Origin of the sequence: Vreelandella arctica, from assembly GCF_037070215.1 — a bacterium.
Classification (GTDB): Bacteria; Pseudomonadota; Gammaproteobacteria; order Pseudomonadales; family Halomonadaceae; genus Vreelandella; species Vreelandella arctica.
This window is the reverse complement of the sequence record NZ_JBANSN010000003.1, coordinates 57672-114461: the sequence shown is the minus strand read 5'-3', so window position 1 is coordinate 114461 and position 56790 is coordinate 57672. Positions and strand designations below refer to the sequence as shown.

58 protein-coding genes (2 of these 58 running past the window's edge) are annotated in these 56790 nt (G+C 56.4%); 21 read left to right on the top strand and 37 right to left on the bottom strand.

Annotated features, from left to right (window positions below; translation table 11 throughout):
* The 3 genes from pyrH to rpsB all read right to left on the bottom strand — a co-directional run.
* A protein-coding gene (gene pyrH / locus V8L70_RS03600; protein ID WP_088698827.1) for a UMP kinase crosses the window boundary here: on the bottom strand, positions 1–334 show its beginning. 440 nt of this gene lie to the left of the window's left edge; 334 of the gene's 774 nt are visible here — the first part of the coding sequence; it begins with the start codon at positions 332–334; its stop codon lies beyond the left edge, outside the window.
* 176 nt (positions 335–510) lie between these two features.
* The gene (gene tsf / locus V8L70_RS03595) at positions 511–1380 is read right to left on the bottom strand and encodes a translation elongation factor Ts (RefSeq protein ID WP_336268876.1); all 870 of its coding nucleotides are present in this window, start codon (positions 1378–1380) and stop codon (positions 511–513) included.
* A 230-nt stretch (positions 1381–1610) separates the two neighbouring features.
* The gene (rpsB, locus tag V8L70_RS03590) at positions 1611–2360 is read right to left on the bottom strand and encodes a 30S ribosomal protein S2 (protein ID WP_008959879.1); all 750 of its coding nucleotides are present in this window, start codon (positions 2358–2360) and stop codon (positions 1611–1613) included.
* 347 nt (positions 2361–2707) lie between these two features.
* Between rpsB and map the strand changes: the two genes are divergently transcribed.
* The 7 genes from map to V8L70_RS03555 all read left to right on the top strand — a co-directional run bounded on the left by map (position 2708) and on the right by V8L70_RS03555 (position 10666).
* Entirely contained in the window at positions 2708–3499 is a 792-nt protein-coding gene (gene map, locus V8L70_RS03585) for a type I methionyl aminopeptidase (protein ID WP_336268875.1), read from the top strand.
* Positions 3499–6174, top strand: a complete 2676-nt coding sequence (locus tag V8L70_RS03580) for a [protein-PII] uridylyltransferase (protein ID WP_336268874.1) — start codon at positions 3499–3501, stop codon at positions 6172–6174. The genes map and V8L70_RS03580 overlap by 1 nt, the downstream gene beginning before the upstream one ends.
* Positions 6175–6465: 291 nt before the next feature.
* The gene (gene dapC / locus V8L70_RS03575) at positions 6466–7662 is read left to right on the top strand and encodes a succinyldiaminopimelate transaminase (protein ID WP_336268873.1); all 1197 of its coding nucleotides are present in this window, start codon (positions 6466–6468) and stop codon (positions 7660–7662) included.
* A 31-nt stretch (positions 7663–7693) separates the two neighbouring features.
* On the top strand, positions 7694–8038 hold the full coding sequence (locus tag V8L70_RS03570) for a Spx/MgsR family RNA polymerase-binding regulatory protein (protein ID WP_336268872.1): 345 nt from the start codon (positions 7694–7696) through the stop codon (positions 8036–8038).
* A gap of 57 nt (positions 8039–8095) precedes the next feature.
* Positions 8096–9121: a 2,3,4,5-tetrahydropyridine-2,6-dicarboxylate N-succinyltransferase gene (gene dapD, locus V8L70_RS03565; protein ID WP_336268871.1), complete on the top strand. Its 1026-nt coding sequence runs from the start codon at positions 8096–8098 to the stop codon at positions 9119–9121.
* On the top strand, positions 9108–10280 hold the full coding sequence (gene dapE / locus V8L70_RS03560; protein ID WP_176302515.1) for a succinyl-diaminopimelate desuccinylase: 1173 nt from the start codon (positions 9108–9110) through the stop codon (positions 10278–10280). Before dapD ends, dapE begins: the two co-directional genes overlap by 14 nt.
* The gene (locus V8L70_RS03555; RefSeq protein ID WP_035564767.1) at positions 10277–10666 is read left to right on the top strand and encodes a hypothetical protein; all 390 of its coding nucleotides are present in this window, start codon (positions 10277–10279) and stop codon (positions 10664–10666) included. The genes dapE and V8L70_RS03555 overlap by 4 nt, the downstream gene beginning before the upstream one ends.
* 77 nt (positions 10667–10743) lie before the next feature.
* On the opposite strand, the gene V8L70_RS03550 is transcribed toward V8L70_RS03555, so the two are convergent.
* A complete protein-coding gene (locus V8L70_RS03550) occupies positions 10744–11283 on the bottom strand; it encodes a cold-shock protein (protein ID WP_281362637.1) in 540 nt (179 codons plus the stop codon).
* Positions 11284–11395: 112 nt separating this feature from the next.
* On the opposite strand from V8L70_RS03550, the gene V8L70_RS03545 reads away from it, so the two are divergent.
* Positions 11396–11644, top strand: a complete 249-nt coding sequence (locus V8L70_RS03545; RefSeq protein ID WP_101147424.1) for a SlyX family protein — start codon at positions 11396–11398, stop codon at positions 11642–11644.
* 31 nt (positions 11645–11675) lie between these two features.
* Here V8L70_RS03545 and ald read toward each other — a convergent pair whose 3' ends face one another.
* The 7 genes from ald to radC all read right to left on the bottom strand — a co-directional run bounded on the left by ald (position 11676) and on the right by radC (position 17076).
* A complete protein-coding gene (ald, locus tag V8L70_RS03540) occupies positions 11676–12794 on the bottom strand; it encodes an alanine dehydrogenase (RefSeq protein ID WP_336268870.1) in 1119 nt (372 codons plus the stop codon).
* 176 nt (positions 12795–12970) lie between these two features.
* Positions 12971–13405, bottom strand: coding sequence for an acyl-CoA thioesterase (locus tag V8L70_RS03535; protein WP_008959890.1), 435 nt, complete (start codon positions 13403–13405; stop codon positions 12971–12973).
* Between the two features lie 34 nt (positions 13406–13439).
* Positions 13440–14630, bottom strand: coding sequence for a class I SAM-dependent rRNA methyltransferase (locus V8L70_RS03530; protein WP_336268869.1), 1191 nt, complete (start codon positions 14628–14630; stop codon positions 13440–13442).
* Positions 14631–14725: 95 nt separating this feature from the next.
* Positions 14726–15568 carry a bifunctional DNA-formamidopyrimidine glycosylase/DNA-(apurinic or apyrimidinic site) lyase gene (gene mutM, locus V8L70_RS03525; protein ID WP_336268868.1) on the bottom strand — a complete coding sequence of 281 codons (843 nt, stop codon included), beginning with the start codon at positions 15566–15568 and terminating at the stop codon, positions 14726–14728.
* 157 nt (positions 15569–15725) lie between these two features.
* Positions 15726–15881 (bottom strand): 50S ribosomal protein L33, encoded by a 156-nt coding sequence (gene rpmG, locus V8L70_RS03520; RefSeq protein ID WP_007111734.1) that lies wholly within the window; start codon positions 15879–15881, stop codon positions 15726–15728.
* Positions 15882–15906: 25 nt separating this feature from the next.
* Positions 15907–16143, bottom strand: coding sequence for a 50S ribosomal protein L28 (gene rpmB, locus V8L70_RS03515; protein WP_022520205.1), 237 nt, complete (start codon positions 16141–16143; stop codon positions 15907–15909).
* Positions 16144–16401: 258 nt separating this feature from the next.
* Positions 16402–17076, bottom strand: a complete 675-nt coding sequence (radC, locus tag V8L70_RS03510; protein ID WP_101147429.1) for a RadC family protein — start codon at positions 17074–17076, stop codon at positions 16402–16404.
* A 172-nt stretch (positions 17077–17248) separates the two neighbouring features.
* Between radC and coaBC the strand changes: the two genes are divergently transcribed.
* From coaBC to slmA, 5 genes are all read left to right on the top strand, one after another.
* Entirely contained in the window at positions 17249–18586 is a 1338-nt protein-coding gene (gene coaBC, locus V8L70_RS03505) for a bifunctional phosphopantothenoylcysteine decarboxylase/phosphopantothenate--cysteine ligase CoaBC (protein WP_336268867.1), read from the top strand.
* Positions 18583–19041, top strand: a complete 459-nt coding sequence (gene dut, locus V8L70_RS03500) for a dUTP diphosphatase (RefSeq protein WP_336268866.1) — start codon at positions 18583–18585, stop codon at positions 19039–19041. Before coaBC ends, dut begins: the two co-directional genes overlap by 4 nt.
* 87 nt (positions 19042–19128) lie before the next feature.
* Entirely contained in the window at positions 19129–20514 is a 1386-nt protein-coding gene (locus V8L70_RS03495; protein ID WP_336268865.1) for a phosphomannomutase/phosphoglucomutase, read from the top strand.
* A 143-nt stretch (positions 20515–20657) separates the two neighbouring features.
* Complete coding sequence (gene argB, locus V8L70_RS03490; protein ID WP_101147433.1) at positions 20658–21557, top strand: acetylglutamate kinase; 900 nt, start codon at positions 20658–20660, stop codon at positions 21555–21557.
* Positions 21558–21576: 19 nt separating this feature from the next.
* A complete protein-coding gene (gene slmA / locus V8L70_RS03485) occupies positions 21577–22185 on the top strand; it encodes a nucleoid occlusion factor SlmA (protein WP_101147434.1) in 609 nt (202 codons plus the stop codon).
* Between the two features lie 86 nt (positions 22186–22271).
* On the opposite strand, the gene rpoH is transcribed toward slmA, so the two are convergent.
* From rpoH to ftsY, 4 genes are all read right to left on the bottom strand, one after another.
* A complete protein-coding gene (gene rpoH / locus V8L70_RS03480; RefSeq protein ID WP_008959900.1) occupies positions 22272–23138 on the bottom strand; it encodes an RNA polymerase sigma factor RpoH in 867 nt (288 codons plus the stop codon).
* Positions 23139–23271: 133 nt separating this feature from the next.
* Entirely contained in the window at positions 23272–24315 is a 1044-nt protein-coding gene (gene ftsX / locus V8L70_RS03475; RefSeq protein WP_336268864.1) for a permease-like cell division protein FtsX, read from the bottom strand.
* Positions 24312–24980 (bottom strand): cell division ATP-binding protein FtsE, encoded by a 669-nt coding sequence (gene ftsE, locus V8L70_RS03470; protein WP_008959902.1) that lies wholly within the window; start codon positions 24978–24980, stop codon positions 24312–24314. The genes ftsX and ftsE overlap by 4 nt, the downstream gene beginning before the upstream one ends.
* Positions 24977–26275, bottom strand: a complete 1299-nt coding sequence (ftsY, locus tag V8L70_RS03465; RefSeq protein ID WP_336268863.1) for a signal recognition particle-docking protein FtsY — start codon at positions 26273–26275, stop codon at positions 24977–24979. The genes ftsE and ftsY overlap by 4 nt, the downstream gene beginning before the upstream one ends.
* Positions 26276–26365: 90 nt before the next feature.
* Between ftsY and rsmD the strand changes: the two genes are divergently transcribed.
* Positions 26366–26998, top strand: a complete 633-nt coding sequence (gene rsmD, locus V8L70_RS03460) for a 16S rRNA (guanine(966)-N(2))-methyltransferase RsmD (protein ID WP_176302504.1) — start codon at positions 26366–26368, stop codon at positions 26996–26998.
* 134 nt (positions 26999–27132) lie between these two features.
* The gene (zapB, locus tag V8L70_RS03455) at positions 27133–27327 is read left to right on the top strand and encodes a cell division protein ZapB (protein ID WP_008959905.1); all 195 of its coding nucleotides are present in this window, start codon (positions 27133–27135) and stop codon (positions 27325–27327) included.
* 38 nt (positions 27328–27365) lie between these two features.
* Here zapB and V8L70_RS03450 read toward each other — a convergent pair whose 3' ends face one another.
* From V8L70_RS03450 to V8L70_RS03410, 9 genes are all read right to left on the bottom strand, one after another.
* A complete protein-coding gene (locus V8L70_RS03450; protein WP_336268968.1) occupies positions 27366–27773 on the bottom strand; it encodes a GNAT family N-acetyltransferase in 408 nt (135 codons plus the stop codon).
* Positions 27774–27838: 65 nt separating this feature from the next.
* A complete protein-coding gene (locus V8L70_RS03445; RefSeq protein WP_101147692.1) occupies positions 27839–28315 on the bottom strand; it encodes a GNAT family N-acetyltransferase in 477 nt (158 codons plus the stop codon).
* Complete coding sequence (locus tag V8L70_RS03440) at positions 28305–29183, bottom strand: hypothetical protein (protein WP_336268862.1); 879 nt, start codon at positions 29181–29183, stop codon at positions 28305–28307. The genes V8L70_RS03445 and V8L70_RS03440 overlap by 11 nt, the downstream gene beginning before the upstream one ends.
* Positions 29180–29488 (bottom strand): BolA family protein, encoded by a 309-nt coding sequence (locus tag V8L70_RS03435; RefSeq protein ID WP_101147690.1) that lies wholly within the window; start codon positions 29486–29488, stop codon positions 29180–29182. Before V8L70_RS03435 ends, V8L70_RS03440 begins: the two co-directional genes overlap by 4 nt.
* 41 nt (positions 29489–29529) lie before the next feature.
* A complete protein-coding gene (locus V8L70_RS03430) occupies positions 29530–30933 on the bottom strand; it encodes an MFS transporter (protein ID WP_101147689.1) in 1404 nt (467 codons plus the stop codon).
* Between the two features lie 199 nt (positions 30934–31132).
* On the bottom strand, positions 31133–31519 hold the full coding sequence (locus V8L70_RS03425) for a hypothetical protein (protein ID WP_008958714.1): 387 nt from the start codon (positions 31517–31519) through the stop codon (positions 31133–31135).
* Positions 31520–31602: 83 nt separating this feature from the next.
* Positions 31603–33126, bottom strand: a complete 1524-nt coding sequence (gene lysS / locus V8L70_RS03420; protein ID WP_336268861.1) for a lysine--tRNA ligase — start codon at positions 33124–33126, stop codon at positions 31603–31605.
* A 35-nt stretch (positions 33127–33161) separates the two neighbouring features.
* Positions 33162–34260 (bottom strand): peptide chain release factor 2 gene (gene prfB / locus V8L70_RS03415; RefSeq protein WP_336268860.1). Its coding sequence is split into 2 segments (ribosomal slippage): positions 33162–34184 and positions 34186–34260, totalling 1098 coding nucleotides; the frame shifts between segments, so codons are not numbered across the junction.
* Between the two features lie 165 nt (positions 34261–34425).
* Positions 34426–35775, bottom strand: coding sequence for an OmpP1/FadL family transporter (locus V8L70_RS03410; protein WP_336268859.1), 1350 nt, complete (start codon positions 35773–35775; stop codon positions 34426–34428).
* 265 nt (positions 35776–36040) lie between these two features.
* On the opposite strand from V8L70_RS03410, the gene V8L70_RS03405 reads away from it, so the two are divergent.
* Both V8L70_RS03405 and V8L70_RS03400 read left to right on the top strand, forming a co-directional pair.
* Entirely contained in the window at positions 36041–36469 is a 429-nt protein-coding gene (locus V8L70_RS03405) for a MerR family transcriptional regulator (RefSeq protein ID WP_336268858.1), read from the top strand.
* A complete protein-coding gene (locus tag V8L70_RS03400; protein WP_336268857.1) occupies positions 36466–39021 on the top strand; it encodes a heavy metal translocating P-type ATPase in 2556 nt (851 codons plus the stop codon). Before V8L70_RS03405 ends, V8L70_RS03400 begins: the two co-directional genes overlap by 4 nt.
* A 74-nt stretch (positions 39022–39095) precedes the next feature.
* Here the strand turns inward: V8L70_RS03400 and V8L70_RS03395 are convergent, their stop codons facing one another.
* The 11 genes from V8L70_RS03395 to ffh form a co-directional block, all read right to left on the bottom strand.
* Positions 39096–39725: a YitT family protein gene (locus V8L70_RS03395; RefSeq protein WP_336268856.1), complete on the bottom strand. Its 630-nt coding sequence runs from the start codon at positions 39723–39725 to the stop codon at positions 39096–39098.
* Positions 39726–39770: 45 nt separating this feature from the next.
* Positions 39771–41582, bottom strand: a complete 1812-nt coding sequence (locus V8L70_RS03390; protein ID WP_336268855.1) for a single-stranded-DNA-specific exonuclease RecJ — start codon at positions 41580–41582, stop codon at positions 39771–39773.
* Positions 41583–41604: 22 nt separating this feature from the next.
* The gene (gene thrC / locus V8L70_RS03385) at positions 41605–42993 is read right to left on the bottom strand and encodes a threonine synthase (protein ID WP_336268854.1); all 1389 of its coding nucleotides are present in this window, start codon (positions 42991–42993) and stop codon (positions 41605–41607) included.
* Between the two features lie 5 nt (positions 42994–42998).
* Positions 42999–44315 carry a homoserine dehydrogenase gene (locus V8L70_RS03380; protein ID WP_101147680.1) on the bottom strand — a complete coding sequence of 439 codons (1317 nt, stop codon included), beginning with the start codon at positions 44313–44315 and terminating at the stop codon, positions 42999–43001.
* Between the two features lie 133 nt (positions 44316–44448).
* Positions 44449–45228, bottom strand: coding sequence for a DsbC family protein (locus tag V8L70_RS03375; RefSeq protein WP_336268853.1), 780 nt, complete (start codon positions 45226–45228; stop codon positions 44449–44451).
* Positions 45203–46084, bottom strand: coding sequence for a site-specific tyrosine recombinase XerD (xerD, locus tag V8L70_RS03370; RefSeq protein ID WP_336268852.1), 882 nt, complete (start codon positions 46082–46084; stop codon positions 45203–45205). The genes V8L70_RS03375 and xerD overlap by 26 nt, the downstream gene beginning before the upstream one ends.
* 135 nt (positions 46085–46219) lie before the next feature.
* The gene (gene rplS, locus V8L70_RS03365; protein WP_027957738.1) at positions 46220–46576 is read right to left on the bottom strand and encodes a 50S ribosomal protein L19; all 357 of its coding nucleotides are present in this window, start codon (positions 46574–46576) and stop codon (positions 46220–46222) included.
* Positions 46577–46808: 232 nt separating this feature from the next.
* Positions 46809–47570 (bottom strand): tRNA (guanosine(37)-N1)-methyltransferase TrmD, encoded by a 762-nt coding sequence (trmD, locus tag V8L70_RS03360; RefSeq protein ID WP_336268967.1) that lies wholly within the window; start codon positions 47568–47570, stop codon positions 46809–46811.
* 101 nt (positions 47571–47671) lie between these two features.
* On the bottom strand, positions 47672–48217 hold the full coding sequence (gene rimM / locus V8L70_RS03355; protein ID WP_008958728.1) for a ribosome maturation factor RimM: 546 nt from the start codon (positions 48215–48217) through the stop codon (positions 47672–47674).
* 61 nt (positions 48218–48278) lie between these two features.
* Positions 48279–48527, bottom strand: a complete 249-nt coding sequence (rpsP, locus tag V8L70_RS03350; protein WP_336268851.1) for a 30S ribosomal protein S16 — start codon at positions 48525–48527, stop codon at positions 48279–48281.
* A gap of 288 nt (positions 48528–48815) precedes the next feature.
* Positions 48816–50243, bottom strand: a complete 1428-nt coding sequence (gene ffh, locus V8L70_RS03345) for a signal recognition particle protein (protein ID WP_071695239.1) — start codon at positions 50241–50243, stop codon at positions 48816–48818.
* A gap of 390 nt (positions 50244–50633) precedes the next feature.
* On the opposite strand from ffh, the gene V8L70_RS03340 reads away from it, so the two are divergent.
* Both V8L70_RS03340 and V8L70_RS03335 read left to right on the top strand, forming a co-directional pair.
* Entirely contained in the window at positions 50634–51431 is a 798-nt protein-coding gene (locus tag V8L70_RS03340) for a cytochrome C assembly family protein (RefSeq protein ID WP_336268850.1), read from the top strand.
* 104 nt (positions 51432–51535) lie between these two features.
* Positions 51536–52810, top strand: a complete 1275-nt coding sequence (locus V8L70_RS03335; RefSeq protein ID WP_336268849.1) for an HlyC/CorC family transporter — start codon at positions 51536–51538, stop codon at positions 52808–52810.
* Between the two features lie 17 nt (positions 52811–52827).
* On the opposite strand, the gene V8L70_RS03330 is transcribed toward V8L70_RS03335, so the two are convergent.
* Both V8L70_RS03330 and V8L70_RS03325 read right to left on the bottom strand, forming a co-directional pair.
* Positions 52828–53436, bottom strand: a complete 609-nt coding sequence (locus V8L70_RS03330) for a 1-acyl-sn-glycerol-3-phosphate acyltransferase (RefSeq protein ID WP_431313213.1) — start codon at positions 53434–53436, stop codon at positions 52828–52830.
* Between the two features lie 53 nt (positions 53437–53489).
* Complete coding sequence (locus V8L70_RS03325) at positions 53490–54104, bottom strand: TetR/AcrR family transcriptional regulator (protein WP_008958733.1); 615 nt, start codon at positions 54102–54104, stop codon at positions 53490–53492.
* A 191-nt stretch (positions 54105–54295) separates the two neighbouring features.
* Here V8L70_RS03325 and V8L70_RS03320 point away from each other — a divergent pair, with 191 nt between their 5' ends.
* Both V8L70_RS03320 and V8L70_RS03315 read left to right on the top strand, forming a co-directional pair.
* Complete coding sequence (locus V8L70_RS03320) at positions 54296–54982, top strand: SOS response-associated peptidase (protein WP_008958734.1); 687 nt, start codon at positions 54296–54298, stop codon at positions 54980–54982.
* On the top strand, positions 54982–56790 hold the 5' portion of the coding sequence (locus V8L70_RS03315; RefSeq protein WP_008958735.1) for an insulinase family protein. The gene runs 1080 nt beyond the window's last position; only the first 1809 of its 2889 coding nucleotides appear in the window; it begins with the start codon at positions 54982–54984; its stop codon lies off the right edge, out of view. Before V8L70_RS03320 ends, V8L70_RS03315 begins: the two co-directional genes overlap by 1 nt.

Below are 56790 nucleotides of genomic sequence, written 5' to 3'. Positions count from 1 at the left end.
GCTCTAGCGCGTCGCGCATGGCTAGCGCATTCATTACGGTGGCCAACATACCCATATGATCGCCAGTCACGCGATCCATGCCAGCTTCATTGAGTGCGGCGCCCCGGAACAGGTTGCCGCCGCCAATCACAATTCCTACCTGCACCCCGATACCAACAAGCTGGCCGATTTCCAGCGCCATGCGGTCAAGTACCTTAGGGTCAATACCAAAATCGTGCTCCCCCATTAGCGCTTCGCCAGACAACTTAAGCAAAATACGCTTGTATTTTGATTTTGTGCCTGCGGCTTTGCTGGGTGCTACGTGGGGGGTAGGCTCTTGAACATCACTCGACATGGCATCTCTCCTGAGGCAGACCTGAAAACAGGCAGGCGGGGCAGCCCCTTGGTATAAAACCAGTGTATAAAATCAGCTATCTAAGGGCCGATTATACTAGCATTAATTATGCAAGGGCCGGATACGCGAAGGCGTGCGCTCGCGCGCACGCCATCTTATTTCTGAAACCTCTGACCTCAGCGACGGCCAGCCTGTTCCATAACTTCTTTAGCAAAGTCGACTTCTTCTTTCTCGATGCCTTCACCCACTTCAAAGCGCGTGAAACCAACTACTTCGCCGCCCGCTGCTTTCACAAACTCAGCAACGGTCTGGTTCGGGTCTTTAACAAACGGCTGCTCGGTCAGGCTGTTTTCTGCCAGGTACTTTTTCAAGCGACCTTGAACCATCTTCTCAGCGATCTGCTCCGGCTTACCGGCCATGTCAGGTTGCGCCAGGATAATCGCTTTTTCAGCGTCCAGCTCTTCCTGAGGCATGTTTTCCGGATGGGCAACGGAGGGATTGATCGCCGCTACGTGCATTGCAACGTCTTTCGCCGCTTCTGACGTTCCACCTGTCAGCACGGTTAGAACGCCAATGCGGCCACCGTGAACGTATTCGCCCACTAAGCCACCGTCAGCAGCATTAACAACGACGGCACGACGCACGCCAATGTTTTCACCGATTTTCTGAACCAACTGCTCGCGTGCTGTTTCCAGCTCGCCCGCCATAACAGCGGCAACGTCTTCACTTTTTGCAGTGAAGAAAGCGCCGGCGATCTTGTCGGCAAACGCGATGAAGTTGTCATCACGCGCAACAAAGTCAGTCTCGGAGTTGATTTCGACCATAACGCCGTAGCTACCGTCTTCCGCTACACGCGTTACCACAACACCTTCGGCGGCGATGCGGTCGGCTTTCTTAGCCGCTTTTAGGCCTGAGCTTTTACGCAGGTTTTCAATCGCAACTTCGATATCACCGTCGGTTTCGGTGAGTGCTTTTTTACACTCCATCATGCCGAGACCGGTACGTTCGCGAAGTTCCTTGACCTGAGAGGCGCTGATAGCTGCCATGAGAATTCACCTCTGAAATAATGCTATGAGAATTAAACGCAACACAGAGTATAGGCATGATAAATGACCATCATGTATCACTCTGCCCTATGTCTCTCTGTATTGCGGGGCCGGTATTGAGTGCCGGCAAATTCGTCCGCTCAGACCATACGTCTGTCGCGGGAAAAAAGGGGGCATAGCCCCCTTTTTCTTGATGCGGCACATCTGCTTACCGCACCCACTGCGACGATTTACTCGGCGGCAGTGTTGTCTTCAGCTGCAGCGGCCTCTTCGGTCACTTCAACAAACTCTTGCGCGTTGCCTTCTTTGGCACGACCACACGCATCCGCAATCGCTTTAACGTAGATCTGGATAGCGCGGATGGAGTCATCGTTGCCGGGGATTACGTAATCAACGCCATCGGGGTTGGAGTTAGTATCCACCACGCCGATAACCGGGATGCCCAGTTTGTTGGCTTCGTTGATCGCGATGCGCTCGTGGTCAACGTCGATCACGAACAGTGCGTCCGGCAGGCCGCCCATGTTCTTGATACCGCCGATAGAACGCTCAAGTTTTTCTTGCTCGCGAGTTGCTACCAGAACTTCTTTTTTGGTCAGCTTCTCGAACGTGCCGTCTTCGCGCATGGTTTCAAGATCGCGCAGACGCTTAATCGACTGACGGATGGTCTTGAAGTTAGTCAACATGCCGCCCAACCAACGATGGTTGACGAAGTGCTGACCTGCACGGTTCGCTTCTTCTTTAATTACCTTGCTAGCGCTGCGCTTGGTGCCAACAAACAAAATTTTGTTGTTGGATGCCGCCATCTTCTCGACCACATCGATCGCTTCATTCAGCGCCGGAAGGGTGTGCTCGAGGTTGATGATGTGAATCTTGTTGCGCGCGCCGAAGATAAACTTGCTCATCTTCGGGTTCCAGTACTTGGTCTGGTGACCGAAGTGAGCGCCTGCTTTGAGCAGGTCACGCATATTAACGTGAGACATGGTAAAACTCCTCAAACTCGGGTTAGGCCTCCACGCACCCCATGGATCCGACCGTTGACCGCGTTAAACGCTGCCAGCGGCACCCGGGACCATGTGCCGGTGCATGTGTGTTTTTAAGGCTTGATGTTTTTAGTGATCAAACAAGCAGTGTGCTCTTTAATGAGCATGCTGCGGATTCATCGCCCTGCCCTACTGCCGTCTTTCCCAGCTAAGAAGCTTGGAATCACGATTGCAGGAAAGCGCGCGGCTTTATACCATAGATCATTGCCAAGATGAAGTCGCACCCCGTTTGACGGTCTTAAATTGCGCCATTCAATTTTTCCATTCTGAATCCATATCGAGTATTCATGAACGTTCCTATCAAGACGCCTTCTGAAATCGAACACATGCGCGAAGCCGGGCGCCAAGCGGCTAGCGTTATCGAAATGATCACCCCACATGTCCAGGCAGGGGTCAGCACGGGGGAAATCGACCGTCTTTGCCACGACTATATCGTTAACGAACTGGGGTCGGCCCCGGCGCCGCTGAACTACCACGGTTTTCCCAAGGCAACCTGCACTTCCATTAACCATGTGGTGTGCCATGGCATTCCCGATGACGCCAAGAAGCTCAAAAACGGCGACATCATGAACCTGGATATCACCGTCAAGACCAAGCACGGCTATCACGGCGACTCCAGCGTAATGTTCGTGGTGGGCGAGACTATTCAGGGCGAACGGCTGTGTCGCATCACCCAGGAGTGCCTGTACAAGAGTATTGAACTGGTGAAGCCTGGTGTACGCCTTTCCGAACTGGCTCGAGTGATCCAAAAGCATGCCGAAGAGCATGGCTACTCGGTGGTGCGCGACTTCTGCGGCCATGGCATCGGTGCTGATTTCCACGAAGAGCCGCAGTTTTTGCACTATGACGGCTACGCGCCGGACGCCGACATCAAGCTTGCTGCCGGCATGTGCTTCACCATCGAACCGATGATTAATGTCGGTGACTATAAAACCAAGGTACTGCGCGATGGCTGGACCGCCGTCACTAAGGATCGCAGCCTCTCCGCCCAGTGGGAACACACGCTGCTGGTCACTGAATCTGGTGTTGAAGTGCTGACCGCGCGTCGCGACGAAGACTTCAGTTTCTTGAACAACTAATGCTTCTTCACCACTACCGGTTTGAACCGGACACCTCGCTTTTCGATTTAGACCTGTTTCGCACCGAGCTTGCAGGTTCTCGCTCCCCGGTCGCCCCGTTCAAGGCCGCGCTGCGTGAACTACAAGCACGCTTCGATGACCAGTTTCGCGCCGGAGCGGATATTCGCGATCTCGTTCGTGGTCGCGCCTGGTACCTAGATCAGCTATTGGCCATTGCCTGGTCGCAACACGAGTGGCCCGATGACGGCATCGCGTTGGTCGCAGTCGGCGGTTATGGCCGGGGCGAGCTGCACCCACACTCCGACATTGACCTGCTGCTGTTGCTGGAGCAGGACGACGACACCGCCTACCGCGAACCGCTCACTGCCTTTATCACGTTTTTGTGGGATATTGGCCTGGAGATAGGTCACAGCGTACGCTCGCTCAACGACTGCGAACGGGAAGCCGAAGCGGACGTGACCGTGATTACCAACCTGCTCGAATCACGTTTGATCGCGGGGCCGGAGGCATTGCGTGAAGCCATGCGCGAGCGCCTCAGCGCCGAGCACATTTGGCCCGCCGACCGCTTCTTTGAGGCCAAGTGGCAGGAGCAGATTGCTCGTCACTACCGCTACAACAACTCCGAATATCACCTGGAGCCAAACCTCAAAAGCTCCCCCGGTGGATTGCGCGATATTCAGATGATCGGCTGGGTAGCCAAACGCCACTTTGGCACCGAACAGTACACCGACATCGTCGCTAACGGCTTTATGAACGACGCCGAACTGCGCATTTTGAGCCAGGGGCAGGCATTTTTATGGCAAGTGCGCTACGCCCTGCATATGCTCACCGACCGCGCCGAAGACCGCCTGCTGTTTGATCACCAGCGCACCATTGCCGAGATGTTTGGTTTCCGCGATACGCCTGAACGCCTCGCGGTTGAGCAGTTTATGAAGCGCTACTACCGCCATGTCACCGCGCTAGCGGGCCTTAACGATATGCTGCTGCAGCATTTTGACGAAGTCATCCTGCGCGGCAAAGAGGCACTGACCACCGTTAAATTGAACGAGCGCTTTGAAACTAAGGGCGGTTATATTCAAGTACGCTCGCGTAACCTGTTCCGCGAGCGACCGGCAGCGATGCTGGAGCTGTTTCTGTTGATGGCCAAGCACCCCGAAATTGAAGGGGTTCGCGCCGATACCATCCGACTGATTCGTGATCATCGCCACCAGATTGACGACCACTACCGGGAAGACCCGCGCCACCAGCGGCTGTTTATGGCCATTATGCGCGCCCCTGGCAACGTACCGCGCCAGCTTCGCCGCATGAACCGCTACGGCATTTTGGGCAAGTACCTGCCCGAATTTGGCCGCGCCGTGGGGTTGATGCAGCACGACCTGTTTCATATCTATACCGTCGATGCCCACACTTTGCGGCTGCTCAAGTTTCTGCACGGCTTCCGTAAGCCGGAAGCGAAAGGCGACTTCCCCGTGGCGGCAGCGCTGATGCAGCAGCTTCCCAAGCTGGATCTACTGTGGATTGCCGGGCTATTTCACGATATCGGCAAGGGCCGTGGCGGCGACCACTCGGAAATTGGTGCCCGGGACGTTGAACAGTTCTGCCAGCGGCATCACGTCTCGCCTCACGATACGAACTTGGTCAGCTGGCTGGTGGAGCACCACCTGCTGATGTCGATGACCGCGCAAAAGCGCGATATTAGCGACCCCGATGTGATTCGCGATTTTGCCCTGGTGGTGCGTAATGAAACCCGCCTGGATTACCTGTATGTGCTCACCGTTGCCGATATCAACGCGACCAATCCAACGCTGTGGAACGGCTGGCGGGCGACACTGCTACGCCAGCTGCATGCTGAGACCAAGCGTGCTCTGCGCCGCGGCCTAAACAACCCACCTGACAGAGATGACTGGGTACGCGAAACGCGCACCGAGGCGCGCTCGCTACTGCAAACTATTGGCGTTAACCGGGCACAAATCGACCAGCTTTGGGAATCCCTCGGGGAGGACTACTTTCTCCAGTATGCGCCTAGCGAAATTGTCTGGCAGACCCAAGGCATCCTGAACCACAACCAGTCGCCGCTGCCGCTGGTGTTGATCAGCGCGCCCACCGCCGACATGGCCGAAGGCGGCACCAAGGTGTTTATCCATACCCGTTCGGTGGATGATCTGTTCGCCGCCACTGCCGCCGCCATGGAGCAGCTGGGGCTATCGATCCACGACGCACGCATCGCCACTTCCCACAACGACTGGACGCTGAACACTTTTATTGTGCTCGACAGCCATGGCCAACCGATTCGCGACCCTGCGCACATCGAAGAAATGCGCCAACACTTAGTTGAAGAGCTTGATGACCCCGATGACTATCCAGATATCGTCACGCGCCACACGCCGCGCCAGCTCAAGCATTTCAAGGTACCCACGGAAGTACTGATTGAGCAGGACCCGGCTAATGAGCGCACCATGCTGGAACTAACGGCCCCCGACCGCCCCGGCCTGCTGGCTCGCGTGGGTCGAATCTTTATGGAGCAGGATATCTCGCTTTCAGCGGCGAAAATCGCCACCCTCGGCGAGCGGGTGGAGGACGTCTTTTTCATTACCACCAAGGCAGGCGAGCCGCTGACCGATCCCGAGCGCCAGCAGCAGCTGCGCGAACGTTTGATTGAAGTGTTGGGGGTTTGAGAAATAACTCCGGTTAAGAGTGCAGGTAACTAGGTGCCGAGGGCAGGTTGGAGCGAGGGGTCTTTCGCCAGGGCCGGAAAATGTTCCCAACAATTCCGGCATTTCCGCCATCCATGGCGGTCAGATGTCGAAAGTAGCGCCCACGGATGGGTTTACAGCGCCCTCGCGGAAACCTGCCCTCGGCACCGGCAAGCCTGCTCACGAACGATGATCACCCAGTTAGGTTTGAGCCTGCACCGGGGCTTGCCTATAATCGTCGCCTTATGCCAGCCAGCCACTAACGGACACATCATGAACGCCGACCTCGACGCCCTGCATCCCTACCCGTTTGAAAAGCTGGCGGCGCTAAAGGCGACGCTCACTCCGCCCACCGAGTTCGCCCATATACCGCTGACCATTGGCGAACCACAGCACGCGCCCTACCCAGCAGCGCTTGATGCCCTAGTAGCGCACCAATTGGAAATGGCCCGCTACCCGGCGACCAACGGCTTGCCAGCGCTTCGTGAAACCATCGCTAACTGGGCAACGCAGCGCTTTCAGCTACGCGACCTCGACAGCGAACAGCATGTCGTTCCGGTCAACGGCACTCGGGAAGCGATTTTTGCCTTTGTGCAGGCAGCCTTGGATCGCACACGCCCTGCGAAAGTCGCGGTACCTAACCCGTTTTATCAAATTTATGAAGGTGCGACGCTCTTGGCAGGCGGCGAGCCGCTCTATTTGGCCTGCACCGCTGAGAACAATTTTAGACCAGACGTTAGCGCTGTGTCCGCCGAGACATGGCGTGAAGTGCAGATCGTATTTATCTGCTCACCGGGCAATCCCACCGGGGCCGTCACGCCCATTGAAGAGTTCAAGCAACTCATTGCTCTGGCCGATGAGCATGATTTCATCATCGCGTCAGACGAGTGCTATTCGGAGCTGTACCTGGACGAGACCGCCCCACCGCCCGGTCTATTACAAGCCTGCGCCGAACTGGGCCGTAACGATTATCGGCGTTGCGTAGTATTTCACTCGCTCTCCAAACGCTCTAACTTGCCCGGCCTGCGCTCGGGTTTTGTGGCAGGCGATGCAGCTCTGCTAACCCCCTTCAAGCGCTACCGCACCTACCACGGCTGCGCTATGTCGATACCCATTCAGCACGCGTCTATTGCTGCCTGGCAGGATGAGCAGCACGTGCGCGCTAACCGCGACGCCTACCGGGAAAAATTTAGCGCGGTGACCGATGTGCTTGCGCCTGTCATGAGCTTCCCAGCGCCTCAAGCCAGTTTCTATCTCTGGCCCGCAGTACCCGGCGGCGATGACATCGCTTTCACCCAGCGCCTATTTGCCGAGCAGCATGTCAGCGTACTGCCCGGCAGCTTAATGGGCCGCACGGGGACAAACGGCATTAACCCTGGCGCAGGACGTGTGCGATTAGCGCTGGTAGCCGAATTGGCGCCTACGCTGGAAGCGGCGCAGCGTATCCGTCATCTTATTGAGCGCGGTTAACCGCGATAACGCTTTAGTTCATGGAGGCTGTATGCTGACGCTCTATATTATTAATACCTGCGACACCTGCCGTAAGGCGCGAAAAGCCTTGGAAGGCAAAGGTATTGCGTTCAAGACCTACGACCTGCGCAAAGATGGCCTTTCGGCGGGTCTGCTTGAGCATATTTTAGAACGCCTACCGCTTGCCGATGTCGTCAACAAACGTAGCAAAACCTGGCGCGACCTCCCTCAAGAAGAGAAAGATGCCTTTGATACGTCAGCTCGCCAGATGCTGGTGAAACATCCCACGCTACTGAAGCGACCACTACTAGAAGTAGACGACTCAACCATTCTGGTTGGCTACCGCGACGGCGATTACGACAAGCTGAGCAGTTAGTCGCTAGCCGCACTCATTCTTCATTCTCCACCACTCATCACTACAGGACACTCTCTTATGCTGAGCTTTGCGCTTGGAATTGGCACCCAAAACACCCAAGGCGACTGGCTGGAAATCTACTACCCGGCACCGCTGTTCAATCCCGAGGCGAGCTTGGTAGCCGCTGCTCAGCAAGCGCTGGATGCGCCGCAAGGCAACGCTGCGATTAGCTTTTTGCCTGAAGACTGCACACGCCTGGCAAAAGCCTTAGAGGCCGCTGGCCACTCCGCTCAAGCAGAGCTCGCTGAAGCGCTTTCCGCTAGCCAGCGCCCGCTGGTGGCTATGTTCCTGGACACCGACCAGCCACCACAGACCGCTCCCGAGGTCTACCTCAAGCTCCATTTGCTTTCCCACCGTTTAGTGAAGCCCCACGGGCTGGATCTGACCGGCATGTTTGGTCTGCTACGCAATATTGCCTGGACCAACGAAGGCGCGATCGATATTGAAGAGCTGCCTACACGCCGCTTAAAGGCGCGCTTGGCGGGGCGCGCGCTCTCCGTGGACTGCGTGGACAAATTCCCCAAAATGACCGACTACGTGGTACCTACCGGTATCCGCATCGGCGACACTGCCCGCGTGCGTCTTGGCGCTTACTTGGGCGAAGGCACCACAGTGATGCACGAAGGCTTTGTCAACTTCAATGCAGGCGCCGAAGGCCCCGGCATGATAGAAGGCCGCATTTCGGCGGGTGTAATGGTCGGCAAAGGTTCAGACCTCGGCGGCGGCTGCTCGACCATGGGCACCCTCTCCGGCGGCGGCAATATCGTCATTAAAGTAGGCGAAGGCTGCTTAATCGGCGCAAACGCTGGCATCGGCATTCCCCTGGGTGACCGCTGCACGGTGGAAGCAGGGCTTTATATCACCGCTGGCTCCAAAGTGACGCTGCTTGATGACCAGGGGCAGGAAGTGAACACCGTTGCCGCTCGGGAGCTAGCAGGCCAAGACGATCAGCTGTGGCGCCGCAACTCGCAGAACGGTCGCATTGAGTGCCTGACCAACAAAAGTGCCATCGCTCTGAACGAGGCGTTGCATGCCCACAACTGAGCCTGAAGCGCTGTCGCCGACGCTACAACTTGCCTTTGAGCTGCTCAGCCGAGCCTCGGTAACGCCGGACGACGAAGGTTGCCAGGAACTCATGATCGAGCGTTTAACAGCGCTCGGTTTCAATGTTGAGCGGCTGCCCTTTGGCGATGTAAAGAATTTTTGGGCAGTGCGCGGTCATCACGGCCCTGTCGTGGCTTTCGCGGGCCACACCGATGTGGTGCCCAGCGGCCCCTATATCAACTGGCAGTCCCCCCCGTTCGAGCCCTGCATCGACGCAGAGGGAATGCTGTGCGGGCGTGGCGCTGCCGATATGAAAGGCAGCCTCGCTTCCATGCTGACCGCCGTTGAACGCTTTGTCGCGAATCATCCAGAGCACGACGGCCGCATTGCCTTTCTGATCACTTCCGACGAAGAAGGCCCAGCGGTCGACGGCACCCGCGCGGTGGTTGAGCATCTGCGTGAGCGCAATGAACGCCTTGATTACTGTATTGTCGGCGAGCCTTCGTCCACCGATCGGCTGGGTGATGTAATCAAAAACGGTCGTCGCGGGTCGCTTGGTGCCACGCTACACATCAAGGGCGTACAAGGCCACGTGGCCTATCCGCATTTAGCGCGCAACCCTATCCATCAAGCGATGCCAGCACTCGACGCGCTGGTCAATGAGCATTGGGACGCGGGCAACGATTTCTTCCCTGCCACCAGTTTTCAGATTTCTAACCTGCGTGCAGGCACCGGAGCCACTAATGTGATTCCTGGCGATGTCGAAGTGGTGTTTAATTTTCGCTTCTCAACCGAAGTGACTCATGAAGAGCTCAAAGCGCGCACGGAAACCATTCTTGCTCAGCATGGCCTGGAGTATCAGATAGACTGGACGCTTAACGGCGAGCCTTTCCTGACCGCCGAGGGCGAGCTTGTCGATGCCGCCATCAAAGGCGTTGAAGCGGTGACTGGCGAGCGTCCAGCGCTTTCTACCAGCGGCGGCACCTCAGATGGCCGCTTCATTGCTACTCTGGGCGCTCAGGTGGTCGAGCTAGGCCCGCTGAACGACACCATCCACAAGGTCAATGAGCGCGTTCGCGCTAGCGACCTCGACGACTTAAGCCGGATTTACGAAGCGACGCTGCAGGCGCTGCTCGTCTCCGGCGAGGTAAACGTATGATGGAGCGTTATCCCGATATAGAAATCTACCTGGCTAGCGTTTCGCTGGAGGCGCTCAATGAGTGGCTAAAAAGCACGCTAATCGCACCGCCGCTCAGCCCGGCAGGCAAAGGCAAATGGCAAACCCGAGGTCAGTATCAGGGCGACTGTGTGCCGGTATTACTGGTCGATAAAGCCGCCGATGGCTTTGCCAGCCTATGGTTTGATAGCAACCATACCCCTTGGATGACTGACCAAGAGTGCGCTCAGCAAGCCGCAGAGGCGCTTCAGACCGAGGTACGATGCTCATTGGGCGGCTGGAACCCCGGCGATGACCCTGACCGCTTCTGGCAAGTGCTTCCAGGCGGTAAAGAGGGAGCCATAGAGTGGCCTGATTCGGGCCGTTAACAGACCCTATAACGTAAACGACCCCGCCGAAGCGGGGTCGTTTACTATCCTACGATCAATTTAGCTAGCCGTTAAGCTTACTCAATAATACTCACATCGTCGGCCTGCAAACCACGCTCATTTTTTATCACGTGATAACGCACAATTTGGCCTTCAGCTAACATACGCGGGCCACGGCCGCGAATGGCGCGAAAGTGTACAAAAACATCTTCACCATTATCGCGGGTAATAAAACCATAGCCTTTGTTAGTATTGAACCACTTCACTTCGCCCTCTTCACGGCCATCATTGGGGTCGATGATGTCTTCTTCCTCATCATCGTCCATGGGAGCAGCCGCTTGAGGCTGGCGCGATGCAGGCTTAGGACGCGCTACCACATCAGACGCCACCACTACTGAGGGCGCAAAAGCGGCAGACGCTAATGTGCCAATACACAGAACAATAAAACATCCGATAGCAACAGCAATATAGACACCGCTACTGTCTGCCAACACCTCCATTAATTGCTCGGCGAGGGCACTATTGGTTAAACGAACAATCCCCGCCAACAGAAGTGGCGTGGGGGCGGCAAGTAATACACTGATTAAGAAACAGCGAAACACAACTTTTGGGTTCATAGACAATAAAAGCTCTCTTGTTGTATGGGTAACAGACGAAGGACAATACCCGCACTATCAGGCCCATTCCCAATAGTACTGGCATACTACTACATAAGGTTGCAATGTTATCATGACCCACGAATTATCGCCTGCCGAGCTAACCCAGCTTGTGGAATCTTTAGAAAGCCGCTTAGCGCATCAAGAACACTGGCTGGACACGCTGGACCAAGCGGTGATTCAGCAGGAGCGCCGCCTGGAAAAACTGGAGCAGTTGAGTGGGCTGATGCGCGAACGCCTGCGCGAGCAGCATCAAGCACTTCAAGCAAGCGAACCCCAGGGCGGCCAACGCCCCGAGGATGAACTTCCGCCACACTATTAAGCCAATGGTAGCGCCAACGACTGCGTATTTATTAGCCTCCAACAACACTCGCGGGATTACTACTTTTCAGCCCAAAGGCGTCTGCCACGGCTTGATAAGTAACTTGACCAGCATGCACATTAAGACCGGGCAGGAAGTGCGGGTCGTCACGTAGCGCCTGCTGCCAGCCTTTATCCGCCAGGGCAAGCACGAAGGGCAGCGTGGCGTTAGTCAGCCCCTGGGTAGAGGTACGGGCCACGGCGCCGGGCATATTGGCGACACAGTAGTGAACAATGCCATCAACGATATAGGTCGGTTCGGCATGGGTAGTGGGCTTACTGGTTTCAAAGCAGCCGCCCTGATCAATCGCCACATCGACCAGTACACTGCCGGGCTTCATATCGGCTAGCATGCGGCGAGTGATCAACTTAGGCGCAGCGGCGCCGGGCACCAGCACCGCGCCAATAATCATATCCGACTCACGGGTGGCCGTTTCAAGTGCATCGGCGGTGGAATAAACCGTTTTGATGCGTCCCTGATAGCGGTCATCCAGCACTTCCAGCCGCGCCAGAGATTTATCCAGAATGGTGACTTCTGCGCCTAACCCCAATGCCATGCGAGCGGCATTTTCGCCGACGACGCCACCACCGATGACCGTCACTTTCCCCGGCGCCACACCGGGCACACCGGGCAGCAGCACGCCTGCACCGCCCTGGGCTTTTTCCAGGCTATGGGCACCGGCTTGAACGGCCATTCGCCCTGCTACGGTGCTCATCGGCGCGAGTAGTGGCAAGCCGCCACGGGCATCGGTAATCGTCTCATAGGCGATGCAGGTGGCGCCGCTTTTCATCAACCCACGGGTAAGGGGCTCTTCGGCGGCCAGATGAAGATAGGTGAACAGGGTATGCTGCGGAGTGAGCCGCGCCACCTCGTCAGGCTGGGGCTCTTTCACCTTGAGGATTAGCTCGGCATTGCACCACAGTGTGTCCACATCGGCTTCGATCTGAGCACCGGCGGCCTGGTAATCGGCATCGGTAAAGCCAGCGCCTTCACCGGCACTAGCTTGAACGCTGACCTGGTGGCCACGACCGGCTAACTCACGCGCACCAGTGGGCGTCAACGCGACACGGTACTCGTGATTTTTGATCTCTTTGGGGACGGCGATTTTCATTGGTTTTTTTCCCTGTGCTTTTAAAGGTCAGTCGTCTTGTTAAGCAAATTACAGCACAGCTAACGTTGACCACCACCCCAGCAAAGCAAAACAAAAAAAACGCCGGTTAAGGCGTTTTTTAGGAGAAAAATCTAACGATTGCCGGTTCTGCACGAAAAATTCCACTCTTCTTTCAATCACTCAACGATAACGGCGCCGCCATAGATGCGCCGATACTCCTCGGGCAAGCGTTTGGGCCGCCCCGTTGAGAGCGCCACGCAGGCAAAGCGCGTGCGGGCATAAAGCAGTGTTTTGGAATCGCTGGTACGCGCTAGTTGAAAACGCCGCGTCAGACTGAAGCGTTCATCGCAATCGACAATCCAGGTCGCCAACTGTAGCTCATCGCCTGCAAAAGCAGGTGCGAGGTAGTCCAGTTCATGACGGTGAACCACCATCGCACGGTCAAGCTCTCGGTAACGCTCAAGCGAGAGGCCGAGCGCTTCAGAGTGCGCCCAGCTAATCTGCTCAACCCAGCGCAGGTACTCGCTGTTGTTAACGTGCTGATAAGCATCAATTGCCTCATCAGCGACACGGATATCGATCACAAAAGGATCGGGCAGCGCCCACTCCATCCTTGGCTCCTCTTTATCCTGACTCTCGTGTGAATTAGTCGCGGAACACACGCACTCCCAACGCTTTCAGGTAAGACGTTTCAGGAATGGCTGGGTGTACTGGGTGATCAGGGCCTTGATGGCCTTGGAAAATCACCTGGCCATGGCGATCCTGGTGGCGAACGGCGCCACGTACCACATCCATCAACCGCTCGGGCGCTAGGTGCATTGAGCAGGAGGCGGACATCAACAGGCCGTCGCGACCCAGCAAGCGCAAGGCTTCGCGGTTCAAGCGGGCATAGGCACGCTCGCCGTTAGGGATATCCTTACGCTTTTTGATGAACGCAGGCGGATCAAGAATGACCACGTCAAACTCCTCACCCTCTGCCTTCAATGCTGCTAAGGCTTCAAATGCATCGCCTTCACTAACAGCCACTCTTTCCTGAACGCCATTGAGCTCGGCGTTACGTGCAACCTGATCTAGCGCTGGACCCGAAGAGTCTAGGCAAATCACCTCTTTCGCGCCGTGAACGGCTGCCTGCACACCCCAGCCGCCCACGTAGCTGAAGACATCCAGCACGCGCTTACCGGCCACTTGGCGATTGAGCCATTCTCGATTAACACGGTGATCGAAGAACCAACCGGTTTTCTGGCCATTAAGTACCGGCACGACAAAACGTGCACCGTTCTCTTCCAGCACCACTTCGTCAGGCAACGTGCCCTTGATAACGTCAACGTGGGCCTCGAGACCTTCCTGACGACGACCGCCAGTGTCGTTACGGAAAACGATCACTTCAGGCTTGACGACTTTTTCAAGCGCATCAACAATCTCATCAGCCAACGCCTGCATGCCAGCCGTATTGAGCTGCACGACGAGAACATCGCCAAAACGATCAATCACCAAGCCTGGCAGCAAATCGCCTTCACCGTGAATCAAGCGGTAATACGGCTGCTCATAAAGACGCTGACGTAGTGCCAGCGCTTGGTTAAAGCGGTGCACAAACAGCGAACGATCCAAGCGCATTTCAGGGTCACGTGACATGACGCGGGCCGCGATTAACGAATGGGGATTAACGTAAGCCACCGCCATGACTTTTCCGTTGGAGGCTTCTACCAGGGCGGTTTCGCCTGCCGCAAAGTTTTTCAGCGGCGTCTCTTTGATATCTACTTCATTGGAGTAGATCCAGAGATGGCCCGCTTTCAGGCGGCGGTCAGCATTTTTATTCAGGCGCAGGCGTTGGGTCACAGCAATCTCCAAAAACTTTGTTTTAAAAACCTAGGCAAAGCAAAAATTAGCCAAGGCAAAACGTCAGTAAAACATTAGCACTTATTAGGCAGGCATTAGCGCTGGCAACCGGGGCAAAATACACTGGCTCGCTGGCCTAGCGTAATGCGGCGAAGCTCCGCGCCGCAGCGCAAACAGGGCTGACCGTGGCGGCCGTAAACATTTAGCCGCTGAGCAAAGTAGCCGGGCTCTCCCTGGCCGCTAACAAAGTCTCTCAGCGTAGTGCCACCCTGGGTAATCGCCGCCGCCAGCACCTCTTTCACAGCAAGGGCTAAAGCGTCATAACGAGCGCGAGAAACTCTCCCTGCCGCACGGCGCGGATCAATGCCCGCCATAAACAGCGCTTCCGCGGCGTAGATATTACCGGCACCCACCACTACCTGGTTGTCCATCAGAAATGGCTTTACTGCCACACGCTTGTTGCGCGAGCGGGCGTAAAGCCACTTGCCATTAAACGCATCAGACAATGGCTCGGGCCCCAAATGCGCAAGACGCTTATCCTGCGTTTCATCCTTGGCCTGCCAATCCACAAAGCCAAACCGACGGGGGTCGTGATAACGCAACACATAGCCGTTAGCGGTGACCACATCGACATGGTCATGCTTTTTAGGCAAATCCCCCACCTGGGCAATACGCAGGCTACCCGACATGCCCAAATGCCATAACAGCGTGGCACTAGCATCATCTGCAAGCGCACTAACCGGCTGAATGGGAATCTGCAGATATTTTGCCCGCCGCTTCAATACGCCAATGCGTGCGCCCACCAACCGCTCGGCCAAGTCATCCGGCACGGGCACGCGCAGCCGCGGCTGACGCACCAGCACTTCGGTGACTTCCTGACCTTCAATATAAGGCGCAATCCCACGGCGGGTGGTTTCAACTTCGGGCAGTTCGGGCATATTTGAGCATCGTAACGGCTTGTGATGACAGCCTAATGAAGATGGATTCGCTAGGCATGCTGCGCATAAAAAGCATGCATGCAAAAACCCGGCTTGGGGCCGGGTTTTTGCACAGACGTTCGCCTGCAGAGAAAACCGATCATCATCGCTTACGCGATTACTTGATCTTGGCTTCCTTGTAGATAACGTGCTTACGGACAACCGGATCGAATTTCTTGAATTCGAACTTATCCGGGGTATTCCGCTTGTTCTTATCAGTGGTGTAGAAGTGACCAGTACCGGCACTAGACACCAACTTGATTTTATCGCGCATGGTTCAACTCTCCCAATAGGCTTACTTAGATAGCGTCGCCGCGCTTACGAATAGCGACCAAAACTGTGTCGATACCTTTCTTGTCGATGATGCGCATTCCTTTAGTGGAAACGCGCAGCTTGACGAAGCGGTTTTCAGACTCTACCCAAAAACGGTGGGTGTGCAGGTTTGGCAAGAAACGACGACGTGTCTTACGCTGGGAGTGTGAAACGTTATTTCCAGTTACCGGACGCTTGCCGGTAACCTGACATACTTTGGACATTAGAGCCTCCAACTGCTTGGCCAGGATATAAGAACCTGAGTGTTCAAAACTGTCGGGCAAACCGGAGCAGGGAAGGTGTCGGCGCCGTTAACCGCCAAGCTTTATCCAAATCCGTTATTCAACCCAAGTTTAAAGGTGGCACTTTATACCAGAGCACCCGACTAGCAGCAAGCAAAACCCACTAAAAAGGTTAAATAAGCGCCATTTTGCTCATTTAACTTAGATAGCGTCACGCAATGTACTGCGCGTTGATTCTGCTTATAGCCAGCCACGCTCGGCAAAAGAGACCACTTCTCCATCTCCCACCACGAAATGATCCAACACGCGCACTTCAAACAGTGCGAGCGCGTCTTTTAAGCGTTCGGTGATTCGTCGATCAGCATCGCTTGGCTCTGCCACACCCGATGGGTGATTGTGAGCCAGGATAACGGCGCCAGCACTAAGTTCTAAAGCGCGCTTGGCAACTTCGCGGGGGTAAACAGATGCGCTGTCTAGGGTACCGCGAAACAGCGATTCATAGCGAATAATTCGGTGCTGTGTATCCAAAAAAAGCACCGCAAACTCTTCATGGCCTAAATGACGCAGCTGGGAGCTCAGATAGTGGCGCACCAAGGCAGGCGATGTCAGTGCATTGCCACGCGCCAACTGGCTAGCCAAATGGCGCCGCGACAACTCAAGCGTAGCCTGTAGTTGGGCATACTTAGCGGTGCCTAGCCCATGGGCAGCGCAGAAACTTGCTTGATCAGCCTCCAACAGTTGGCGTAAGCCACCAAAGCTTGTGAGCAAATCCCTCGCCAAATCAACCGCTGAGCGCCCCTGCACGCCGACGCGCAAAAAAATAGCCAGCAACTCCGCATCCGAAAGCGCCTGGGCACCTGCGTTTAATAATTTCTCCCGCGGCCGCTCACCCTCTGGCCAGTGATTGATTCCCATCGCACCTTCCCGCTTTGTCCGCCCTTGGTAATTAACGCAATCCGCGTTCAAACCCAATCACGCAGCCTGCCTCAGTAAACCTAGCTTACCCTTGTTTCTCCCCAATATGCCAAATTGGTGGTGCCAGTGGTATGGTAAGCCTCCTCACGAACGCTGATGTGGATGACTGAACATGGCTTCTGTTGCTGACACAACAAGCACCCCGATAAACGCTTTCACCACTGGCTCAACACTCACCGGCAAACGGGTGCTACTCGGGGTTAGCGCGGGTATTGCTGCTTACAAGAGCGCGTTGCTTGTGCGCCTGCTTAAGCAAGCGGGCTGCGAGGTGCGTGTGGTAATGACCGATGGGGCTCAGGCCTTTATTACGCCGCTCACCCTGCAGGCACTCTCCGGTGAGCCGGTGCGCACCTCCTTACTCGACCCGGAAGCCGAAGCGGGCATGGGCCATATTGAGCTGGCCCGCTGGGCGGATGTAGCACTCATCGCCCCAGCCACGGCCGACTTAATCGCTCGATTAGTGCTCGGCATGGCTGATGATTTGCTCACCACGCTCTGCCTGGCCTCAGAAGCGCCCAAGCTGATTGCCCCGGCAATGAACCAGGCGATGTGGCGCCACCCGGCCACTCAGCGCAATGTGGCGCAGCTGCAGCAAGACGGCTGGCAGCAAATAGGCCCTGCCGCGGGCGATCAAGCCTGTGGTGATGTGGGGCCTGGCCGCATGAGTGAGCCTGAAGAGATATTTAGTGCTGTGATAGCACTGTTTGCAGCGCCACCTTCTCCTTATTATGGCTCCTCCGCTGGCGCCCCTCATGTAGTGATCACCGCTGGCCCAACTCGCGAACCGTTGGACCCGGTACGCTATATTTCCAATCACAGTTCGGGAAAAATGGGCTTTGCTTTAGCTGCAGCGGCAGTGGCGCAAGGCGCTAAAGTGACGCTGATCAGCGGGCCAGTTAACTTACCCACCCCGCCGGGCGTTACGCGGGTTGACGTTGAGTCAGCCGAGCAGATGCACAGTGAAGCACAGCGGTTAGCGCCTCAAGCGGCGCTATTTATCGGCTGCGCGGCGGTTGCTGATTACCGTGCGGCGGCACCCGCCGAGCACAAGCTCAAGAAGCGGGACGATAGCGACACTCTCACCCTGACCCTGGTGAAAAATCCTGACATTATCGCCAGCATAGCGGCGCTTCCCGCTGGGCAGCGCCCGCTGGTAGTTGGCTTTGCCGCCGAAACCCAAGAAATAGAGCGCTACGCGCAGGATAAACTGCAGCGCAAAGGGCTGGATATGATCGTGGCTAACGATGTTTCCCAGGCGGGCCTGGGGTTTGGCAGCGACCAGAATGCCGCCTGGTTACTATGGCGCACCGCAGAAGGCGTTGAAAGCCGGGCGGAAGCACCCCAGCCGAAAACCCAGCTGGCCGCTACGATCATTCACCAGGCGCTCACCCTGCTATCGACGACAGCACCTGAAACAACCTCTACTAACGCTTCTGGAGAACCCCAATGAGTGCCCGCCCCCGCCTGCAGTGCAAAGTGTTAGATGAACGCTTGCACGACTATCTCCCCACCTATGCAACGGCAGGCTCTGCAGGCATGGATCTACGCGCCCTGCTGGACGCGCCGCTGACCTTGACGCCCGGCGACTGCCAGCTCGTGCGCACGGGCATTGCCATCTATATTGAAGACCCAGGCTTAGCAGGCATGATTCTGCCGCGCTCCGGTTTGGGGCATAAGCACGGCATTGTACTGGGCAACTTGGTGGGCTTGATCGACTCCGATTACCAGGGCGAGCTGATGATTTCGGTCTGGAACCGGGGCCAGAGCGACTTTACCCTTGCCCCCTTCGACCGCCTGGCACAGTACGTGCTTGTGCCTGTTGTGCAAGCCGAACTCACTCTTGTGGACGCGTTTGAAGACTCCCTGCGGGGAAGCGGCGGGTTTGGCAGCACCGGCAGTCAGTAGCTATTAGCAATAGCCATTAGCAATAGCAATTGACAGGACGTGGTTAAGAAACCTTTGCAAGGCAATTTCTGTTTAGCTGGGAAGCCTATGAACGCACAGACCGTACCCGCTTCGATTTTTCGCGCCTACGATATCCGCGGTATCGTTGACGACACGCTCACCGAAGAGACGGTAGAAATGATCGGACGCGCCGTGGGCTCGGAAGCCGCCGCACGGGGCGAATCCAGCGTGGTAGTCGCACGCGACGGTCGCCTTTCAGGCGCTCGGCTGCAAGCAGCGCTGATGCGTGGCCTGAATGCTGCAGGACGAGACGTTATTGATATCGGCATGGTCCCCACGCCGGTGCTGTACTTCGCCACCCATATCTTGCCAGGCACCCAATCAGGCGTGATGGTTACCGGCAGTCATAACCCGCCTGATTACAATGGCTTTAAAATCGTGCTGAGCGGCGAAACGCTCTCCGGCGATGCGATTACCGCGCTGTTTGAGCGTATCCAGTCTAGCAACCTGGAGAGCGGTCAAGGCAGCATCACCCAGCAGGATCTCCGCGAAACGTATTTAGCGCGCATTTTAGGTGACGTTAAGATCAACCGGCCGATCAAAGCCGTGGTCGACTGCGGCAACGGGGTTGCTGGCGAGCTTGGCCCGCAGCTACTAACCCGCCTGGGTATTGAAACGATTGCGCTGTTCGATGAGATCGATGGCCACTTTCCCAATCACCACCCGGATCCTGGCAAACCGGAAAATATGCAGGACTTGACGCGCAAGGTGCAAGAAACGGGCGCTGACATTGGGCTTGCCTTTGATGGCGATGGCGACCGAGTAGGCGTGGTCACCTCCACCGGCAAGCTGATTTATCCCGACCACCTGCTGATGGTATTTGCCACCGATATGCTCACGCGCCTGCCCGGCGCCAAGGTTATTTTTGATATCAAGTGCACCGGCAACCTAGTCAAAGTGATTAGTGATGCTGGGGGCGAGCCTGAGATGTGGCGAACCGGTCACTCCCTGATCAAAGCGCGCATGAAAGAGACCGGCGCTCAGTTGGGCGGAGAGATGAGCGGGCATATTTTTTTCCAAGAGCGCTGGTATGGTTTTGACGATGGCCTCTATGCCGCCGCTAGGCTGGTAGAAATCCTCGCCAACCAGCCTGACGATGCGGATACTTTTTTCGCCACATTTCCCCAAGACGTTGGTACCCCGGAAATAAATATTGCGGTTACCGACGCTAACAAATTTTCTCTAATAGATAAGCTTGCTCGCGAGGGCGACTTCGGCGAAGGTATCAAAACTACGCTGGACGGTATTCGCGTTGATTACCCGGATGGCTGGGGATTATGTCGCGCCTCTAACACCACACCAGCCCTGGTTATGCGCTTTGAAGGCAAGACCGATGCCGCGCTAGCTCGCATTAAAACGGTTTTTAATAACGCGCTACAGCGCGTCGCGCCAGATATTGAGCTGCCCCAGTAATGAGATAGCTCTTCAAATTGCTCTTCACATAGCTCTTCATATAGTTAGGCGCTGAAGGGATCGCGCGCTTAGAAAGCGCGACCCTCACTACTCAATCAGCATAAACGTTAGCAGCATAATAAACGTTCGCAAGGGACAACCTCATGAGTTCAACCAGTCGCGACCCGCAGGTCGTTGTGGAGGTGCTTTCCGAAGCCCTCCCCTACATTCAGCAGTTTTCAGGCAAAACGGTGGTGGTCAAATACGGCGGCAACGCCATGACCGAAAGCACCCTGATTGACTCCTTTGCCCGCGATATCGTGCTAATGAAGGAAGTCGGCATCAACCCGGTAGTGGTGCATGGCGGCGGGCCGCAAATCGGCGACCTACTCAAAAAGCTCAATATCGAGTCACGCTTCGTCAACGGCATGCGGGTCACCGACTCGCAAACCATGGACGTGGTCGAGATGGTGCTGGGCGGTTTGGTTAATAAAAGCATCGTGAATCTGATCAACCAGAGCGGCGGCAAGGCGATCGGCCTGACCGGCAAGGACGGCGCACAAATTCGTGCCCGCCAACTCAAGGTCGAACATCAAAGCCCCGAAATGACGGCCCCGGAGATTATCGATATCGGCCACGTGGGCGAAGTGGAATCGATCTCAACCGAGTTGATTGAGATGCTGGCAGCGCGCGACTTTATCCCGGTAATCGCCCCGATTGGCGTCGATGCTGCGGGCCATAGCTACAATATCAATGCTGACTTGGTAGCAGGCAAGATTGCCGAAGCGCTTAACGCTGAAAAGCTGATGCTGCTCACTAACGTCGCCGGCCTCATGAACGCTGAAGGCGAGGTGCTCACTGGCTTAACCACCGCACAAGTCGATGCCCTGATCGAAGATGGCACTATCTATGGCGGCATGCTGCCCAAAATTCGCTGCGCACTGGATGCGGTGAAAGGCGGTGTGAATAGCTCGCACATTATTGATGGCCGTGTCCCCCACGCGGTATTGCTGGAAATTTTCACCAATGCTGGGGTGGGCACCCTAATCACGGACGCGAGCTAACCGCGACGGAGGGCACATCATGAGCGAAGATCAAAAACCTCGCCGCCGCGAGCAGATACTCCAAGCACTGGCATTAATGCTTGAAGAAGACAGTGGCAAACGCATTACTACTGCCGCTCTCGCTCGTCAGGTAGGTGTTTCAGAAGCAGCGCTCTACCGTCACTTCCCCAGCAAAGCACGTATGTTTGAGGGGCTGATTGATTTTATTGAAGAGAGCATTTTTGAGCGCATTACGCGTATTTTAGACGACGTACCCGACGCCACTACCCGCTGCGGCACCATCTTGGCGCTGCTACTGGGCTTCGCCGAGAAAAACCCTGGGCTAGCCCGGGTGATGGGGGGCGACGTACTCACCGGCGAAACAGCAAGGCTACGCCAACGGATAAATCAGCTTTTTGAACGCCTGGAGATGCAGCTCAAACAGGTACTACGCGAAGCCGAACTGCGTGAAGGTCTGCGCCCTACGATTCCCGCTTCCGCCGCCGCTAATTTACTGGCGGCCCAAGCAGAAGGCCGGATTTCGCAGTACGTACGCAGCGACTTTAAGCGCCTACCCACCGAACACTGGGAAGATCAATGGTCGCTGTTATCTGCGCAACTACTGCGCGCCGCGGCACAGCCCGCCTAGATTAAACCGCAGATGAAGGCTACACAAAAAAACCGGCACCTTTTGCAAGGGCCGGTTTTTTAATACGACAAATACTACCAGCTGACTTAAGCCACCATCGGCTCGCCCATTTTCTGGCGCAGCTTTTTCATCGCATTCTTTTCAAGCTGACGAATACGCTCAGCGCTGACCCCATAGACATCGGCTAGGTCGTGCAGCGTCTCTTTACTATCGGCTAACCAGCGACGCTGCAGGATATCTCGCGAGCGCTCATCAAGCCCCTCAAGCGCGACCTGTAACCGACGCGTCGAGTCTTCCTCGAAGTTGCTATCTTCCAACTGCGTGGCAGGGTCTGATGCGGCGTCATCCAGGAAATGCACCGGCGCCTGATAGGTACTCTCTTCATCATCGCCTGCGGGTGCATCGAAACCGGCATCGTAAGAGGAAAGACGGCCTTCCATATCGCGCACGATCTCAGGCTTGACGTCGAGATCTTTAGCAATGGCGGACACTTCGTCGTTGTTCAGCCACGCCAAGCGCTTCTTCGCGCTACGCAGGTTGAAGAACAGCTTACGCTGCGCTTTGGTGGTGGCAATCTTGACGATACGCCAGTTACGCAGCACAAATTCGTGAATTTCCGCTTTGATCCAATGCACGGCAAAAGAGACCAGACGAACGCCTTGATTAGGGTCGAAGCGCTTGACGGCTTTCATTAAGCCAACGTTACCTTCTTGAATTAAATCCGCTTGGGGTAACCCATAGCCAGAATAACTACGCGCAATGTGAACCACAAAGCGCAAATGTGACATCACTAAACGCCGAGCAGCTTCCAGATCACCGTCATCGTAAAGACGATAGGCGAGCTCTCGCTCTTCATCAGCGGTTAAAACCGAAATTCCATTAACTGCGCGGATATAGCCGCCCAGATCACCGCCGGGTGAAAGCTGCCCCACCGGTATAAGACTAGTGCTCATGTGCAGGTGGTCTCCCCTGTAACCCATCGTGGTTGACGTAGCACGTTATCAATAACCTATTACCTTAAATTCTGTCCTACAAAGACCTTATCGCGAGAATAAGGTTCACGCGCTATTGAATCGGCCTGCTGAATCATTTTGGACGGATACTTGAGAGATGACGAGTTACCGCCAACCAAGCACCCAACCAGCCTAATAGTGTACTGCAAGATAGCAGAATTGTAGAGCCTGTCACGTCGAATTGAGGTAATGAGAAGCTGGCACCGTAGCTCGCCGCCAGGGCAGCTACCGGGAGGGAAAGCCAATGATTGCCCAGGCCTAACAGACCCAGCGCTAACAGCCCACCACCAACACCGTACCAAGCCCCGCTGTACAGGAATGGGCGTCTGACGAAGGCGTGAGTGGCGCCAATCAGCATCACCACTTCAATCTCGCGGCGGCGACTTTCCACCGACAGGCGAATAGTGTTGCCAACCACCAGCAAAACGCCCAGGCCAAACAGCGCTCCCAGCGCCAGCGCAACGCGCCTTCCCAGCTCAGCCAGGTTTCTCAGTCGCTCCACCCAGGCCAGATCAAGACGCACCTCATCAACCCCAGAAAAGGCTTCAAGCGTAGTAGCCAACTGCTGCATGGCGGCCGGTTCGATGCTTGAAGGATGCACCACGATACTGATGGGTAGCGGGTTGCTCTCCAAACCCGCCAAGGCATTATCCAGCCCCAGGGACTGCTGAAACTCCGCCATGCCCTGCTCAGCGCTGATCAACCGGGTTTCGAGCACGCTCTGCTCAGCGTTGACCGCCTCTTCAATACGTTGCGCCTGGGCATCATCAGTGCTCAATTCCAGATAAACGGTAAGCGTGGCGCTTTCATCAAGCTCGGCATCCAGCAGGCGCGCACTGTCCAGGGTCAACCACAGCGCAGCGGGCAGCACCAGGGCAATGGCGATGGCTAACATCGTCAGCAGATTACCCAAGGGATAACGTACCAAGCGCTGAAAACTATCCCACGCCATACTGCGATGGTGGCGTCCCCAGGCCCGCAGACGGCTGGAAAAGCGCGTTTGCTGGGAACGTGCACCTCGCTGTGAGGATTTATCGGCCGGTGGTTTAGCAGCGGCTTTTCGCGGCGTTTTTAATGCCGCTCCCTGCTGGCGCCTTGGGGTCGCGGAGGACTTCATGCCGCCCCCTCGTCGGCCACCAAACGACCATCGCTTAAACGCAGGATGCGGTGGCGCAACTGGGCAATCAGGGCCAAGTCGTGGCTGGCGATCATTACCGTGGTACCAATTCGGTTAAAATCCTCAAACAGCGCCATAATATCCGCTGACAGCTGTGGATCCAGATTACCCGTAGGCTCATCGGCGAGCAGTAGCGCAGGCTTATTGACCACCGCCCGGGCAATGCCGACGCGCTGCTGCTCGCCGCCCGACAGTTCTATCGGCAACGCCTTTTCACGGTGCAGCAGCCCTACTTTATCTAACGCTGCGCGCACACGGCGGGCGGCCTCACGGGGTTCAACCCCCTGAATCTCCAGTGGCAGCGAGACATTGTGGAAAATACTGCGATCAAATAGCAGTTGGTGATCCTGAAAGACCACGCCAATCTGACGCCGATAGAACGGCACCTGACTGGCATGCAGTTGGGCAATATCATGACCCGCCACGACGACGCGCCCGCGACTAGGCTTCTCAAGGCGCATCACTAGGCGTAGTAGCGAGCTTTTCCCCGCACCGGAGTGGCCAGTCAGAAACACCATCTCGCCCCGAGCAACCCGAAAGTTGAGATGCGCCAGGGCTTCGAAACGACCGCCGTAGCGTTTTCCCACATGCTCAAAGGCAATCATGCGCTGGCATCGTCCCCTTGGCGGTCAAACAGCGCGTGGACAAAATCATTAGCCTCGAAGGGGCGCAGATCGTCGATACCCTCCCCTACGCCAATAAAGCGAATGGGTGTTTCCAACTGTTTGGCCAGTGCAAAGATAATGCCGCCTTTGGCGGTGCCATCCAGCTTGGTTAGCGTGATCCCGCTAACTGGCACGGCATCATTAAAGGTGCTGGCCTGGGAAATAGCGTTTTGTCCAGTGCCTGCATCCAACACCAGCATCACCTCATGTGGCGCGGTGTCATCTAGCTTCTGCATCACCCGGTGGACTTTTTTCAGTTCTTCCATCAGGTGGCTTTTGTTATGCAGCCGCCCGGCAGTGTCGGCGATCAGCACATCAACACCTCGCGCAGTGGCGGCCGCTACCGCATCGTAGATTACCGAGGCGCTGTCCGCGCCGGTGTGCTGGGCAATTACTGGCACGCGGTTGCGTTCGCCCCAGACTTTGAGCTGTTCGACAGCCGCAGCACGGAAGGTGTCACCGGCCGCCAACATAACGCTTTTGCCTTCACGCTGAAAACGCTGGGTGAGTTTGCCGATGGTGGTGGTTTTACCCACGCCGTTAACGCCTACCACTAAAATAACAAACGGCCCCTTGCCCGCCTTCTCCAGCACCAGCGGCTTGGCGACCGGCGCCAGCATGGTGGTCAACTCTTCCTGCAAGCCACGGTAAAGCGCCTCAGGGTTATTTAGCTCTTTGCGTGAGACGCGCGCTTCCAGGCGGCCGATAATCTCGGTCGTCGCGTCAATACCGACATCGGCCATTAGCAGCTGCGTTTCCAGATCTTCCAATAGCTCGTCATCAATCTGTTTTTTGCCTAAAAACAGATCGGCGATGCCGTCGGTTAGATTGGCACGGGTTTTCCCCAGGCCTGATTTGATACGTGCAAACCAGCCTTTCTGTTCGCCTTGCTGTTCACTTTTTTCGGCGACTGGCTTTTCCTGTAAAACAGGACGTTGTGCCGTTTCACGAACGGGCTCTGGCTCTGGCTCTGGCTCTGGCTCTGGCTCTGGCTCTGGCTCTGGCTCTGGCTCTGGCTCTGGCTCTGGCTCTGGCTCTGGCTCTGGCAAAGTATCCTGCACGGGCGGGACCTCTTCAACGGCTTCCGAAGAGGTATCTGGAGCCTCAATGCCCCCCTCATCAGCTCGCTCTTGAGGCTGATCTTTTAGACGCTGCTCTTCCTCTGGCGCCTGCTGCGAGTCTTGAGGCGCCTGCTGCGGGTCTTGCTTATTCTTACGCTTAAAAAAACCAAACATGTGTGTTACTCGATATAAATAGTGAACATTAAGGTTATGCTAACACCCTAACCCGAGACTTTGGATAAGCAGCCCGCTACAATCCGCCTCATGACACGACAACGCTCCTCCCGCTCATCCGCTTCCCGCCGCACGCCTGCTCAGCGAGGTGGCAAACCGCTTGGTAAATCACTAGGCAAACTGCGCATTATCGGCGGTGAGTTTCGCCGCCGCCAGCTGCCCATATTGGATAGCCCCGGCCTACGTCCAACACCTGACCGCGTGCGTGAAACGCTGTTCAATTGGCTAGGGCAGCAGCTTTATGGTCAGCAGGTGCTCGACCTCTTCGCCGGTACCGGCGCACTCGGAATTGAAGCGGTCTCTCGCGGTGCGGCCTGTGTCGATTTTGTCGAGCGCGACCCGCGGGTGGCAGCGCAGCTGTCGACTAATCTGACCTCTCTGCATATTACCTCAAGCGCGGTGCATATTAACGATGTTCAGACCTACCTGACACGTCCTGCACAGCCCTATTCACTGGTATTTCTCGACCCGCCCTTTCATCAGCAGTTGGCCGAACCATGCTGTAAAGCGCTGGAGAGTGGCGGCTGGTTGAGTGACGGGGCAATGATTTACCTAGAAACCGAGACATCGCTTGCCCCAGAGGTGCCCGCCAACTGGCAGTTACACCGCGAAACCCAGGCGGGTGAAAGCACCGCACGGCTCTATCAACGTCACCAGCGGTAAACAGCGCTTGCCGCCACGCGGTGGTGGCGTTACGCTCGCTTCATTCGTCCCTGCTGGCAAGCTTTCCGCTTGTTTTTTTGGGTACTTTTTTACTACCGTTTTTTTGGTCTCGTTTTTACGCTAGGGAGATATACATGAGCTTGGAACTATTTAATCAGCTTGAACAGAAAGTCACCGATACTGTTGATGCGCTGGAAATGATGAAACTGGAAAATGAAGAGCTGCGTGGCGAAAACGCCAAGCTGAAAGAGGAGCGCGAAGAGTGGGAGCGTCGCCTCAATAGCCTACTCAGCAAATTCGATAGTCTCGACACGTCCAGCGCCTCTTAATCGACGCCACTCGCGGCCGACAGAGTCTCACGACCAGCTTAGAGTGTCCGCGACATCAGCAGTGCATCCTCGCGCCCAGCGGTACTTTGTGCCGCTGGGTCGCTTTGGGCCGAATGAGCGGCCTGAGCCGGGTAGTATCCTTTCCGGTACCCGTCTTCGGTAAGCCCCATGCGATGATAGAGCCGAATAGCGCTTAGATTCCCCACTCGCACTTCCAACAACAGTCGCTCGCTTGACCAGCGTTGGGCTTGCGTTAAAACGGCTTCCATCAATGCCAGGCCCGCCCCACTGCGGCGGTACTCAGGCACAACCCCTATCGCTTGCAGCTCCGTCTCAAACGGCAGTCGCGCCACGATGGCATAACCTTGCAGCTGTTCACCCTGCCACCAGCCCACTACACAGGTGTCTTGGCTGCCCAGTGCTTCCAGCATTTGCGAGTCGGAGATAGTCTCGACACGTCCAGCGTCTCTTAATCGACGCCACTCGCGGCCGACAGAGTCTCACGACCAGCTTAGAGTGTCCGCGACATCAGCAGTGCATCCTCGCGCCCAGCGGTACTTTGTGCCGCTGGGTCGCTTTGGGCCGAATGAGCGGCCTGAGCCGGGTAGTATCCTTTCCGGTACCCGTCTTCGGTAAGCCCCATGCGCTGATAGAGCCGAATAGCGCTTAGATTCCCCACTCGCACTTCCAACAACAGTCGCTCGCTTGACCAGCGTTGGGCTTGCGTTAAAACGGCTTCCATCAATGCCAAGCCCGCCCCACTGCGGCGGCACTCAGGCACAACCCCTATCGCTTGCAGCTCCGCCTCAAACGGCAGTCGCGCCACGATGGCATAACCTTGCAGCTTTTCACCCTGCCACCAGCCCACTACACAGGTGTCTTGGCTGCCCAGTGCTTCCAGCATTTGTGAGTCGGAGGTACCGCTTTGCGCCTGACCCTCAAGAGCCGTCAATAAGGCTAGATGCTCAACGCCAAGTTCAGTGATCATTAACTGCTGGCTCAGCGCCGGTTGAACTATCGCGCGTCCACTGCTGGTTTAAGGCCTGCAGCTCTGGCCATAGATCGCGCTTACTGCGGGTGCCGTCGAGAAGGGCGGCAAGCGCTGGCCCCTGCCAGACAGGCAGCGAGAGCGTGTGACTTTGGCCTTCGTTCACGTTCAGCATACGATCCAGCGGCGCTTGTTCAGCGCCCAGCTCGCCCCACCAGATCAGCCGGGTTAGCTGCCACTCCTGCCGACTTACCTGGCCTGCAATAAAGGCTGCTAACCCTTCGCGCGCTTCATCTAGTGGGTCCTCAACAGCAAAGGCATTGGTCATTTGCGGCCACGTAAAGTGCGTTACTTCCGGCAATGCGCTCTGCTGAATACCCGCTGCTTGAAGTAGATTAGCCAACAATTGCTGCTCAAGTGCACTCATTTCGCCCGCTTGCAGCAATAACCATCGGCCATTAAGGCATAGACAGGAGAGGGAGAACTTAAGGGGCTTGGCTGGCGTAGCAAGTGCTGTATCAGCAGTAGGCTCAGCCTTATCGGATTGGGCGCCAACCTGCTTGGTTTGGCTCTGTTTGGCTTGGTCCGATTTTTCTGAGCTGGGCTTATCCTTCAGCAACAACGCGCGTACTGCCGAAGGCGAGGCGATAGCCTCGCCTGACGCCTGAGGTTCAGGCGCGTTCCGCCGTGGCGCAGGAGCATCATCCAACAGCGCCTGCAGCCGCTCCCGGGGTGGCGTAGGAGCTGGCGCAACATCGTCCCACTCGCAGGCTTCAGTAGGCAGCGCATTGGGTAGTTGGTAGCGCGAGCCCCAGGCGGTAATGCCCATGGCGTCCAGATAGTGGCGCCGAATAACTTCCTGGTTCACTTTCCGCCGCCACGGCAGTTGGGAGAATCAGGCCGATCACCGCCACGGGCTTGCCACTCACTAGGCGTATAAAGATGCAGCGCTAGGGCATGCACTGGCCCTGACAGTTCATCGGCCAACAGCGCATAAATCTGCTGGTGGCGCTTCACCGGCATCATGCCGTCGAAGGCATCGCTTACCAGCGTCACTTTGAAGTGGGTTTCAGAGTTCGCGGGCACGCTGTGCATATGGCTTTCGTTTTCAACCTGCAGCACATCGGGCGCGAGTGCCGCTAACTTCTGCTCAATCTGTGTCTGCAGCGTCATGGGGGTCTCCTTGAGATTACAAACCACTTTATTGTACGCGCTTACTGCCCGGCAGACGATGCCCGACGAGCGTGTAATGCACGCCTTGCCAGTGGCATACGTGCAACGCTTGCCAATAGCGCTAGCAGCGTAGTTAACGCCCCTAACCAGAGCGTCACCTGCACCGGCCACCCCAACGCCAGGGCGGCGCCGACTAGAGCGACGCCGAACGACTGCCCCACCGTGCGCGTGGTGCTCATTACCCCTGAAACGTTAGCGCTGCGCTCCGGCGGCAGGCTGCCCATCATTTCGCGATTATTGGGCGGCTGGAACAGCCCAAAGCCAATACCGCATAACGCGGTGCGCCATAAACTGCCGGCTACTCCGGTCGACTCATCAACTAACGCCAGCGCAATCAGGCCAATGATCAGCAAGCTAAGCCCTGTACTGGAAAGAATACTGGGATTAATTCGGTCGGCTAGGCGCCCGGCCACAGGGCCAACGAACATGATAGCTAGCGGCCAGGGAGTGAATAGCCAAGCGGTTTCCAGCGGTGAAAACCCCATCTGTTCCTGGTAGAAAAATGACAGGGCAACAAACGTAAGACCCTGGCCAATAAAGGCAAGCCCAGAGGCAGAAACGGCCAGCGTAAAGCGCGGCTCGGCAAATACGCTAAGCGGCAGTAATGGATAAGGCGCACGACGCTGGCGGGCAATAAAACCGGCACAGGCCAGCACCGTCAGTAGCGCCCAGCCACCGCTTTGCCAAATCGGCGCGGCGTGGCTCACGGCGTCCATGGCAATAAAGAAGCTGGCCAGCATAACGATCGAGAGCAATGCCCCAGCAACATCAAAACTGCCTTTGCGCGGCTCTTCGCGGGGCAACGCACGCTTGGCCAGCCATAGCGAGCAGAGACCCAGCGGCACATTTAAGGCAAACAGCCAGGGCCAGTCGGCAAACGACAAGATCACCCCGCTCAATGTGGGCCCCGCGGCGTAGCCACCGGCCACCACCAACGCACTCAAGCCCAGCGCGCTACCCAGCAATCGCGAAGGGAAAATAGCCCGATACAGCGACGGACCAATGGAGAGCGTCGCGGCGGCGCCCAGCCCCTGGAAAGCGCGAAACACCAGCAGCGTTTCCAGGTTGCGTGATAGCGCCGCCCCCAACGCAGCAGCAACAAAGGTCGCCAGCCCGAACAGGTAAAGCCTGCGCCGCGTGATCAACTCGCTAATGCCCGCGAAGACGAGCAAAAAAGCCGCACAGACCACTTGAAAGAGGTTGGTGATCCATACCGCTCGTGATGCCGACACACTTAAATCCGCAGCGATAGTGGGCAGCGCCAGATTGATCATGGTGGTGTCCACCACCGCCATTAAGGTACCGGTTACCAACGCCAGCACGGCCAAGGCACGCTCAGGCCCAGGCAGGCCATCGTCGCCAGGGCGGGTTTCAAACAGTCGCATAGCGAAGTCCTAGGGAAGAGTGTTTCTAAACGAAACGGCTAAAACCATTGTTTTCAAAACAATTATCTCGAAAACAATTAACTTGAAAACCATGAGCTTGAAAACAAAGAAACCGGCCTAAGCCGGTTTCCTAGTGCGCTAAATGGCTGTATTAAACAGCCGCGCTGGCAGCACTGAGCTTGCCTAAAATATTAGCACGCTAATCCTGCTCACTGTCTAATAACAATGCATCATCGACTTCGGAAATCTCAAGGGCTGTTTCGTCGTCCAAATCAATTGCTAGGTAGCTATGTTCAACGCGCACAAATTCTTGAAACAGAGCCCAATCGATCTTGTCCGGCCACTGGCGCTCATCCTCTTCCCAAGCGCGCAACTCAGTCTCGAGAATTTCCACGCAGCGCTCGCGCACAAACGTTTCCAGCGCCTCTGGAGTATCCATCTCTGGAATCAGATAAATGGTACTTTCACGTTCGACGTCGTCCAGGGTCAGGTCGTCGTCTCCCATGGTGGGTTCCAGCGCGTTGATCCAGTCCACAAAGGGCTGGGTCGGCCTGACGCTCAGTGCGGAGCGGTTAAGCAGTTTCATGGGATTCTCCTCGCCGTCGAAACGTTGACCATTATGGGCGCTATAACGCGCCCTTACCAACTTTTCATCCGCTATCGAATGGTTTAAACCACTTCGGGGCGCATCGCAGGGAATAGCAGTACATCACGAATGGAAGGGCTGTCGGTAAACAGCATCACCAGGCGATCAATACCGATACCTTCACCCGCGGTAGGCGGCATGCCGTACTCCAATGCGCGAACATAATCCGCATCGTAGTACATCGCTTCCAGGTCGCCAGCGTCTTTTTCCGCTGACTGGGCGCGGAAACGCTCTGCTTGGTCTTCGGCGTCGTTGAGCTCCGAGAAACCGTTGGCGATTTCACGACCACCAACAAAGAACTCAAACCGATCCGTAACGAACGGGTTAGCGTCGTTACGCCGCGCCAAGGGGCTGACCTCTGCAGGGTACTCGGTGATAAAGGTCGGCTGATCGAGCTTATGCTCGGCAACCTCTTCGAATATCTCCGTTTGCACCTTACCCAGGCCCCAGCTCTCCTTGACCTTGATGCCCAGTTTTTCAGCCATGGCCCGCGCAGCGTCCAACGAATCCAAATCAGCATCGGCAATGCCGTCACCGTGATCAAGAATTGCCTGGCGCAGCGTCAAGCGGGTAAATGGCTGACCAAAATCGTAGCTCGCGCCCTGATACTCAATCACCGCGCTGCCCAGCACTTCTTCAGCCGCTGTGCGCAGCATGGCTTCGGTCATGTCGAGCAGGTCGCGGTAATCCGCATACGCCCAGTAGAACTCCACCATGGTGAATTCTGGATTATGGCGCGTGGATAAACCTTCGTTGCGGAAGTTGCGGTTAATCTCAAACACTTTTTCAAAGCCGCCCACCACCAAACGCTTGAGGTAAAGCTCCGGCGCAATACGCAGATACATATCGATATCCAGCGCATTGTGGTGAGTAATGAACGGCCGTGCCGCCGCGCCGCCAGGGATCGGCTGGAGCATCGGCGTTTCTACTTCCATAAAGCCGCGGGCTTCAAAAAAGCGGCGCATGGAGCTAATCACCGCTGCGCGGGTTTCAAACACCTTGCGCGACTGAGGATTCATGATCAGGTCCACATAGCGCTGGCGATAGCGGGCTTCCATATCGGTCAGGCCGTGAAACTTATCCGGCAGCGGACGCAGGCTTTTGGTTAACAGCTGCGCCTCCTTCATCATCACGTACAGATCGCCCTTGCCGGATTTGTGTACCGGCCCACGGGCGGCGACGATATCACCGATATCCCAGCTTTTAACGTCTTCAAGCACGTCAGCGGGCAGGCCTTTCTTGTCCACGTAGAGCTGGATTTGTCCGGCCACATCCTGAATAACGATAAAGGGCCCACGCTGACGCATAACACGTCCAGCTACGGAGGCGTGGTGATCCAGCGCTTCCAGCTCGGCCTTGTCTTTATCGCCAAAGGCGTTTTGCAGCTCAACGGTTAAACTATCGCGGCGAAAATCATTCGGAAATGCACTCTTACCTTGCGCTGCGGCACTCTCGCGGCGAGCAGCCAACTTGGCACGGCGCTCGGCGATCAGGTGGTTTTCCTGGTGTGCTGAGACTGATTGTTCAGACGCGTCTTGGTTAGCCATGGGGCACCCTATTCATGTTCAAACGCTAAAAAATATTACAAACCTTGCTTCAAGCTAGCGACGATAAATTGATCGATATCTCCATCGAGCACTTTATCGCAGTTGCTGGACTGCACGCTGGTGCGCAAATCTTTGATGCGCTGGTCGTCAAGCACGTAAGAACGAATCTGGCTGCCCCAGCCGATATCCGCCTTGGAGTCTTCGGCTTCCTGCTTGGCGGCATTACGCTTTTGCATCTCGTGCTCCCAGAGCCGCGCTTTCAACTGCTTCATCGCAAAATCGCGGTTAGCGTGCTGGCTGCGCTGCCCCTGACAGGCGACGACAATGCCGGTCGGCTCGTGGGTAATCCGCACCGCTGAGTCGGTGGTGTTAACGTGCTGACCGCCTGCACCGCTGGAGCGGTAGGTATCCACACGCAGATCCGAGGGATTAATCTCGACCTCGAAACTGTCGTCAATCTCAGGGGACAGGAATACCGATGCAAAAGAAGTATGCCGGCGGCCACCTGAATCAAACGGGCTTTTACGCACCAGCCGGTGCACGCCGGTTTCGGTACGCAGCCAGCCGAAGGCGTAGTCGCCCTGGATATGCACCGTGGCCGACTTAATGCCCGCCACTTCGCCCGCGGAGATTTCGGTGATATCGGCTTTAAAGCCGTGGCTCTCCGCCCAGCGTAGGTACATGCGCAGCAAAATATTGGCCCAATCCTGGGCTTCCGTACCACCGGAACCGGACTGAATTTCCAGGTAGGCGTTATTTGGGTCCATTTCGCCGGAGAACATGCGCCGAAACTCAAGCTTTTCTAACGCGGCTTGCATGCTGTCCAGCTCTTGGCGCACCTCATCAACGGTACCTTCGTCCTCTTCCATTTCAGCCAGCTCTAACAGATCCCGGCTATCGCCAAGGCCTTGCTCAAGATCGTCAATAGTGGCCACGATGGCTTCGAGGGAGGCGCGCTCTTTGCCTAACTTCTGCGCGTAGTCTGGATCGTTCCAGACATTGGGGTCTTCCAGTTCGCGGGTAACTTCTTCTAGCCGATCTTTCTTTTCGGCATAGTCAAAGATACCCCCTAAGAACGTCTGTCCGCTCAGACAGGTCCTTAATCTGGTTATGAATCGGGTTGGTTTCCAACATGGGGTCGCCCTAGCGTTTGCTGTGTCTGGTCGTACAGAGGTGTATCGATCAGAAAAGCGCATAGTGTAACGAAAGCCGACACGCCCCGCATCCAATGGCCTGCCACAAGGCAATAAAAAACCCGGCAGATGCCGGGTTTCGTTGGTAACGGACTTTCTACAAAGCTTAAAAGCGATAGGTTAACTGCGCGCCAAAGCCGTGGGCTTCGTTTTTGTAATCGGCTGAGTAGTTAGAAGTGATGGGGGGTGTTTTTCGTCCCGCCACAGTGAAGCTATCTGTTTTAGACTGATCCACCTGAGTGCTCCGTTCGGTTAAGTAGGAGTAAGCCACATCTAGTGTTAGATCAGGTGTTGGGCTCCAGCCTGCACCAATAGAGAAAATGCGACGATCGTCAGAAGGGATACGCACACTGCGGGTAGAGTCTTGAGTCGGAGTAAAGTCTAGCGCTACCCCTGCACGTAAAGCCAACTGCGGTGTTAGCTGATATTCACCACCCGTTGAAAACGCCCACGCATTGGAATAGTTCTGTTGCTCATTAGTAATCTCCCCACGTTCAGTACCAGTAACCAGAATCTGGTCAAAACGGCTCCAGCGCGCCCACGAGGCACCAAACATAAGCTTGAGGTTTTCGCTCATTTGCTGCGTTAAAGAGAAATTAATCGTTTCAGGTGTGGTTAAATCCAGCGCTGCGGTATCTGTTACCGTTCCAATTCCCAACTGGTCTAACACGGGCGAACTTGCTGAAAAACTGCCTTCCAGATTGAAATCCACTTTTGAGCGGTAAGTTAACCCCAACGTTGTTTCAGGCACTGGCTGGTAAATAATACCAAGATTATATCCCCATGCTTCATCGTCACCTTCAACTCGTGAATCCACCTCAGTGAGGTTCGGAGAGCCTGCGGGAGTCTGGCCAACGACAGCAGGTACTTGGCGATGAAGCTCACCTTCGACTCTGTTGTAGGTTACGCCAGCACCAACGGACCACTGCTCGCTAAAGCGATAAGAAACGGTGGGCTGAGCCGTCATCACCTTCACCTCGGTGTAATTGCCCTGATTACGCCCCTCAAAGCCATCTTCGTAATCTGTTTTTGAACCAAAAGGAGCATACACCCCAAAGCCGAACGCCAGACGCTCGTTTACGGGTTGTGCATAGAAAGCGAAGGGAATCAGCGTTCCCGGAACCATGTCACCATTGTTACTTCCCCCCGCCGAACCCAGCGGCAGGGAGCCCGCTTGTGTTTCGAAAGAACGACTGGAAGTAACATTGTCTATATCGGAGTTGACGTTCAAATACGTACCACCCACGGTCACTTGGGCACGGTCTAAAAACGACATACCCGCCGGGTTGCCGTATACGATGCTGGCATCATGCACATTAGAGCTACGACCTGCATGCCCATAGCCCTGCCCACTAACGCTCTGCTCATTGATTTGATACCCACCTGCATGGGCTTGGCTGGCGAAGACGGCCGTAATGGCAGCGGCCAGGGTAAGCTTATTAAACTTATTATTCATAGCGATCCTCTCGTCCCGATGATCCAGTGGATACCCATGATCCACCTTCGTTATTTTTTACATGACTGTTTTCTCGCAATGGCGCCAAAGGTTCAAGTGCAAACGCTCGTTTTATTTCATTTTTAGCTTATACATTAGTCGAACGACCGTTTTAAATCAGTGTTTTAGTCATTTCGGCTTAAGGAACAAAGGCACCCTTGACCTATGGGTTACCCATAGGTTCTACACTCAATAGTGATTATTTAACCGGTCGGGAGAACAGGCCATGAAAGTTAACGAGCTTGCCAAACGTGGCGGGGTTACCGCGGAGACCGTTCGCCACTACGCTCGTGAGCGGCTACTTGCCCCGCAACGTCATCCGGAGAATGGCTATCAGCTATTTTCAGATAACGACTTAGAACGGTTGCGGTTTATCCAGCGGGCGCGCAAATTAGGTTTTAGCGTGGCGGAGATTCGCGACATCCTCACTCATGCCGACCAGGGCGATTCCCCCTGCCCATTGGTACGCGACTTACTTGCCAGCCGCCTGCCGCAAATCCGCGCACGCATAGCCGAGCTGGAAGCGCTAGCCGAGCGTATGGAACAGGCGATGGAGAGCTGGCAGCAAATGCCCGACGGCTCCCCCGACGGCCACAGCGTGTGCCGCCTGATCGAGAGTTTTCCTGACGCCACGTCTACCAAGGAGACCCCATGAGCGACTCCTCTACCGAAGCCGCCTCAAGCGTAAGCCCTGCAAATGGAGCCACCACGCGAACAATTCCTGGCATGAATTGCCAGGGCTGCGTCAAGCGTATGCGCGAGGCGATTCAAAGTGGTGACCCTGAAGCAGACGTCACCGGCATGCCTAGCGAAAAACGCCTAGAGGTTGTTTCATCCCTAACCGACGCCGAGCTTGATCAACGCTTGACCGAGGCAGGCTACCCGCCAGGCGACACTGATAAGCAGCCAGATACTGCAGCACCCGCTGATGCCGAAGCTGAAAAAACTGCCAGTGCTCATTCCCATCCTCACGGGCAAGGCAAAAAGCAGCGCTTGGCGATTAGCGGGATGACCTGCGCCAGCTGCGTCAATAGCGTGCAGAAAGCACTAGAGCGCACCGAGGGAGTCGACACCGCCAGCGTCAATTTTGGTACCCACTCCGCCCAGGTGTTTGGCAGTGCCGAGGCCCAAGCGTTAATCGCCGCCGTTGAATCCGCCGGCTATGGCGCCGAACCGATTGTGGATATGCGGGAAGCCGAACGCACTCGTGCAGAGCAGGACGCCAAGACGTACCAAAAACGGCTGCGCGGCAGTGCGATCTCGCTGGCACTGGCGGTTCCGCTGATGATGAGCATGTTTTTTTTCCATCCCCACCCGATGGGCATGGGGCGTCTCTACTGGCTGGTGATCGGCTTGTTAACCTTGGGCATTTTGGCCTTCCCAGGACGCCACTTTTTCGTCAACGCCTGGAAGCAGTTTAAGCACCACCAGGCCAATATGGATACCTTGGTCGCCATGGGCACTGGCGCCGCCTGGCTATATTCCATGGCCGTGGTGCTGTTTGCGCCGTGGTTACCCGAGGTTGCCCAGGGTATCTACTTTGAAGCCTCAGCCATGGTGATCGGGCTGATTCTGCTTGGCAATGCCATGGAACTACGCGCCCGGGGCCGCACTAGCGACGCGCTAAAGCGCCTGCTCGATCTGCAGAGCCGCACGGCGCGGGTGATTCGTGACGGTCAAGAGCAGGAGATTGAGATTGACGCGGTGCGTGCTGGCGACCACGTACGGGTACGCCCCGGTGAGCGCTTACCGGTGGATGGTGACGTCGTTGAAGGCCAAAGCCATATCGATGAGTCGATGCTTACCGGCGAGCCACTCCCCATCGCCAAAAGCGCGGGGGATGAAGTCAGCGCTGGCACGGTGAATGGCAAAGGCGGCTTGATATATCGCGCCACGCGGGTGGGCACCGACACTCGCCTAGGGCAAATTACCGAACAGGTAGCGAGCGCTCAAAACTCGCGCCCACCGATTGGCGAGCTAGCCGACCAGGTCTCCAGCGTTTTTGTGCCTGCGGTAATGATCATTGCCATATTGACTGCCCTGGCGTGGTTCAACCTAGGGCCCGCTCCCCAGGTGATCCATATGCTGGTGACGGCGACTACCGTGCTGATTATTGCCTGCCCCTGTGCGCTGGGTCTGGCGACACCGATCTCGACCATGATCGGCGTCGGTAAAGCGGCGGAGCACGGGGTGCTGGTGCGCAGCGGCGAGGCGCTGCAAACCGCCAGCAAGCTGACCACGCTAGTCGTCGATAAGACCGGCACGCTCACCCAGGGCAAGCCCAGCGTCACCGATGCGCAGATGTTTGGCGTGGAGCAATCCACCGCGCTGGCGTTGGTGCACGCGCTGGAACGCAGCTCCGAGCACCCGTTGGCGGCGGCGTTAATGACCTACGCGGATGAACACGACGCTAGCCCTGCCGAGATTAAGGGTTTCGACAGCGTGACCGGAGGCGGGGTAAAAGCCCAAACCGCCGACGGCAAAGCGCTGCTGCTGGGCAATGCACGTCTATTGAGCGAGGCAGGGGTGGATCTCAAGGCGGGAGGAGAACAAGCACGCGCCCTAGAAGAGCAGGCCCGCACGCTGGTGTACTTGGCGATAGATGGCAAACTGGCCGCCCTATTTGGCATCAGCGACCCGCTTCGCCACGACACCGTGGCCGCAATCAAGCGCCTGCAAAAAGACGGCTTAACCATCGTTATGTTAACCGGGGATAACGAGCACACCGCCAAAGCCATTGCCCGGGAGGTGGGCATCGACGAGTTCCGCGCGGGCTTGTTGCCTGAAGACAAGCACGCCGAGATCGAGCGTCGTCAGAAGGCGGGGGAAATCGTTGGCATGGTGGGCGATGGCATCAATGATGCCCCAGCGCTGGCCCGAGCAAATGTGGGCTTTGCGATTGGCCAAGGCACCGATGTGGCGATTGAGAGTGCGGGCATCACGCTAATGCGCGGCTCGCTGCACGGGGTGGCGTCTGCGATCGAGATCAGCCGCGCCACGCTGCGCAATATCAAACAGAACCTGGTCGGCGCCTTTGGCTACAACCTGCTGTGTATTCCCATCGCAGCAGGGGTGTTCTACCCACTCACCGGCATGCTGCTCTCACCGATGATAGCGGGCGCTGCCATGTCACTCTCGTCCATCACCGTGGTGAGTAACGCCAACCGCTTGCGGCTATGGAAAGCCAGTCAGGAGGACGCCTCATGAGTATATTGATCAACTTGGCAGGCCTGGGGATCATCGCGTTAATAGCGTGGTGGTTCTGGCTTAACTAAAAGTCTTTAACTCACCCCAATATAGCGCCCTGGCTTATGGTTCAGGGCGATAATCAGGTTGAGCGTCAGCGCCCCTAGTACCGAATAACCCACGCGATCCAACGGCAGTTGGCTCAGGGCTATCAGCAAGATAACGCCATCGATGGCGAGTTGAACGTAGCCTGCGCGCAGGCCGTGTTTATCCTGCAAGTAGAGCGCGAGGATATTGATACCTCCAAGGCTGGTACGGTGGCGAAACAGCATCAGCATACCAATGCCCATTAGCGCGCCGCCCATTAAGGCGGCGTAGATCGAGGGCACGCTGGCAAACTGTACCCAACCTTGGGTTAGCTCTGAAAACAGCGATACCAAACCGATGGCGGCAAAGGTGCGCAGGGTAAAACTCCAGCCCATGCGCTTCACCGCCAAGTAGTAAAACGGTAGGTTAATGGCAAAAAAGTACACCCCAAAACCCCAACCGGTCACGCTGCTGATCATATAGCTGAGCAGCAGCGCCAAGCCTGCGGTACTGCCGGTTAGCAGTACCGCATGGGTGTAAAAGGTAACCCCCAGCGCGACGAAGAACGTCCCCAGCAGCATCGCCATGACATCTTCATAGGGACGATGCTGATCCGTTGGTAAATCTTCCACGCGCATGGGGCGTCCTTACTTAAATGGTTAGTAGATGATGCGATGTACCGCTTAAATTGGGCTGGCGTGCTCGACCATCAACTGCAGCGTCTCGCGGCCACGCCAGCGGTTGCGATTAAGTTTGTAAGCACAGTGCAGCGTATCTCCCACGTTAAACCCAGGCAGTTCTCCCGGCGTTAAGGCGCGAAACCAGATCGCTTTGCAGGTCACCGGGCCAGTGGAAAGCTCCAGCATCAGGTGCGCGCCGTCGGCACCCACCGGGCGCAGCGCCTCGACAATAAAGCGGCCTTCAAACAGCGGTGGGTCGAATTCACGCCCGTAGGGGCCGAGTGTTTCGATCTCCGTTAATGTCGTCAGCGAAAGCTGCGCCGTGGAGAGTTCACCATCCGTCCAAAGGCGCGGATAGAGCGTTCGTCCCTCTAACTGCTCGCCCACTGCCTGCAAGAAAGCCGTTTTAAAGGCCTCAAGCTGATCCCGTGGCACGCCCACCCCTGCCGCGCCACTATGACCACCAAAGCGTGGTAACGCCTGGGGCGCAAGCTCAAAGGTACGCTGAAGGGCATCGCGCAGGTGCAGCCCGTCAATCGAGCGGCCAGAGCCGGTTAGCATGCCCGGTGCCGACGCTTGGGTTAGCACCAGCGCCGGGCGACCGTAGGCCTGCACCAACCGTGAGGCGACGATACCCTGTACGCCGGGGTGCCCGTCTTCCAGCAGCACCACCACGGCGGGCTCGTCGGCACTCAGGGCGCTCGCCGCCAAGGTACGCGCCTCGGCAGCCATATCGGCCTCAATCGCTTTGCGGGACTGGTTATCCTGATCCAGCACGTCGAGCTGACGATTGGCGACACCATCGTTCTCGGCCAGCATAAAGTGCAGCGCCGCGTAGGGATCGTCCAGCCGCGAGCGGGCGTTGATGCGCGGCCCCATCTGAAACGCTAACGTCTCGGCGTTAAACGGCACGCTGTCGGCACCTAGCCGCGTGGCCATGGCGCGCCAGCACGCCGCATCCATCCGATTGATCAGCTTTAACCCTTGGTTGACCACCGCGCGGTTGGCCGGACTGCCACCCAATGACACACAGTCAGCCACAGTGCCCAAAGCTACATAGGAGAGCCAGGGCGACAGTTTGGGCGTCGACTCTGACAGCGCTCCCCACTCAATCAGCACACCGCGCGCCAGTGACATCAACAGCCACGCCACCATACAGCCAGCGATGGTTTTGTCAGGGTAGTCACAGTCCGAGCGGGTCGGATTTACGCAGGCATAAGCAGAAGATGGTGGCCCCTCGATAGGCAGCGCATGGTGGTCGCTGACCACCACATCGATACCCGCCGCTTTTAGGCGCGCGATCCGTGGCTCATCGGAGCTGCCACAGTCGGCGGTAATCACCAGAGTTGGAAACGGCTTTTGCGCAAGGGTGCGCTCTACCAGCGGTAGGCTAATCCCATAGCCGTCGTGAATACGATGGCCGATCAGACTGTGCAGCTTGCCTTCCGGCACCCCAAACAGCTCCACCAGCGTGCGCCGGATCACCACATGGGAGGTAATGCCGTCCACATCGTAGTCGGTGAGAATACCGATCGCCTCGCCCTCTGCCACCGCCTGAGCGATACGTTCGGCGGCACGCTTACCGTCCGCAAGCTTCTCGGGATGCGCTAGATAGCGCAGGCTAGGCGAGATTAACGGCAGCAGCTCGCCGCTGTAGCCGGGCAAACGAGACGCTAGCAGCCGTGCCTGCAGTTCGCTTAAGCCTTCGGCTTGGGCACGGGCATAAAGCGCCTCGTCCACCGGACGAGGCTCTAAACGCGGTTCGCTCTTGCTAGACGTCAGCGCGCTTTGGGGTAAATCGGTCACTGAGGTCATTGCTGTCTCAACGAACGAGCATTCAACGCCGGTTTTCCGCAACATACTGCTGCACAGCGGCAAGCTCTGCTGGCAGCACGGTGTAACGCTCTTCGCGCTCTAGCAGGTCTTCCATATGCGGCGGCAGCGGCACGCCTAAGAAGCCCGCTTTCACCACGGCTTCGGCAAACTTGGCCGGATGCGCAGTCGCCAGGGTAATCACCGGCGTTGACTGATCAGCCCGGGCGCGCTCAGCGGCAATATAACCGGTCGCGGTATGCGGATCGAGCATCTCACCGGTGCGCTTATGAGCGTCACGAATCACTTCCAAAATCGTTGCGTCGTCCACGCTATAGCTTGAGAACTTCTCGCGCAGCTTGGCCAGCGGCGCATCGGCCAGAGCCGAGGGCTCCTGCTGGAAGCGATCTAGCAGGGCTGCCACGGCCATACCGTCGCGGTCGTAAGCATCAAATAGCAGCCGCTCGAAGTTAGACGACACCACGATATCCATGGAAGGCGCCAACGTCGCCGCCAACTCCTTTTTGGAGAAGTCGTTAGCAGCCAGCGTACGGTGCAGAATATCGTTGGCGTTGGTGGCGATGATGAACTGCTTCACCGGCAGGCCCATTTTGTAGGCCATATAGCCCGCAAACACGTTGCCAAAGTTGGCGGAGGGTACGCAGAAGCTCACTTCTCGATGCGGCGCGCCTAGCGCGACGCCTGAAGCGATGTAGTAAACGATCTGGGCCATAATGCGCGCCCAGTTGATCGAATTCACCGCCACCAGGCGCGTGCCGTTTAGGAAGGTTTGATCGGCAAAGCTTGCTTTGACCATTGCCTGGGCGTCGTCAAAATTGCCTTCGATGGCAATATTGAAGACGTTATTGGCCAGTACCGAGGTCATTTGACGACGCTGAACTTCTGAGACCCGGTTGTGCGGGTGCAGAATAAAGATATCCAGGTTGTCGCAGTGGCGGCAGCCCTCAATCGCCGCGGAGCCGGTATCGCCCGAGGTCGCGCCCATGATCACTGCGCGCTCGCCGCGCTTTTTCAGGAAGTGATCCAGCAAGCGACCGAGCAACTGTAGCGCCACATCTTTGAACGCCAGCGTCGGGCCATGAAACTGCTCAAGCAGGAAGTGGTTGGCATCTAGCTGCTTAAGCGGCACGACCGCATCGTGATTAAACGTCGCGTAGGCTTCGGTCACAATGCTACGGAACGTTGTGTCGTCGATCTCACCGTTCACAAACGGCTTCATCACCCGGAAGGCGATCTCCGCATAGGAGAGCCCGGCCATCTCGACGAGCTCTTCGCGGGAGAATTCAGGCAGTGTTTCCGGCACATAGAGGCCGCCGTCGCTGGCCATGCCGGTAAGCACTACTTCTTCAAAAGAGAGCGCGGGCGCCTGCCCACGCGTGCTGATATAGCGCATCTGGGCTACTCCCCTTCGTCCAAGCTTTCCACGCGAATGCGTGTTAGCGGCCCGGCGATATCGGCCATCGACTCAATTTCACGAATCGCTTCGTTCATTTGCTTCTCTTTGGTGCGATGCGTCAGCAGAATGATCGGCACTAATTCACCCTCGGTCGCTTCTTTCTGAATCAGCGCTTCGATAGAGATGCCCTGCTCGGCCAGAATCGTTGCCACTCGCGCCAGCACACCGGGGCGATCTACCGCCAGCAGGCGCAGGTAATAGGCGGTGGTAATGTCTTCCATCGGCATGATGGGTAGCTGGCTTACATCTTCGTCAATGCCGCTGAACGCCAGGTAAGGCACTCGGTAGTGGTGATCGGTAGAGATATCCCGCGCGACGTCGAGCAAATCGGCCACGACCGCTGAAGCAGTCGGCTCTGCGCCCGCACCAGCACCGTAATAGAGCGTCGGGCCAACTGCGTCGCCCATGATCGCAATGGCATTTTTCACACCATGCACATTGGCCAGTAGGCGCTCTTTAGGAATCAGCGTGGGGTGCACGCGCAGCTCCAGGCCTTGGTCGGTGCGTTTGGATATCCCCAGATGCTTAATCACATAGCCAAGGTTATCGGCCTGCTCGACATCTTCCGCGGTAATCCGCGAAATGCCTTCGGTAAAGGCTTTCTCAAACTGCAGCGGCACGCCGTAAGCAATCGAGGCCAAAATCGTCAGCTTGTGCGCGGCGTCGATACCTTCCACATCAAAAGTGGGATCGGATTCGGCGTAGCCCAACGCTTGGGCTTCTGCGAGCACGTCTTCAAAGGCACGGCCTTCGTCGCGCATATGGGTAAGAATGTAGTTGCCGGTGCCGTTGATAATGCCCGCTACCCATTCGATACGGTTGGCACCCAAGCCTTCGCGCAACGACTTAATCACCGGAATACCACCCGCGACCGCGGCTTCAAACGCCACGATAACGCCCTTCTCATGAGCGGCCTTGAAGATTTCATTACCGTGCACGGCAATCAGCGCTTTGTTGGCGGTGACCACGTGCTTGCCGTTGGCGATCGCCGTCAGCACCAGTTCGCGAGCGATATCGTAACCGCCAATTAGCTCCACCAGAACATCGACATTGGGGTTGGTGGCAACTTCAAACACATCAGAGGTGGCATTGATGCCGGTAATATCGCAGTCAGGATGAATACTGCGGTGAGCAACCTGCTCAATCACAATAGGACGGCCAGCACGACGCGCAATATCGTCAGCGTTGCGGGTCAATACGTTAAAGGTGCCGCCACCGACAGTGCCTAAACCACAAATACCTACTCTTACCGGTTTCAAAATACTTCCCCTTTCGTGTCGTGCACCTGGTGGTGCTGGTCTTAAATTTAGTCTTAAAAGCGGTTTTATAAGCTCTTAACCACACGCGTTAAGACAGTATCTCAGCGTTGTATGCCGTCTAATCGTTGCGGCACTACTCCTCGTCATCCAAGCCTAACATGGCGGTGAGCCGCTCGGGTGGCACAAATCCAGGGACTAACTGCCCATCGGGCAAAATAATCGCCGGTGTACCCTGCACGCCCAAGGATTTGCCCAGATCATACTGACCTGCCACCGGGTTGTCGCAACTTGCTGAGCTGGAAATAGCCTGGCCCTCTTTGGCTTGGGTCATCGCTTCGCTGCGGTTGTCCGAACACCATACCTGCTGCAGCGTTGTAGCGGCTTGGCTTCCCATACCCGCGCGAGGAAACGCCAAATAGTGAACGGCAATGCCGCGCTCGTTCAATTCTGGAATAGTGTCGTGCAAACGTGCGCAGTAAGGGCAGCTAGGATCGGTAAACACCGTTATGGTAGCCTTCGGCTCGTCAGCTCCGCGGAAAATCACTCGCTCGCTTTCCGGCACGGCTGCTAACGCATCAGCACGCTCTTGATTCTGCTCTTGTTCGGTCAAATTCACCAAACCGTCATCGGCATTTTCATACAGATCGCCGACAAGAAAGTGGCTACCGTCCGCATTGGAGTAGAAGGATTCGCCGCTCTCCAGCCGCACATGGTAAACGCCATTCATGGGCGTCTCCGTCACCGTTTCCACCGGCATCGCCTGACCATTAACGCTAAGGGATTCTGAAAGGCGGTCTGTTATCGCATCAGCCTGAGCGGCAACAGGTAATAGACTACCCGCTATTAATAACGGAAATACTAAAAAACGGCGTTGACGCATCATCAATTCAACCTCGTGGGTGATGTTCTGCATGTAGGCTTTCCAAGCGCGCTTGGGCCACATGGGTATAAATTTGGGTCGTCGATAAATCGCTATGACCCAGCAGCAGCTGTACGACCCGCAAATTGGCCCCATGATTCAATAAATGGGTCGCAAATGCATGGCGAAGTGTGTGCGGTGACAGTGGCCGGGTAATCCCTGCTGTGATGGCATGTACCTTAATGCGATGCCAAAACGTTTGCCGAGTCATGGCTTTATCGCCCCGGCCTGGGAACAGCGCTGGGCGCGTTGGGTCACTCATCAGCGCCAGCCGCGCGGTCTCCATATAGTGCGCAATCCAATCCGCAGCCTCTTCCCCCATCGGCACCAGGCGGTCTTTATCACCCTTACCGCGCACCCGCACCACGTTTTGGCGAAGGTTGACTGCATCGCCGGTCAGCCCCACCAGTTCTGAGACCCGCAGGCCACAGGCGTAAAGCAACTCCAACATGGCACGATCGCGCACGCCTAAAGGCGTCTCCGTATCCGGCGCCATCAGCAGGCGCTCTACTTCGTCTTCTTCCAACGTATTAGGCAAGCCGGGAATGGCGCGCGGCAGCTTGATGTCAGTGAGCGGGTCACTCATCACCTGGTTATTTAAGCGCCCCCAGCGGTAGAAACTGCGCAGCGTCGACAGCAGCCGGGCATTGCTACGCAGTTGGTAGCCCTGCTCCCGGCGGCTGGCGAACCATTCGCTAATCCGTTCCGGCGGTGGCGCCAACAGCGCTTCGCCATGGCTCTCTAAATGACGTTGCCACGCGGTTAAATCACGCCGATAGGCAGCTAGCGTATGATCGCTGGCGCCCTGTTCAAGCCAGAGGGCATCCAGGAAAGCATCAATCACGCTCATACGGCAGCAGTCTCCGGCTGTTTGTTATCAAGCAGCTGTATAAACAAAACCCCGCCCCGCAAAGCGGTGACGGGGTCTTGGTATCTGGGCGCCACGCCTATAGAAGCACAGCGTACGCCCACGGAACAGTGGCGTTTAAGCCAGCTTTTCCTTGATACGTGCAGAACGACCGCTGCGCTCGCGCAGGTAGTAAAGCTTGGCTTGACGCACATCACCACGACGTTTGACTTCAATCGAGTCAACCAGCGGGCTGTAAGTCTGGAAGGTACGCTCAACGCCAACGCCGTGAGAAATTTTACGCACGGTGAACGCGGAGTTCAGGCCACGGTTACGCTTACCGATGACCACACCTTCAAACGCCTGCAGACGCTCGCGGGTGCCTTCTTTTACTTTTACCTGAACGACAATAGTGTCGCCGGGGGCAAAGGGAGGAATTTCCTTGCCCATTTGCTCAGATTCGATCGCCTGGATCACTTTGCTTTTGCTGCTCATCTTCATACTCCTGAATAACGTGTTGGCTTGACCGCTCAATCATGGGTGGCGGAAGCCGTGATCCCGGCGCTCGAAACGAGCTACGCGGGAGTCGTTATGGGTGACACAGGTGCGTTGGCTAGTTATTCAAACATAGACTTCTATGTAAGCTACTGCCGTATTCGCCCTGCACCGCCGCTCTGGTTCAAGCAGTTGAAAACAACCTAGTTAATAAAACTAGTTGAAAAACAAGCTACTTAGTGGACAGAGCGTGTTCCTCGATAAACTCATTTAGCAGCTTGCGCTGTTCGGCATCTAACGTTCGCCCTTCCAATAGGTCTGGACGGCGTTGCCATGTCCGGCCTAGCGACTGCTTTAATCGCCAACGCTTGATAGCTGCATGATTACCGCTTAGCAACACATCTGGCACTTGGCGCCCGTCAATTATTTCCGGACGGGTATAGTGCGGGCAGTCTAGCAGACCGTCATTAAACGAGTCTTCGACAGCGGAATCCTGATGGCCCAGCACGCCGGGTATCAGCCTTGCCGCTGCATCGATCAGCACCATCGCCGGCAGCTCACCGCCGCTCAGTACATAGTCACCAATCGACCACTCTTCATCAATGTCACTCTCCACCACGCGTTCATCAATGCCTTCATAGCGACCTGCCACGACCACTAAAGGCCCGGCGGAAGCCAGTGCTTGAACGCCCTGCTGATCCAGCTTGCGCCCTTGAGGCGATAGATAGATCACCGTCGGCACTAAACCGGTGGCTAGTTGCGCCCGCTCACGAGCCGCAAAGATCGCTGCGCGCAGAGTATCGACTTTCATCAACATCCCTGGACCACCGCCATAGGGGCGGTCATCTACGCTACGATGGCGGTCAGTGGCGTAATCCCGCGGGTTCCAAAACTCCAGTGCGACACGCTGTTTCTCTACCGCTCGCCCGACCACGCCCTGTTGCGTTAACGCGTCGAACATTTCGGGAAACAACGACACCACACCAATCCACATTGCAGGCGCTACTGCTTCACTCTCCGCTGCCGGAGCGTTGCCACTATCCAACTCAGTTGAGCCGGAAGATGTATCATTACTCAAACTGTTCATAAGTTTGGTCAAAACTCAGGGTCCCAATCGACGACCATGCGGCCCTCTTGGGAACTGATTTCAACAATGACATCATCTGGCAAAAATGGCAGCAGTCGCTCGCGCTTGTCGATTGCGTCTGAATCGCCGCGAACCACCATGACATCGTTGGCGCCGGTTTCAAACAGGTAGCTTACCCGCCCTAACCGCTCGCCGGCCTGAGTGAAGACCGTCATGCCTTCAAGCTCATGCCAATAGTATTCGCCGTCAGAAAGCTTAGGTAGTGTTTCTTTGGGCATCAGAATATCCGTTTGGGCTAAGGCTTCCGCCGCACTACGGTCATCGACCCCTTCAAGCTGCACTACAATTCCCTTGCCCTGTCGACGCCCCTGAACAATGCTCATGCGCTTAAGGGTTTCGCCTTGGCGCACCCACCATTCCGGGTATTCGAGAATGCTGTCCATCGGGCTAGTGTAGGAGTACACCTTGAGCCAACCTTTCACCCCATAAGGGCTAGTCAGCTTGCCTAGCACCACATGCGTGTCGTCAGTTTGGCTTATTTCAAAACGCGTCATTGACGACCTCAGCTAACCCAGCATTCATCTAATGTCACACTACAGAACCCACAATGCAGGCTTACGCCTGTTTGCGTGCTTCTTTAACCAGCTCAGCAACACGACCAGACAACTGGGCGCCTTGGCTCTGCCAGTGAACAACGCGATCTAGGTCAACGCGCAGACGCTCTTCCTGACCACGGGCAACCGGGTTGAAGAAGCCGATACGCTCGATGAAACGACCGTTGCGGGCGTTACGAGAGTCAGTAACGGTCAGGTGGTAAAAGGGACGCTTCTTGGCGCCACCACGGGCCAAACGAATGGTAACCATACGATAACTATCCTTCGGTTGAGGTTACGAGAGTGTGTTTATAGCGCAAACCGCTATCGGAACACTCTTCGTGCTGTTTTCTTGGCGCTAAGCCCACATAAGGCACGCTTAGTACCATTAAGGCCTTCACTGAGACTGTTACCGCTACGTTTTAACGTATTTTAGGCAACACCCACGCATGAAGAGGCCGCATTCTACGCAAATGCGCTCGGCTTGGAAAGCCTGACAGCCAGAAAACTCACAGGCCGTCAACCTCACCAAGCGCATCAGCACGTTACTGTTAGTGTTTTAACGCCGCGGCAATCCGCCTGGGCCACCCATACCGCCCATGCCGCCGGGTCCGCCCATTCCTCCTGGCCCGCCTGGGCCACCGCCGCCCATCATGCCGGACATGCCGCGCATCATTTTCTGCATGCCGCCCTTCTGACCTGCTTTCTTCATCATCTTCTGCATCTGCTTATGCTGCTTGAGCAGACGATTAAGATCAGGCACTTGCAGACCGGCACCCGAGGCAATGCGGCGCTTGCGCGAGCCATTGATAATATCGGGCTTGCGGCGCTCTTTAGGCGTCATTGAGTTAATTAGCGCTTCCAACTTGCCCAGTTCTTTCTCGGGACCGGGACCTTGAGCCATCTCAGCCATCTGCCCCATGCCCGGCAACTTGCCCATTAGGCCGCCCATGCCGCCCATCTTCTTGAGCTGCTGGAGCTGGTCACGAAAATCTTCCAGGTCAAAGCCATCACCCTTCTTGACCTTTTTGGCCAGCTTCTCGGCTTTGGACTTATCGACGGTGCGCTCGGCTTCCTCGATCAGCGACAGCATATCGCCCATGCCCAGGATGCGCGAGGCAACCCGGTCTGGGTGGAAAGGCTCTAGGGCATCGACTTTTTCACCGACCCCCATAAACTTAATGGGCTTGCCGGTAATGTGGCGTACCGACAGCGCCGCGCCACCACGAGCATCACCGTCCGCCTTGGTGAGGATCACCCCAGTTAGCGGCAGCGCTTCGCTAAACGCCTTGGCGGTATTGGCGGCATCCTGGCCGGTCATGGCGTCAACGACAAACAGCGTTTCCTGAGGCGAAACTGCTTTATGCAGCGCCTGGATCTCCGCCATCATGGCTTCATCAATCGCCAGACGGCCGGCGGTATCAATCAGCACGACATCGTGAAACTGGATTTTGGCGTGCTTGATGGCCGCTTCGGCAATCGCTACCGGCTGTTGGTCAGAGCGTGAGGGGAAGAAATCCACCTCGACTTCTTTTGCCAGGGTTTCGAGCTGGTCGATAGCCGCCGGGCGATAGACGTCGGCAGACACCACCAAGACTTTCTTCTTCTCCCGCTCGCGCAGGTAGCGGGCCAGCTTGGCGACAGAAGTGGTTTTACCCGCGCCCTGTAGACCGGCCATCAATACAACAGCGGGGGAGCCTTTAAGCACAAAGCCGTCATTGGCTTCGCCCATAATCGCTTCCAGCTCTTGCTGGACGATTTTGACGAACTGCTGGCCAGGCGACAGGCTTTTGGACACTTCCTGCCCTACCGCCCGCTCGCGAACGCGCTCGATAAACTCCTTGATGACCGGTAGTGCTACATCGGCCTCAAGCAGTGCGCGGCGCACTTCGCGCAGGGTGTCTTTTATATTGTCGTCAGTCAGGCGAGCCTGACCCTTAATCGACTTTAACGTCTGGGAAAGACGCTCACTTAGATTCTGGAACATGGGGCCTCTCTGCCTCCGTCACTGCCGTCGGCGCGCACGCCCTGGACTAATTAGTAAAAAGATTATACGCGCTCATGCTTTGAGTCTCCATGGGAGAGTGCTAGCGATCCTATTGCAAACGACCAGCGCAAGTCGCCATCTGACCGCCATGGATGGCGGAAATGCCGGAATGGTCGGGAACATTTTCCGGCCATCGCGAAAGACCCTTACTTACAGCCCTCCCTGGTATTCATAGATACTTACTCCGAGTCTTTACCTCTTTTCCTACGCTTGCCCTGCTGGGCGACGCCGCTTGGATTAGTTATAGTAGTTGGATAGATTCTCGTCGCAATCACACTTAATTCGTTTATTTATTCACAGCAACGCGCTGCAAGGCGCACGGATAGCATCATGCAGGCGCTCCCTTTCGCCACGATTGCTTTTGTTTTTTATGTTGCCGCTGCCATTTGGCAGGGCATGACGCTGTTCCGGCGCGTGCCGCCCCGCCAGGGCATGGTGCGCCTGCTCGCCGTGCTGGGCTTGCTGCTGCATATTCCTGTGGTGGTCAAATTAGTCGGCCAGTCCCCTGGGTTTCTGCCCGGCTTTACCACCAGCGCCACGCTACTGATGGCGGTGGCGGTTAATGTTGTGTTGGTAGCCAGCCTGTTTAAACCGGTGCTTAATGCGGGCATTGCGCTGTTTCCGCTAGCAGGTATTGCGCTCATTGCCGCCACTTGGCTACCGAATCAAGGCGGCCATACAGGGCTTACGCCCGGCATTTTGCTACATGCCGTGAGCTCTGCCCTAGCGTTTGCCGTATTGGCCATTGCCGCCGCACAAGCCGTGCTGGTCGGCCTGCAAAACCAGGCGTTACGCCATCATCATATTCGCGGCATTGTGCAGTCGTTACCGCCGCTGACCACCATGGAGCGGGTGCTTTTTGAACTGGTCTGGGCGGGCATCATTTTATTAACGCTCTCCATCGCGAGCGGCCTTATTTTTCTGGATAACTTTTTTGCCCAGCACTTGGCGCATAAAACCGTGCTTTCGCTGCTGGCTTGGGTAATCTTCACGACACTGCTAATTGGTCGTTATCGCTTTGGTTGGCGCGGCATGCGTGCCGTGCGTTGGACACTCGGTGGCTGCGGCCTCCTCGTACTGGCCTATTTTGGCAGTAAGTTCGTACTTGAGGTTTTACTCAATCGATAGCTACTCAACCGCTAACTAGGCGTCACCACGCCTTTGGTTGTCTTGACACACCACTCGCTACCTTCTACAAATCGAGCCTAATACGCCACAAAGGACTTTTCGACTTGAGCGACGACTTCCCCCTGGGGTTACTGTTCGGCCTGCTAGCCTTACTGATAGTGCTTTCTGCTTTTTTCTCCAGCTCTGAAACCGGCATGATGTCGATTAACCGCTACCGCCTGAGCCATCAGGCTAATAGCGGGGATCGCAGAGCCAAACGGGTCATGCGCCTGCTCACACGCCCAGACCGCCTGATCGGCGTTATCCTGATCGGCAATAATTTCGTCAATAACTTGGCAGCGTCGATCGCCACTATTATTGCCATTCACTTCTTTGGTGACGTATCAGGGCCTGCTATCTCCACCGCCCTGCTGACCATCACGATTTTGATTTTCGCCGAAGTGACGCCGAAGACCTACGCCGCGATTAAGCCCGAGCGGATTGCTTACCCGACGTCCTATGCCCTTGAGCCGCTGCTGAAACTGCTCTACCCGCTGGTATGGCTGGTTAACGTGATGTCTAACGGCCTGCTCCGACTAGTGGGCGTTAAAAGCGTCGATAACGGCGGTGACAGCCTAACGCGTGATGAACTGCGCACGGTGGTTCGCGAAGCCGGCACGTTGATTCCCTACCGTCACCGCGCCATGCTGCTGTCGATTCTTGACCTTGAGAACGTTACGGTTAATGACATTATGGTGCCTCGCCATGAAGTCCTGGGCATCGACCTGGATGACACGCTTGAGGATATTTTGACGCAGATTCGTACCAGCCAGCACACCCGGCTGCCGGTCTATAAAGGCGACATCAATAACATCATCGGCATGCTGCATTTGCGTAATGCGGCACGCTTTCTCTCTCGGGATGAAGTCACCAAGGCATCCATTGTTCAGGAAGCCCGCGAGCCCTATTTTATTCCCGAGTCGACACCTCTCCATACCCAGCTGCTCAACTTTCAAAAGCAGAAGCGGCGCATTGGCATCGTGGTAGATGAGTATGGCGATGTTGAGGGTTTGGTCACGCTGGAAGATATTCTGGAAGAGATCGTTGGTGAATTCACCACCGATGTCTCTGAAGATGAAGAGATTCACCAGCAGGACGACGGCAGCCATGTGATCGAAGGCACCGCCAATATTCGCGAAATTAATAAGATGCTCGGCTGGCAGCTTCCTACCGATGGCCCCAAGACGCTTAACGGGCTAATCCTTGAACACCTTGAAGCTTTTCCGGAAGGCCCTGCGTGCCTGCAGATCGACAATATGCGCATGGAGATTCTAGAGATCCGAGACAATCTCATCACCTCGGCACGCTGCTGGCAAAAAATACGCCTGCCACGCCGCTAGCCAGTTACAAGCAAGTGTTAATGACGGTTGGCCAGATCCTGGTCAGCTGCCGCTTTTAACGCCCTTACCCTTGCCTCTAGAAACCGCCGCAGCGCCATATCATCGGCATCCAGACGATTGAGCGGTGGGCCAAAGTGCAAGCTGACCGGCGCCCGGAAACGCTTGGGGTATTTCTTCAGCGCCTTACCACCATGGTGAGACGTCCAGGAACCCCATAGACCCGCCAATCCAGCAGGGATTACCGGCACATCGTCCCGCGCCAGGATTGTCTCCAAGCCACGGCGAAAAGCGTGAATCTCACCATCTGGGGTCAATCGACCTTCAGGAAATACCATCACGACCTGACCCTGACGAAGGGCTGCGCTCACGTCATCCAAAGCGCGCCTGAGCGCGCCGGGGCTGCGCCGCTCAGACTCGATAGGAATAGCGCCCACCAGTTGGAACCACCACTTCAGCCAAGGGGAATCAAAAATCGGCTGATCCATAACAAAGCGCAGTGGCCGAGGGCTAGCACCGCCGAGCACCAAGGCATCCATAAAGCTTACGTGGTTACACACCACCAGCGCCGCGCCGTGTTTGGGAATATGGTGGCGCCCATGAACCTGCAGCCGGTAGCACAGGCGCATGGAGATAAAAATCAGCCAGCGCAACACTTGTCGAGTCACATTGACCCACCCCGTCACGTTGCCGCCTCACGGTGGCGTAAGCCAGCCAGAATGGTGCTCATCAGTTGGTCGAGCAACTCGTCCACTTTTAACTGCTGCCCCTGCCAGTAGCCCAAGCGCTCATTAAGGCCAAGCTGAACGAGTCCGTGTACGCTGCCCCACAGAGTGCGCCCCAATCGACGCGCTTCAAGGTCATCCAACGCAGGCTGATAGGATTTGAGCGATGCTTCCACCTGCGTAAACAGCGCTTCAATCAAATCGCTCTGGCGCTGATCAAGCTCACCCTCTTTTGCTAACGGGTAATCGAAAAGTAATTGCCAGCGGTAGCAGTCTTGTTCAGCGAAAAGCCAGTAGGCACGGGCTAGCGAACGTAACCATGGCTCAGGATCATCATCCACTAAGCTAGTAATGGTGTGCTGCAAGCGCGCCAGCGTTTCCACATTGACGTGCTGCAATAAGTTATTGAAGCTGCCATATAGTTTGAGTAGCGTGCTGGGGGCGCAGCCGACTTCCCTGGCCAGGGCACGCAGTGAAAGACCATGGACTGGCTGCTCAGCCAACCACTCATCACAAGCGTGCATGACCTGCGAATGGAGGGCATCGGGCGCATGCTGTCTAGGACGGGCCATGGCGATCTCTTAAGGTCAACGGCAAACGAGGAGGAATGCCTCACTGCACTTTAGCGGGAGTAAGGGTTACTATAGGATACCTTACATCGAACACTGTTTTCGACACTAAAACACTACAATTCGTGCTTAATTGCGCGAAGTCCCTCACATCCAGGGCCACTTCCACGACGATTTTGCTTAAGGAGATAGGCATGACGGGACGACTGCATGTGCAAAACTTACCGCTAACCCGTTTATTGCCATCGCTTGGCCTCCAGGAACCGCTGATTGAATCCCCGAACCTCGCGCCTCGACGGCCCATTTCGGCGATTCGCCTTGAGCAGGGCCAGTATCGGCTCTCGTCGGTTTTCTGGGGCCTAACGCCGCCCTGGCTGGAAGTGCTGGATCACGCACCCCACTGCGCCCGGTCTGAAACCCTGGAATCTCGGGCGATGTTTCGCGATGCTTTCGGCGCACGCCGCTGCGTTATTCCGGTGAGCGGTTTCTATGTATGGAAAACCCAATCACGCAGCAAACAGCCTTTTCTAGTGACTCAGGTGTCCCGGGCACCGCTACTGCTGGGCGCTTTGTGGTGCCGCTATCACACCACCTTAACGGCGTTCACCGACTCCTCTGCCTTGATTACCGTGCCCGCTAATATTCTGCTATCACCACTAACGGATCGCCTGCCGGTGGTCATTCCCAATCATGCGCTATCCACCTGGCTCAACCCCGATACCGATACTGAAACGCTTAACTCACTACTAGCGCCCGCCCCTTTGGAACTATTGGGCGCTTTTCCGGTATCTAAATATGTCAATAATCCCGCCTATCAGTCATCGGCTTGTGCCCACCCCACCGGGTCGATGCTGCGCTGGGCTGTGTCTCAGGAGCTGTAATGTTGCGATCCCCTTGTTTCAAGCACTGGCATCACCTGCCTCAGCGTGCACTGCTCGCTGTCATCATAAGCCTTTGGGTAGCGCCGCTTGCGTTAGGCGCCGACAATGAGGCCCTTGCCGACACGGATGCAGTAGACGCTGTTAAAGAAACAGTCACCCCGATTACCAGTCCTTATGACAGCCGCGACTACCGCGTTTTGACGCTTGAAAATGGGCTTAATGTGCTACTGGTCAGCGACCCCGAGGCAGATAAAGCAGCAGTGTCAATGAACGTACGCGTGGGCAGCGCGCAAGATCCTGATGATCTCCAGGGCTTGGCCCACTTTCTGGAGCATATGCTGTTTTTAGGCACCGAACCGTATCCAGAATCCGACGGCTACCAGCGCTACATCTCCAATAACGCCGGTTCTCATAACGCCTTTACGGCGCAGCAGGACACCAACTACTTCTTTGATATTGAGCCATCGGCACTGCAGGGCGCGCTTGACCGCTTCAGCGAGTTTTTCCTTTCGCCGCTGTTCAATGCGGATCACCTGGAAAGCGAGCGCAATATTGTTCACTCGGAGTATATGGCGCGGATCCGTGACGAATCGCGGCGTGAAAACGATGTCCTGAATCAGCTACTCAACCCTGACAACCCCACCACCGGGTTTGCCGTCGGTAGCCGCGAGACATTAGCCAGCCCACCTGAAGGCGAAACACCTCTGCGCGAGCGAGTGATTGATTTTTATCACCGGCATTACGACGCCAATGTCATGAATCTGGCCATTGTCGCGCCCCAACCACTGGATCAGCTGGAAGAGTGGGTCGCCGAACGCTTTGCCGCTATTCCCGACAACGATTTGAACGTGCCGAGTATAGAAGCGCCGTTAGTGGAGTCGGATACCCTCCCCCGCTATATCGAACGCCAATCGCTGCAAAACCGGCGCCAGCTACGCTTCTACTTCCCAGTACCCGACCCCACTGACGACTACCGTACAAAACCAACACAACTGATCGCCCATTTACTCGGCGATGAAGGCGATGGCAGCCTGCTGGCGGTACTGCGCGATGCAGGGCTTGCCGACGGTCTTTCCGCTGGCGTTGGCCGGGGCGACGGAAACGAGGCACTGTTCACTGTTTCCATCAGTCTGACCCCGGCGGGCGCCGGGCGTCTGGACGATATTGAAGCCACCCTGTTGGCGGCCATTGAGCAGCTGCGTAACGACGGCCTCGCCGAGTGGCGCTACGAGGAACAGGCAGACCTTAACGAGCAGGGGTTCCGTTTCCAGCAGCATGGTGCACCTCAGCAGGAAGCGACGCGCCTCTCCATGAGCCTCTCGCGCTACCCGGTAGAAGATGTGCAGTACGCGGCTTACCGCATGGATGGCCCTGATGCCGAGCGTCAACAAGAGTACCTGGACGCACTAACGGCGGATAATATGCTGCGCTTCTACTCAGCGCCGGACGTGGAGAGCGATACCGTGTCCCCCTGGTTCAACACTGAGTGGCGCGAGCAAACGCCCGACCAGCCTGGTCAAGCCTTAAGCGGCTTAGCGCTGCCCGGCCCCAACCCGTTTATCGCCAATGACTTAACCTTGCTGGAAGGGCAGGATGAGCACCCCAGCCTGCTGGTCGATACGCCATCATTTACTACCTGGCATATGCAAGCTGCGCGCTTTAACACCCCCAGCGTCGAGTGGCGTGTCAGCTTGCAAAACCCAACCGCTAGCTACTCCGCCCAAGAGGCAGTGCTTACCCGGCTGCTCGCCAGTTGGCTTAACGACAGCCTGAATGAATCTCTCTACCCGGCGTGGCTGGCAGGCCAA

Bases quoted from the DNA above. Each gene is read 5' to 3' on its own strand.
- tsf (WP_336268876.1), bottom strand. From the start codon at position 1,380: ATGGCAGCTATCAGCGCCTCTCAGGTCAAGGAACTTCGCGAACGTACC.
- rpsB (WP_008959879.1), bottom strand. From the start codon at position 2,360: ATGTCTCACGTTAATATGCGTGACCTGCTCAAAGCAGGCGCTCACTTC.
- map (WP_336268875.1), top strand. From the start codon at position 2,708: ATGAACGTTCCTATCAAGACGCCTTCTGAAATCGAACACATGCGCGAA.
- V8L70_RS03580 (WP_336268874.1), top strand. From the start codon at position 3,499: ATGCTTCTTCACCACTACCGGTTTGAACCGGACACCTCGCTTTTCGAT.
- dapC (WP_336268873.1), top strand. From the start codon at position 6,466: ATGAACGCCGACCTCGACGCCCTGCATCCCTACCCGTTTGAAAAGCTG.
- V8L70_RS03570 (WP_336268872.1), top strand. From the start codon at position 7,694: ATGCTGACGCTCTATATTATTAATACCTGCGACACCTGCCGTAAGGCG.
- dapD (WP_336268871.1), top strand. From the start codon at position 8,096: ATGCTGAGCTTTGCGCTTGGAATTGGCACCCAAAACACCCAAGGCGAC.
- dapE (WP_176302515.1), top strand. From the start codon at position 9,108: ATGCCCACAACTGAGCCTGAAGCGCTGTCGCCGACGCTACAACTTGCC.
- V8L70_RS03555 (WP_035564767.1), top strand. From the start codon at position 10,277: ATGATGGAGCGTTATCCCGATATAGAAATCTACCTGGCTAGCGTTTCG.
- V8L70_RS03550 (WP_281362637.1), bottom strand. From the start codon at position 11,283: ATGAACCCAAAAGTTGTGTTTCGCTGTTTCTTAATCAGTGTATTACTT.
- V8L70_RS03545 (WP_101147424.1), top strand. From the start codon at position 11,396: ATGACCCACGAATTATCGCCTGCCGAGCTAACCCAGCTTGTGGAATCT.
- ald (WP_336268870.1), bottom strand. From the start codon at position 12,794: ATGAAAATCGCCGTCCCCAAAGAGATCAAAAATCACGAGTACCGTGTC.
- V8L70_RS03535 (WP_008959890.1), bottom strand. From the start codon at position 13,405: ATGGAGTGGGCGCTGCCCGATCCTTTTGTGATCGATATCCGTGTCGCT.
- mutM (WP_336268868.1), bottom strand. From the start codon at position 15,568: ATGCCCGAACTGCCCGAAGTTGAAACCACCCGCCGTGGGATTGCGCCT.
- rpmG (WP_007111734.1), bottom strand. From the start codon at position 15,881: ATGCGCGATAAAATCAAGTTGGTGTCTAGTGCCGGTACTGGTCACTTC.
- rpmB (WP_022520205.1), bottom strand. From the start codon at position 16,143: ATGTCCAAAGTATGTCAGGTTACCGGCAAGCGTCCGGTAACTGGAAAT.
- radC (WP_101147429.1), bottom strand. From the start codon at position 17,076: ATGGGAATCAATCACTGGCCAGAGGGTGAGCGGCCGCGGGAGAAATTA.
- coaBC (WP_336268867.1), top strand. From the start codon at position 17,249: ATGGCTTCTGTTGCTGACACAACAAGCACCCCGATAAACGCTTTCACC.
- dut (WP_336268866.1), top strand. From the start codon at position 18,583: ATGAGTGCCCGCCCCCGCCTGCAGTGCAAAGTGTTAGATGAACGCTTG.
- V8L70_RS03495 (WP_336268865.1), top strand. From the start codon at position 19,129: ATGAACGCACAGACCGTACCCGCTTCGATTTTTCGCGCCTACGATATC.
- argB (WP_101147433.1), top strand. From the start codon at position 20,658: ATGAGTTCAACCAGTCGCGACCCGCAGGTCGTTGTGGAGGTGCTTTCC.
- slmA (WP_101147434.1), top strand. From the start codon at position 21,577: ATGAGCGAAGATCAAAAACCTCGCCGCCGCGAGCAGATACTCCAAGCA.
- rpoH (WP_008959900.1), bottom strand. From the start codon at position 23,138: ATGAGCACTAGTCTTATACCGGTGGGGCAGCTTTCACCCGGCGGTGAT.
- ftsX (WP_336268864.1), bottom strand. From the start codon at position 24,315: ATGAAGTCCTCCGCGACCCCAAGGCGCCAGCAGGGAGCGGCATTAAAA.
- ftsE (WP_008959902.1), bottom strand. From the start codon at position 24,980: ATGATTGCCTTTGAGCATGTGGGAAAACGCTACGGCGGTCGTTTCGAA.
- ftsY (WP_336268863.1), bottom strand. From the start codon at position 26,275: ATGTTTGGTTTTTTTAAGCGTAAGAATAAGCAAGACCCGCAGCAGGCG.
- rsmD (WP_176302504.1), top strand. From the start codon at position 26,366: ATGACACGACAACGCTCCTCCCGCTCATCCGCTTCCCGCCGCACGCCT.
- zapB (WP_008959905.1), top strand. From the start codon at position 27,133: ATGAGCTTGGAACTATTTAATCAGCTTGAACAGAAAGTCACCGATACT.
- V8L70_RS03445 (WP_101147692.1), bottom strand. From the start codon at position 28,315: ATGATCACTGAACTTGGCGTTGAGCATCTAGCCTTATTGACGGCTCTT.
- V8L70_RS03435 (WP_101147690.1), bottom strand. From the start codon at position 29,488: ATGACGCTGCAGACACAGATTGAGCAGAAGTTAGCGGCACTCGCGCCC.
- V8L70_RS03430 (WP_101147689.1), bottom strand. From the start codon at position 30,933: ATGCGACTGTTTGAAACCCGCCCTGGCGACGATGGCCTGCCTGGGCCT.
- V8L70_RS03425 (WP_008958714.1), bottom strand. From the start codon at position 31,519: ATGAAACTGCTTAACCGCTCCGCACTGAGCGTCAGGCCGACCCAGCCC.
- lysS (WP_336268861.1), bottom strand. From the start codon at position 33,126: ATGGCTAACCAAGACGCGTCTGAACAATCAGTCTCAGCACACCAGGAA.
- V8L70_RS03410 (WP_336268859.1), bottom strand. From the start codon at position 35,775: ATGAATAATAAGTTTAATAAGCTTACCCTGGCCGCTGCCATTACGGCC.
- V8L70_RS03405 (WP_336268858.1), top strand. From the start codon at position 36,041: ATGAAAGTTAACGAGCTTGCCAAACGTGGCGGGGTTACCGCGGAGACC.
- V8L70_RS03400 (WP_336268857.1), top strand. From the start codon at position 36,466: ATGAGCGACTCCTCTACCGAAGCCGCCTCAAGCGTAAGCCCTGCAAAT.
- V8L70_RS03395 (WP_336268856.1), bottom strand. From the start codon at position 39,725: ATGCGCGTGGAAGATTTACCAACGGATCAGCATCGTCCCTATGAAGAT.
- V8L70_RS03390 (WP_336268855.1), bottom strand. From the start codon at position 41,582: ATGACCTCAGTGACCGATTTACCCCAAAGCGCGCTGACGTCTAGCAAG.
- thrC (WP_336268854.1), bottom strand. From the start codon at position 42,993: ATGCGCTATATCAGCACGCGTGGGCAGGCGCCCGCGCTCTCTTTTGAA.
- V8L70_RS03375 (WP_336268853.1), bottom strand. From the start codon at position 45,228: ATGCAGAACATCACCCACGAGGTTGAATTGATGATGCGTCAACGCCGT.
- xerD (WP_336268852.1), bottom strand. From the start codon at position 46,084: ATGAGCGTGATTGATGCTTTCCTGGATGCCCTCTGGCTTGAACAGGGC.
- rplS (WP_027957738.1), bottom strand. From the start codon at position 46,576: ATGAGCAGCAAAAGCAAAGTGATCCAGGCGATCGAATCTGAGCAAATG.
- trmD (WP_336268967.1), bottom strand. From the start codon at position 47,570: ATGTGGATTGGTGTGGTGTCGTTGTTTCCCGAAATGTTCGACGCGTTA.
- rimM (WP_008958728.1), bottom strand. From the start codon at position 48,217: ATGACGCGTTTTGAAATAAGCCAAACTGACGACACGCATGTGGTGCTA.
- rpsP (WP_336268851.1), bottom strand. From the start codon at position 48,527: ATGGTTACCATTCGTTTGGCCCGTGGTGGCGCCAAGAAGCGTCCCTTT.
- ffh (WP_071695239.1), bottom strand. From the start codon at position 50,243: ATGTTCCAGAATCTAAGTGAGCGTCTTTCCCAGACGTTAAAGTCGATT.
- V8L70_RS03340 (WP_336268850.1), top strand. From the start codon at position 50,634: ATGCAGGCGCTCCCTTTCGCCACGATTGCTTTTGTTTTTTATGTTGCC.
- V8L70_RS03330 (WP_431313213.1), bottom strand. From the start codon at position 53,436: ATGCGCCTGTGCTACCGGCTGCAGGTTCATGGGCGCCACCATATTCCC.
- V8L70_RS03325 (WP_008958733.1), bottom strand. From the start codon at position 54,104: ATGGCCCGTCCTAGACAGCATGCGCCCGATGCCCTCCATTCGCAGGTC.
- V8L70_RS03320 (WP_008958734.1), top strand. From the start codon at position 54,296: ATGACGGGACGACTGCATGTGCAAAACTTACCGCTAACCCGTTTATTG.